Here is a 57,671-nt window from a genome sequence, read left to right as displayed (position 1 = left end):
TGCGGGGCGGGGAGCCAATCGGATGGCGCGCCTCGAACTTTTCCCGAATGGGGACCCGCCACGCGGGATTGGCGGTCGATTAGGAATCCGGACGTGGATCGACAGTGAGGATTCGTTCTGCGGTTTGATCCATTTCTCAATTTCGATCCCCACCCACAAGAGCTTCTTGATTGCGACCAGCAGGTGCTTGGCAACCGTCCTGTGGCGGCAAAGACGCTTTCTATAATCGAACGCAGATGGTCGGCGTCGAGATGTTCGACGGGCGTATCGCGCCAAGTTAGCGGACAGGCAGGATCGACCTGCATCCGAAGGAAGCGTTCAATAAGACGGGCATTCTTCCGCTGCGTCGCTTCGTCAAAGTCCAGCCATTCCATCGTCGCTTCAAGCCGCCGCGCAGCATGACCGAATGTCTTTGGCAACGCCCGACCGGGTAGGTCGATAATAGCTGCCTTGAGGCCCTGGCCCTGCGTTGCCCTTTCATAGGCAGCCTCGAATTCCGGATCGCCGGGCTGACCGGGGAGGCGGATTTCAGGCATTCCCTTTGCACGATAGCGATAGACTGTCTTTCCATGACATCCCCTACGAGTTGCGCGCCGGTTCCAAGGAAACAGGCCTTAATGAGGCCGTACTGGAGATCGGTGCAGTCCTGGAACTCGTCCAAGAATACCTGGCTGTATGTTTCCTCAGCGCGTTCCGCGCGATCACGCTGCCCTCGACGATCGTCTTCGCAAGAGGGATCATGTCCCTGAATGTAATCGACTGGCCCTGGATGCGAGCCGGCCCGACGGAGAAGTCCGCAGCCAGTACGTCCTGCCCGGTGAGCGCGAGGCGGAACTGCTGGATTATGCGGAGCACGAAGCGATGGAATGTGAAGCTGTCGAAGCGTTCCCCAAGCTGGTGGCCGCACCGGCGCCTTACGCGCGCCTTGAGGTTCGTGCTGGCATCGACCTTGAAGGAGATCGCAAGGATACGCTTTGGGTATCTGCAGCTTCGCGTCCGCAGGAGAAAGTCGGCGCGTTGCGAGCATCTCCGTCTTGCCGGCTCCCGGTCCGGCAGTGAGCGCTAGGTTGGCTTCGGTCTCTGTTGCTGCCTCTAGGGCATTGGGCTCCAGAACGAACCCGTCCGAAGGTTTCCAATGTTCCGCACGGATCATTCAGGAAGATTTCCCAGCATCGTCCTCACGCGTTCGAGAGCCGATCGAGGAGCTGGCGAAACGGCCGGAGGTGCGCTTTCGCACGCGCTCTTACGAAACGGTGCGCTCGGCCGTCGCATCCGGCTTCGGCATGGCCGTCCTCAACATGCGGCCTATCGGTCGCGCCACCGCCGATGGGGAGGAGATCGTTCGAAGACCAATCCTCGATGAACTGCCGCCACCGACGCTGATCGTCGCCGACATGAACAATCGAGTGGGAATGATTCAGGCCCACTCAAACGTCGATTGGCTTTGATGAACCTTCGCATATCGCCCACCCGGATTTCTAGGTACCACCATCAGAGCAATAAGGCTCACGGTGGTGCTTTTTAATGCCCAATGCGATGGAGAAAAGGCAATTTCCTGCCATGAAGCCTTCAATTGTCCTGAGGTATCTTTCAGGAGGCAATTGCTATGTTGTCGGCGTCGCCCTTAAAGCACTGAAAAGAACTATAAGCTGGCTGACCGTGACGGCATCTACGTCCGCGTCATGTCCAGGGGCGCGATCTAGGCAGATACGGCCGAGACGATCGCTCGCGGAGATCCGATGTCGCGCGCTATGGTACTTCGCTTACCCAAACGGATATGACTCTTGGGATCTGATTCCCCTGCGATAGTCCGGCCAGTCCAGAATGAGGCGGGCTATCTTGATTTCTTGGCTCCAATGACTGAGTACCCGCGCCTTGCCTACAGCATGAAAGCCGTTCGCAAGGCAGGCGACCGGCTGGCAAAACCTATTCAGTTCGGACGAGACATCACTGTCGGCCAGTATGTGGACGCACTCGAAATCTTCTCAATCGCCAATAGCTGGCGCGACTCGCACTTTCTGCCGATGCGCAGCGTTCGGTTCTCTGTCGGTCATCACATAAGAGCCCTGCGACTGGAGGGCGACATGGCATCCCGGCCGAAGCGCATGGCATCCATTCGTCGGAAGCTTCGAGAGTCCACCACCAATTTGGACACCATGAACGACATCGGCGGTTGCCGAGCGATCATGGCCGATATCAAAGGTGTTCGCTCGCTTCTCGCATCGATGCGAGACAAGTTCCCCCATGAGATCCACTCTAGGGAGTTTAACTATATCGATGAGCCGAAGCCGGACGGGTATCGAAGTCACCATATTGTTTTCAAATACCGACCCAGAGATGCCGACACCGAGGCTTTCGACGGACGACGCATCGAGTTGCAAGTTCGTACCAAGCTTCAGCACTCATGGGCAACTGCGGTTGAGGCTGTCGGGCTATTCCGGGGCCAGGATTTGAAGCACGGAGAGGGCGACCAGGATTGGCTTCGCCTTTTCCAGCTTATGTCGGCGGAATTCGCGCACGTTGAGCAGTGCCCCGTTCATGTAAGTGTTCCGGATCACAATGACCGGGTTCGAGAATTGCGGGATCTCAACAAGCGTATAGATGCGATCGGCATACTAGAGAAAATCAATAATACTACTCACTGCCCAGAAAACTTCGTACATAAAGCAGCCAAAACTCGATACTATTTGCTTCAATATGGAAAAGATCATAAATTGTCCATCGAGCCGTTCTGGGCGCTTATATTAGGCGCGCGAAAACTGAAAGAGATCGAGCAAAAAATCGAGCTAAGGGGCAGTGAGGTGAAGGCTGTCTTGGTCGAGGTAGATAAGAAAGAAAAGCTTGTGGAAATGTATCCGAATTACTTCGGAGACGTTTACTTATTTGCTCGTAATCTGAAATCCATCTGCACGGGAAAAGCGGCTATCGAATACAGTTAGCCTGCACAGGTGGTAGCTCCGAACCCTACGAAAGGCCCTATTATGGTTCGGCTTAAGCGCCGTCGCTCGCTTCCGTGTGAAGTAACCCGAGGCGAGGCGCTTGCCGACGATACCATCGAGGCTGCGACCGGCCCGTGCATCGTCGTTCATGCCAGGGGCTACGCGTGAATTATGGCGGAAGTCATATTCGGAGAGGTCGCGGTGCAGATGCTTTTTTGCGCAAGGCTGATAGGTGCCACGCATGCCGCGCTTGAAGATGCTGATGCGCCGGGTATTTTGGCAGTGTTTACTCAGCCGCCGGGGCAGGTCATTCCGATCTCGGGGTGACATCGGGCGATCGCAGCAGTCTGGCGAGTGCGGAGCGTTTCGTCGATCTTGCGCACGTGAGCGGGACCGATGACCGTGACAAAGTTCACCGTTTAATCGAGCATGGCCTCGACGGTGGCGACAAAGTCGTCGAGCGAGCGATCCCCGCGAATCTCGATGCGTGGAAGATCGATGGGATCGCAATTAAGGTCCGCCGGCCCGTGTCTGCTGCCGAAGCCGATCCGATAGCCGGACTCCTTGGCCAGTCTGCCGAGCCGTCGGTCGGTGACAGAGAAGGGTGCCGCGAACGCCGAGGTTGGCCGACCGGTCCAACGTTCGATGAACATACGAGAGCGCAGCAGTTCGGCGGCCAAGTCAGAGCTCGACAGACCATCGATCGCGCGATGCGTCGCGAGATGGCTTCCGAAGAACGCACCTTCGGCGGCGAGCCGCCGCACCGTCCCGGCATCCATAAGCTGCGTCGGCGGACCGTTTTCGGCATCCCACTGCGCGCTTTCACCCACCAGGTCAGTCACCAGGAACACTTCCGCGGTCAGGTCGTTCGCGCGCAAGGTTGGCCAGGCTTGGTCGGCAAAATTCTGGAAGCCGTCATCGAAGGTGATGAGCACTGGGCGGCCAGCGAAAGGCTGACGGTTGGCGATGGACCGTTCCAGTTGCTCGGACGTGGTCGCGTGAAAGCCATTGGCGCGCAGCCATGCCATCTGGCTGGCGAATGCGGCGGGCGTTAGCCGAAAACGGGCGAGGGCAGCCGGACCTTCTTCGGCGACGCTGTGGTACATGAGGACAGGGATACGTGGCCGCCGCTCGCTGCGCGCGACGTCGCGGCGCAAGGCCCGCGCCCCGCCCCAGACGATATTTCGGACGACCCCGAGTCCGATGGGCGCGCGGATCGGCGCATGATCAATCCTCGGTTCCGTCACTACATCGTGCGGTGACAGGCGGCGGAAGCGGTCTATGCGATAGAGCTCGGTCTGGATCGACTGCTCGAGGACGAGACCTTCGGTCGCTGCGAGCGCCTCTGAGATCGCTTGTGCCCCGAATGTGTTCCAGTCGAAGCCCGTCCTTTCAACATTGTCACGCAGCACGAATGCGTGGGCGCTGATGAAACTGCCGCCAGGCGCCAACGCCTCTGCGAATTTTTTGGCAATGCGCCGCAACTCGGCGAGATCATCCAGATAGTAGAGCACTTCCGAACAGAAGATCAGATCCATTTCACCCGGCAGCGTGTCTGCGGAGAAATCCAGTACGCCGAATTCGACGTTCGGCTGATCGCTGCATCGCGCGCGGGCCCGTCCCACGGCTATGGCGGAGATGTCGGTTGCGGTCAGATGGCCCACTCGCGGCGCCAGCTGCCGCGTGAAGTGGCCCTCCGCGCAGGCGAGCTCAAGTGCCCGTCCGATGGGACCCGCAGGCAGAATCTCGAGTTGCCGCTCATATTTTTCCTGCTCATAGGACGAACCGTAGTTCCAGGGATCCTCGGTCGTGAAATAGCCATTCCAGAACAACGTGCGATTCTCGTCGTGCCTGGGCCGTGCACGGCGCGGCGCGGCAGAAGGCTCCGCAGGTTCGGCGCTCGACCGGACCAACTCCCGCGCTTGCGCAGCCAATCTCGCGAGTTTGCCGAAATGGCTGTCCGGATCAGGCTCGCGTTCGGCTGTGCCTGACAATGCCCGGGCTGGAAGCGTGTTCGGAGTGTTGGCGCCAGTCTCCTTTTGCGGTGCGAAATTCCGGATCAGTTCAATCCAATGATCCCTTGTCACTGTCCCGAGCACGCCGAATTGTACGACGGCCTCGATGTGGCCATCCATCATCAGGTAGGCATAGATTTGGTCGATTCCTTCCGGCAGTTCGGTCGAGGTCGGATTTCGAGCGTCGACGCGGATTCCAAGTGTTCGCGCCAGCCTGCGCGGCGCGCCAAGATCGTCGGCGTCGAGAAGCATTTGCTCAAGCTGATACTGGATGCGGCGAGCCGCTGCGGGATTGTCCCAGACCTTGCTGAGTTCGGTAATCAACTCGGTGATGGCGCGGCCGAACCTTCCCCACCTGGCAGCCAGTTGCGCCGGCACAGACAGGCTTCCCACCGCAAGGCCGTTGATGGCTACCTTGGCGATCTCACTCGCCCACTTGCGTCCGGCCGGAAGCGCGCGCAGGGACTGCGGGTTGATCGAGCCCGAGCCGCCGCCGCAATCCGACGCGGCGTTCCAAAATGCGAACCACGCGAGTGCTTCGGAAGCGGTGCGGCCATCCGCCGAGTTCGCTCCGTTGGCGTGGATAGTCACCGGGTGTTTGACTCTGGAGTCGGCAGAGAAGCCACGGGCGATGACGATTTCCGCGTCGGCCAGCATCTGAGATGAATTGCGGGTGAGCGAGTTGGGGCTAGCCCGGTAGAAGGCGAGCGGCTCGTCGACCATTACCCAATTTCTGCCGAGACGGGCGAGGCGCTGCCACAGATCCCAGTCCTCGCATGTACGCAGCGACACATCGAAACCGCCCAACTCGACGATTGTCTCCCGGTCGAGCAGCAGCGCGTGGGTGGCGATGGCACACCGGCGGGCAAATGTTTCAAAGGGCTGGATCGCAACCTCTGACGAGATGCTCAACCAGATAAGTTCGCCATCGGGCATCACGCATTGGGAGCCGCAATAGGCGGCCACTGAATCGGGCGCAGCCTCCAGTGCGGCTAGCATTTTCGCGAGGAAGCTGGCGTCTACCCAATCGTGCGCATCCAGAAACATGAGCCAGTGGCCGCGCGCCGTCGAAATCCCGCTATTGCGCGCGCCGGCGGGGCCACGGGCGCAAGAATTCAACGTCCGAAATCGGGAATCTTGTTCCACATAACTGGCAATGATCGCGGGGGTGCGGTCCGTGGAGGCGTCGTCGACGATGATCGCCTCCCAATCCACGATTTCCTGATCGAGAAGGCAATCGAGTGCGCGCGCCAGCGTCACCTCTGCGTTGTGCGCAGGAACCACGATTGAAACCAATGGATTATGCGCCATGCCGTCTTACCCACGCCTGGTTCGAAGGTACAAGAGCCCCAAGACATAGCCGGCGATTTCCCCGCCAAAGGAAACGGTCATCGAGGATGCTGCGTCCAAACAGTCTCCCGTAAACTCTTCCGAGCCGTCGCGCCGCCATTTGGCTGCAGTGCGAGCTTGCTCCTGTCGTGCTAGCGACATTAGAAGCCTGGCGCAGCATTTCATCCGTGCCGCCGAGATCGGACGCCGGCTGTCGCAGATGCACGTCAAAACCAAGCATGCCGCATACTCATGTCGATCCCTGAAATCGGCACCATGACCACAAGCTGCGGTCCCTGGCACCTGGCTATGGCAAACTGCCGTCCTTTGCAATCGACGACGCAGCAATGCAAGCCCACTGAAGCTTTGGTTGAATGACTGCCAGCTATTGGGACCTATTGCTCTCTCCTATCGACCGAAACACCTCGATTCCGGGCTGCATTCTTGATCGGCGATTCCTCGTGTAAGAAGAAGATTCTCCTTCTACTGTTGAGATCGCGCCGGAAGCTGATGGTGGCAGTATATAGCGGAGCGAGAGCCAATATGCTGCTCACTGGAGCAGCTATTTTAGCAATTTCTAATGAAAACTCATTACTTACGTCTGTCTAAATAGATATACATAATGCCACTGTATCACTCGGCTTCATAGTAGATTTCGCTCGATAACCAATTAGATTAAACAGCTATGGTTGCTATCACAGAGAGGGGCGAGAGCAACACCTAGCGGTACTGGTGCTTTTTCGGCCGGTCCAAGAGGTGTAAAAAGAGCACGCAAATTGGTTTGCGCCAAGAAGATTCCGGCTTGCAGGTCGCGGATTTTGCTGGCATCTTCACCTGTTTATGGGTCTCTGCGCTGTGGCAGGTGGTTCAAATAGAGGGTTATAAGGATGGCCAAGGAATCTTCGAGTACTTCGAGTGCCGTTTCCTCCGCAAACAAAGCGGACGCAAATTTGATTGGTAATGCAGACGGAAGCGGGCTGAACTTCATGGCGGCCCAGGTTCGCGAAAACGGGGGCGCCGGCGACGCCGTAGGTGTCGACAAGATACGCGATCTGCTGTTCGGCAACCAGATGCAGGACTATGACCGCCGTTTTTCCAAGCTTGAAGAACGGGTGTTGCAGCGCTTCAAGGATGTCGAATCCGAAGCCAAGCGCAATCTTGAGATGTACGAGTCAAATGCAAAGAAGCAGATCGATTCGCTCGCGGCGCAATTGCGGAACGAAAAAGACTCACGAGCCGATGCCGACAAGGAGATTGACCGGAATCTTCGCGAGCAAAACCAGGCACTTGAAAAGCAGGTGCGTGCGTTGTCGGATCAATTGAGCGCGCTTGAGCGGGACGTTTCGGACCGGATAAATCGAAACGATCATTTGTTGCGTGAGGAAATTAAGCAGAAGAATGAAGGCGTTCAGATGCTGATAGAGAAAATGTTTGCCGATCTCAGCAACGTTAAGACCGACCGAAATCTTTTGGCTGGCCTGTTTGTAGAGGTTGCGAAATGTCTGAATCAGGATCCCGTCGGCAGCAAGGGCAACTCGGATCGTAGCTGGAAAGTGAGTTGATGGGACCTTGACGTCAACCGTCGACCCAATCAGTCTTCCACAAAGAACAGCCTCGAACGATACAGAAATTGATCGCGAGGCTCTGGCTCGTCTTTTGGTCGAAATTGCCCGGAACGTTGATCCGGACTATCGTGCGCGTTTCGACGGAGTTCCAACCGCCGATCCTCGCATGGAAACGCTGCGCCAGTTGCTGGTCAGCCGCGAAATTTCGGAGCTTTCACGAGTTACGCATCTGCTGGACGAACCCGAGCAGCTTGCGGCAGCGGTGGGCGATGTTCTTCCCATTGCGGTCGCGCGAGCGACTCATGCGCAGCTCGGCGAGGCGCTTGCGCCAGCTGTCGAACGGGCTGTGCAACGGTCAATCCAGAAGAGCCCGCGCACGCTGACGGATATATTATACCCGGTGTTTCTGCCGGCAATCCGCAAGTCGATCGGGGAAAAGATCGACCAGACATTTCAGTCACTGAATGAAACTTTAAGACATATATTTACCTGGCATGGGCTCAAGTGGAGATTTGAAGCTTGGAGGACAGGTGCGAGCTTCTCGGAAGTTGTCCTAAAGCATTCTCTTATCTATCGTGTAGAGCATGCCTTTCTCATTAATCGTAATTCCGGGCTTTTGATAGCGCATGTAGCTGCCGACAATGCGACGAGCGAAGATCCCCAGCTGATTTCGTCGATGCTTAGTGCAATTCAAGATTTTGTGAAAGATTCATTCAACGAGAGAGAGCAGAGCGGCCTGGACACTATCCGTTTTGGCGACCTTCGTCTCTGGTCGGAAGTTGGACCGTTTGCGACCCTGGTTTCGGTGATCCGGGGAAATCCGCCAGAGGAATTGCATGAAATAGTTCGCGATGTATTGCTTCGCATCCATGAGGAATGCTCACAGGCTTTAGTAGAGTTTGACGGCGACAGTTCGCAGTTGGCCGGGGTAGAGGCGCAATTGCGGACCTGCGTGGAGCAGAAGCAGGAGGAATCAAACGAGGGATTTCCGTGGCTGGTGGTCGCCGTGGCCCTGCTGTTTTTGATTCTGGCAGGCGGTTGGTTCTTTCTTTCCTGGCAATCCGGGCAGCGCTGGCAGGCTTATGTGTCGCGCTGGCAGGCCTACGTGTCGCGACTGGAGGCCCAGCCGGGCATCATCGTTGCCGAACAACAGGCGCGCGACGGCCAATTCTATATTGCCGGCCTAAGAGACCCGCTTGCCGCCGACCCACAGTCGCTGTTGTCTGGAACGCAGGTCGATCCCGCCCGGGTTCATTCGCAGTGGCAATTCTATCAGAGCCTTCAACCGGAGTTCGTGCTGAAGCGGCTGAAGGCGTCGCTGGCTCCGCCGGATTCAGTACGACTATCAATCGACAATGAGCGCATCGTTGCCGAGGGTGAGGCTCCCGACACCTGGATAGATCGGGCGCGTGCAGCGGCCCGACAGCTTTCGGCAGGCGGACCGGAATTCGACATCTCCAAGGTTCGTGACGTAAGCCCCGAAGTACTCGAGGCGAAGCGCTGGCAGGCCTACGTGTCGCGACTGGAGGCCCAGCCGGGCATCATCGTTGCACAACAAAAAATACGCGATGGCCGATTCTATATTGCCGGCCTGAGAGACCCGCTTGCCGACGACCCGCAGTCGCTGTTGTCTGGAACGCAGGTCGATCCCGCCCGGGTTCATTCACAATGGCAATTCTATCAGAGCCTTGAGCCGGAGTTCGTGTTGAAACGGCTGACGGCGTCGCTGTATCCACCGGATACAGTACGACTTTCGATCGTCAATAATCGCATCATTGCCGAGGGCGAGGCTCCCGACACCTGGATAGATCGGGCGCGCGCAGCGGCCCGACAGCTTTCGGCAGGTGGACCGGAATTCGACATTTCCAAGGTTCGTGATGTGAGCCCCGAAGCACGCGCGGCGGAGCACTGGCAGTATTATGTGTCGCGACTTGAGGCCCAACCGGGAATTGTCGTCGCCCAACAATCGACCAGGGGTGGACATTTCTATATTTCCGGCCTGCGAGACCCGCTTGCCGCCGACCCGCAAGCTCTGCTGTCCGGAACGGAGGTCGATCCTGCCCGCGTTCATTCACAGTGGCAATTCTACCAGAGCCTTGATCCGAAGTTTGTGGTGAAGCGGCTGACGGCGTCGCTGACGCCGCCGAAATCGGTCCGACTTTCGATCATCCAGGGTCGCATCGTTGTCGTGGGCGAGGCTCCTGCCGCCTGGATCAACCGGGCGCAGGCCGCCGCTGAACAACTTTCGGCGGACGGAGTGGTTCTGGACGTCTCGCAACTGCGTGAGCTGGACCTTGCAGAGCTCAATCATTTGAGAGAGTCTATCCAGACGACCGACATTTTCTTCTCTTCCGGCAAAGTTGTGCCGGGACCAGAGCAGACGCCGGTTCTCGACAGATTGGCGGATCAAATAAAGGAATTCGCCCAAAATGCCCGCAAGTCAGGCGTAACTGCGCGGTTCATGTTGACCGGCCATTCGGACACCACGGGCCGTGAGACGGCCAACGCGTCGATCAGCGCCGCCCGTGCCGAGACAGTTCGTGCGCTTCTCAACAAGCGCGGCGTCGCCCCGGAACTGCTGCTGGTTCGGGGCGCGGGCACCTTTGAACCGGCGGTGCCTGAAAATAGTCAGGCTGGTAGCTCCACCAATCGCCGGGTTTCCGTTACGGTAAACTTGGACTAGGTCGGAGCCCAAGATGTTGCAAAAAAAGATCTGTATGTTGGGCGGGTTCTCTGTTGGAAAGACGAGCCTGGTTCGCAGGTTTGTGAAAAGCATCTTTTCAGAGACCTACTTGACCACGGTGGGAGTGAAAATCGACAAAAAGAGTGTCGCACTCCCGGACAAAACAGTGGATCTGATTTTATGGGATTTGGCCGGCGAAGATGATATCGGCTCATTCCGCGTCAGCCATGTGCGAGGTGCGACAGGCCTCGTGCTTGTCGTCGATGGAACCCGCGCCGCTACCCTTACCGCTGCACTCACGCTGCGCGAGCGGGTCGAGGCTGAATTCGGTGCTATGCCGTTCGTACTGCTTTTCAACAAATCAGATCTGGCCGATCGGTGGGTAATACCAGATAGAGAAATTGACGAACTGAGGCAACGCGGATGGCAAGTCTATCTGACAAGTGCGCTCTCGGGTGAGCATGTCGATGATGCGTTTCTTAAACTCGCTTCGATGGTCACCAAATAGACCATGCAAAGATTGCCAAGAGAGGTCGGAAGCTGGATTTACGATTTCTTCTACAACGAGCGTGCTATTGCGTATGTGAAAATTGACGCCCAGCTGCGGACAGCGGCGAAGGGCGGTAACGTTGAACATTACGGGCTCTCATGCCTTCGCATCGGTAAGCCTGTAGCCGACCAGCTTGAATTCATGGAAGGTTTGCTGCCTTGCCCGGAGCTTCCATTTCATATGCCTATGGTCGAACTGCCCAGCGGGCGTGTCGCGGACCTTCATCTTTTTGCTGATGATGACTGCGTGTGGCTGCTCTTTCTTGATGCCACTGCCGAACGCGACAACAAGCAGCGGCTTCAACAGAAGGCTTATGAAATGACTCTTCTGCAAGAGAGGGAGCGCCAACTCAACGAGAAGTTACATTCGGCCAATGAGGCGTTGAGGAAGAGTCAGGAGGGATTGTCGCGTGAATACCAGCGCGCGGAATCCCTGCTCCTCAACATTCTTCCGGCGTCGATCGCGGAGCGGTTGAAAGCGCAAAAGAAAATTGCCGACAACCACGCGGAGGTGAGTGTGCTTTTTGCCGACATCGTCGGTTTTACCGAAAGAGCGCGCAGCGTCGGAGCGGTGACTACGCTCGCTATCTTGAATTACTTCTTCAAGGCGGCGGATAGGCTCTCGGAACGACACGGCTGCGAAAAGATCAAGACTATCGGCGATTGTGTCATGGTGGTCGCTGGCCTGCCCACCGCGCGATCCGATCATGCACGAGCCCTCACGCACTATGCAGTTGAACTGCGCAAGGCGGTCAAGCGCGAACTCTTCGCAGGAGAACCGATAAGGCTGAGAATTGGAATTCACTCGGGACCGATCGTCGCTGGCGTCATAGGCAAAAGGCGGTTCGCCTATGACCTGTGGGGCGAGACCGTTAATCTCGCCTCACGTATTCAAACGTCCGCGGAGCCCGGTGAAATCCGTATCTCCGATGCAACGCGCCAACTGCTTGGGCCAAAATTTGCTTGCGACCCACTCGAGGAAACGGAATTGCGTGGTGCAGGTCGTGTACGAATGTGGCGGCTCCCAGCCTGATTTCCGGTTGCCGATCCTGGAGCGCACTGCATCTCAAGCCGCAAATGATCAACGCAAAGATTTGACCCAACTAGTGACCCTCATTGGGCGACTTGGGGCTGGCTCGCAACGACAGTTACGGCCATCTGGGCCGTTTTCCCCACGCGTGGGCGGCATGGCAGGAACTGCTCGCGTCAATCCTGACTATTCGCTGGAATACCGTCGCAAAGTCTTGCCTTACAAGAACCCTGCCGATATCGAACTCACGGTCGACGGGCTCCGCAAGGCCGGAATAGTGCAATGACAAATGAGGGCATGCGGCCGGATCAGACGCCACAGGCTCGGCCTATCTTGCGCCATCGGGCGTTTTCACGAACCAGTTTCAGGTCGTCGGTCGTCTCGGCAAAGGTGTGCGAACGGTAGTGCCCGAGCAGGTCAGGAAACAGCCTCCCTGCCGGCAGGCCGGCAACCTGTTCGCGGACCGACATTTTTTCATCGATGACCCGGGTGCCCCAGGCATTTTCCCGAACCTGCAACTCGGCAGCCAGACCGCGCTCTTCCGGCGCGGTTTCATCCAGCGCGGCCAGCAGGATCGAATGGAAAAGCGCTACATAACCGATCTGCCTCAGGCCGCCCACGACCCGCACGCGCGGCAATATGGCAAGAACGAGGAACGTCAGGAACAAGTTCGGCAGCAGCACGCCGTCCAGCAGCGCCTGCTTGAGATGCGCCCGCTCGAACGGGATGGAAAGACCATTCGGCCTTTCAGGCTCGATCAGGTGCCCGTTCTCGAGGACGAGCTTGCGCACGCGCTCCTCGCGAATGCCCCAGAAATAGGCCGTGGCATTGGGCAGGAATCTGCCAAATGGGCTCGATTCGGTCTCTTGCAGGGTACGTTCGAGACGCTGACGCCTTGCGGGCTCAAGGAGCAGCTTGGAAAGAAGGCTGCTGTCATGGTCCAGATGCCGCGCCACGACGGAAGCCGCGAGCCGGTCATCGATGAACACCGGCCGAGCCATGCCGGAACGATCCCAATCGGCGACCAGATCCTGGTTGAGTTCTGTCAGTGCATCGGCGGCGGTTCCAAACACCTTGTCCTGGCTGGCGAGCAGTGTGCCCAGCCAGCGGCTGGCATCCGTTTCGTCGCCCACCGCTTCGAGCGCCCGCTTGTTGAGGGTGACCGGGCCGGCCGCGCAGGCGCTTTTGCGGCATAGTTTGTGGCGCCCCATGCCAAACAAGTTGACCTTGTCGTCGCCGACATCGAGCCATCCCGGCCCCTCCCGGCCAATTGTCTCCATGGTCATCGTCGTTCCCATGAAGCCGACGAAGGCCGACAGCCCGTTTTCGACCGCGCCGAGCCAGGCAAACAGGAGGGCATCGAAGGTGATCCGGTCCATCAGAAGCAGGCAGTGGAGGCCGGACTGAATCACCGGTCTGTGGTCGAATTCTTCAAGGGCCTTGCCGACCTCTTCAGGCTGCATGATCAAATCAAGGCGCTGATGCAGTATATCAAGCAGGATCGAACGGGCAGCGATCGCCGGACTCGATGCAGGCCTTGCCACCGGCCGCCACAGATGGCGGGCGTATTCGGAAACCGGTGCATTCCAGTTCTGCTCGATGTCACGCACGACTTCCGGGCAGAGCAGTGATAGCACTGCCAGAACATCCACCGGAGCCTTAAGGGTCGGATCAAAGTCCGTGGTCATCAGAACCGCAGCCGGGCCATGCTCAGAAGGTCGTGATACCGCCCTTCGGTAAAGCCGGCCTTCACATGCCGGCCTTCGACCTCGAAGCCGTGGCTTGTGTAGAGGCGGATGGCCGGTTCATTGTCGGCATAGACGGTCAATTCGACTCGCTTCAGGGCGCGCCAGTTGTCGGCCACGTCAAGCAGCGCGCCAAGTATGGCAGAGCCGATACCCTTGCCGACAAAGCCATCGTCAAGGCCGATATTGATCTCGCCGATGTGCGAACGGCGCGGCGAACCCTGCACGACCAGGCTGCCATGGCCGACGACCTTGCCGTCCAGCTCGGCAACGATCCAGGTGGTTTCCTGGCCGGACTTGGCGATACGCCGTTCTACCTGCTCCACCATCTCGAATGGCATCCTGAGCGTGCCCCAGCGGAAGCCCGGCATGTTGAAGATGGCGCAAAGCGCCTCCGCATCGCTTGGCCGAATGGCCCGGAGTTGCGGCTGGATTTTCTTTGCGAATGGCGAGGTCGTGCTGGTCATGGCTTTCCCGGCAAAGGCAATGGGCCCGGCACGATGCACCGGACATCATCTGAAAATCCAGCCATCTCATCATCCTATGATGCCGATTGCGCGCTGAAGTACCAGGAGACGGCGTAGAGTTTGAAGATGCCGCTGATTCCGATCCAGCCGAAAAGGGCGAGCCAGCACAATGTTCCCGTCGCCGTCCAGTCGATCCGGTGCACTGCGGCCTCGGTGATGACAAGGCCAAGGATGGCAAACAAGCCGACCAGAAACTGCGCCAGACCGAGCACCAGCAGCTCTTCGCGCGGCGCGCTTTTCCTGACGAGATATGTGCCGCCCGCTCCGGCGAGGAAGATGGCGCTGTAGACCTGAGCGTGGAAGGCGTCGATCGGCCACGGCCAGAAGCCGCCGAATGTCAGGGGAAACAGCAACAGACCGACGCCATAGAGCCCGAGGATCACCATTTCCATCGACATGTAGCCGCGCCATGCAGAGTTTAAGGTCACGCCCTTTGCGGAAGGACGGCCCCTGGCCCGCCAAAGGAACGATCCGGATACCGCGACCGAAGCAAGATAGACCAAGAACCAGAGCCAGGGCGCTTTGCGCTCGAAGTTGAAATAGCCGAGACTGAAGAACGAAGCCGCCGACACGATGACGGTGAAGATGAAGGCCATGACAAGCACGAGCCTGCCTGGCGACCAGCGGTTCCAGACCAGCAGCGCCGCCATCACGACCATTTCGGCGGTGTAGAAGCCGCCGAGGAAGCGGGCATTGAACGGCGTGACGGCCCAGGGCCAGCGCGGCTTGACCAGCGCAGGCGCGAAAAACAGGCCGGCGCCGACGATCAGGACGATGATGACCCCCGCCGAGAAAAGCCGCAGGGCCGCGGGAAATGGCGGGTTGCCGGGTGTCGGCGCGGGAGAAAGTCCCAAAGATGAATACCCCATGGACTCACCATAGTGCCGCTTGCGATCGGTGAAAATCCCGACGGAAATTGAACCGTCGCGCGGGCTTTGCCATTCGAATGGCCGTACGATCCGTTTCGAAGTAAGATGGAGCGCTCGGAACAAAGACCGGTTCCGGTGAACCACCTAGGGGGCGCATTTTCCGGAGCCTGCACGATGACCGAAATTCAGGATCTGTTCTCGCTTTTGCGGCAATCAACCGATGTCGATCTCCAGGCAATCGACGCGATCCGGCGGACCATCGCGGAAGGCAAGGATTATGAACTTTGCCGCATCAATGTGCCGGCTTTCGCCAGCAAGCATGGCCTCGACGAGGAACGCGCCATAAGCGCCTTCCTCCATGCGGCGCGGGTGGGCATCTTCGACATTTCATGGAATGTTCTGTGCCCCGGCTGTGGCGGCGTGCTCGACACCAACGCTACGCTGAAAACCCTGCAGAAGGACGAATACACCTGCGCGCTATGCTCCGAAGGCTATTCGCCGACCCTTGATGAGATGGTCGAGGTGACATTCACCGTCAGCCCTCGCGTGCGCAGGATTGCCGCCCACAATCCACACGAACTGCCGTTGGTGGAATATTTTCGCCAGATTTACTGGGGATCCGGCGTCGATCTGCCGGAAGAGGATCTGGCGAAAAACATAGGAGCGTTCTCGCTGGAGGATATCGAGCTGGCGCCGGGTGAAAAGGCCGTCCTGCTTATACAGCTTCCGCCCGAATTCATCATCGTCTTCGAGCCGGTCACCCATTCAGCGCAGTTCATCGACGCGAAGGGCGAACCAACAAAAGAGCGGCGAAGCCTGTCTTTGGCTTTCGACCGCGACCATGTCCAGAACCAGACACTGGAAATGCTACCCGGTCCGCTGCGTATTTCGCTGGAAAACAGGACCGACACCCGCGTGCTGCCGGCAGTCTTCATCGCCGGCGAGGCATTGCATAATCTCCTGGGCAAACGCCGGCCTTTTCTGACCGCCAAGCGCCTGCTCACCAACCAGACGTTCCGCGACCTCTATCGTACGGATACGCTCGACATCAACCAGCGCCTGAAGATCACCAGCCTCACCTTCCTGTTCACCGACCTGCGCGGATCGACCGCGCTTTACGAGCGGGTGGGCGACCTTTCAGCCTTCGATCTCGTGCACGTGCATTTCCAGGTTCTGCACGAGATCGTCGCGGCGGAGGCAGGCGCGGTGGTGAAGACCATCGGTGATGCGGTGATGGCGACATTCGCGACGCCTGATCGCGCGATGGCTGCGGCCCTCAGGATGCGTGATGCCATGCGTGCGCTCAATGACAGAAGCGGGCGCGAGGATCTGCTGCTCAAGATCGGTGTCCATGCCGGCCCCTGCATCGCCGTGTCCATGAACGAGCGACAGGACTATTTCGGCCAGACGGTCAACATTGCTTCACGGGTCCAGAACCTGGCCAACGCACAGGCTATCTTCGCCACCCGTGCAGTGGTCGACGACAATCTCACCGCCGATCTGTTGCGCAGGAACGCTCTGACGCCCGTGCTTCACGAAGTCTCGCTGCGCGGCATCGAGCGGGAGATAGCGGTGTATACAATCCCCTGAGCAATTGGGCCGTCCAGAGCAATTCCAAGGAAGTGTAAACGGTTCTCGGGAAAAGCGCCTAGCACTTTCCCTTGGAATTGCGGTAGAGCATCGTTTGCGTGAAAAGATGAGGGCTCTCGGCCGCTCACACGCGCTTGCAGAGGAAATAACGATCGGCGGGCTCTGAAGTCGGCGCCGGGAGGCGTTGCAGCAGCGGGTGATCGAGCGGCGTGCCACTGACCGCGAAGCCGCCGACGCGAAGCAGGCTCGCAATCAGATCGGGAAGCCAGGTAGCAGTCACTGCATCGCGATCGTCATAGCCGGTGCCGATGTCGGCATGAACAAGGGCGGCTTCGATGCCAATGAACTTGCGGGCCGTCTCGCGTATTTCGCCGAGCACGAGGTTTTCGGCTTCGGGAATTGAGCTGGCATGTGCACCGACTTCGCGGTCGAACACCACGATTCGGCGCCCGGGCAGGCGCTCGCGCAGATGGTGGAACGTCCGTCCGTTGCCGAGGCCGAGCTCGAGCACAAGCCCCTCCATCTTCGCCACCTCGACGCAGACTTGGTCGAGAATGTCGCGCTGTGCGGTCATCCTGCTGATGAAATTCTCAAGGCGACTCATATGCTTTGTGTGTCCTGAACCAGCTCAAGATCGGCAATGCCTCCGACACGAACTGTTCACGGGTGTATCCCGAAGGCGTAGTGCCAAACTCGATCACGTGTCGGAACATATAGAGGCGGACGATGAACACTGCAACAACCGTACAGGCAGCCGGCAAGGATCATACCGGGTGGAATAGGCGGCACGGCGCGCGGCAAAATAACGACCTCACTTGTAGGGATCTGCGGCGTCCCGCAAGCCGTCACCGAGGAAGTTAAACGCCATGATGACGAGAATGACGGGGAGCATCGGCAGGAGAAGCCATGGATAGAACGCGATCACGCTGACGCTGCGCGCCTCGGTGAGGAGGATTCCCCAGCTGGTTATCGGCGCCCTCAGGCCGAGCCCGAGGAAGCTCAGCGCCGTCTCGCCCAGGATCATGCCAGGAATCGAGAGCGTCGCCGTCGCGATCAGATGCGACATGAAGCCGGGAATGAGATGCCGCCTAATGATGCGGCTGCTTCCGGCGCCCATCAACTGCGCGGCGAGAACGTAATCTTCCTCGCGCAAGGCCAGAAGCTTTGAACGCACGGCCCGCGCCAGTCCGGTCCAGTCGAGCACTCCGAGGATGACGGTGATGCCGAAATAGATCAGAATTGGGCTCCAGGTTATCGGCATGATCGCCGCCAGGGCCAACCATAGCGGAATGCTGGGAATCGATTGCAGAACTTCGATTATTCGTTGAACGATCAGGTCGAAGATACCGCCGTGATAACCGGCCAGTCCGCCGATGACGATGCCCAGCAGGAAGCTGAAACTGATGCCGACGAGGCCGATTGTCAGTGAAATGCGTGCGCCATAGATCATGCGCGAGAGCACGTCGCGCCCCAGCCGGTCGGTGCCCGCCAGGAAAAGCTGACCGTTTTCGGCAGCGCAGACAAAATGCCTGTCACCTTCGATCAGGCCCCAGAACCGGTAACGATCGGCCTTGCAGAAGAAACGGAGCCGCTGAACATCGTCCTGGTTGTCGATGTAGTTCCGCTTGAGCGTGTCCATGTCCAGCGTCATCTGGCGGCCATAGACGAACGGCCCGACGAACTGGCCGTTGTGGAACAGGTGCACCTGCTGCGGCGGCGAATAGATGTAGTCCATGTTGCGCGTGTGCAGGTTGTAGGGCGCCAGGAACTCGCAGATTAATATCCCGAAATAAAGCACTACCAGGAATATGCCGGATACAAGGGCGAGCCGGTGCAAGCGGAATTTCCACCACATCAGCCGCAACTGCGACGCCTGAAAGACCTTCGACTGCTCCACCGTCATCGCCTCGACCGACTGCAGGTCAAAGGGCGCGCTGGAAACATAGTGTTCTAGTGGAGCACTCGGTGCGGGGAGCGGCGAATCCGTTTTCATTTGGTGCTGCCGCCCTGCAAACGAATTCGTGGATCCAGCAGCGCCAGCGCCAGGTCGGAAATCAGGACGCCGATAACCGTCAGGAAGGCGAGGAACATCAGGAACGACCCCGCCAGATACATGTCCTGGCTTTGCAGCGCCTTGATCAGCATCGGCCCGGTCGTTTCCAAAGACAGCACGATCGCGGTGATTTCGGCGCCGGAGATGATGGCCGGCAGGATGGAGCCGATGTCGGAAATAAAGAAATTGAGCGCCATGCGCAGCGGATATTTGACCAGCGCCCTGAACGGATGAAGACCTTTGGCGCGCGCGGTCACCACATATTGCTTGTGTAGCTCATCGAGCAGATTGGCGCGCAGCCGCCGGATCATGCTTGCCGTGCCGCCGGTGCCGATGATCAAGACCGGGATCCAGAGATGGGAGAGTATCGACTTCGCCTTGGCCCAGCTCATCGGCTCGCTGAGATATTGCGGGTCCATGAGATGGCCGATGGACGTGCCGAACCAGATGTTGGCGAAATACATCAGGATCAGCGCCAGCATGAAGTTCGGAATGGCAAGGCCTAGGAGGCCAAAAAAGGTCAGGCCGTAATCGCCCCAACTGTATTGATGCGTCGCGGAGTACATGCCGATCGGAAAGGCGATGAGCCAAGTGAAGATGATCGTGACGAAGGAAACCAGCACAGTCAGCCACATTCGGTCCCCGACGACGTCGCGAACCGGCAACTCATACTCGAAGGAATAGCCGAAATCGCCGTGCAGCATCCCGCCGACCCAATAGAAGTAACGAATGATCGGCGGCTTGTCGAAACCATATTCCTTGCGCATCATCTCGATGCGATCGGAATCCACCCCTTCGCCCTGTGCCCGAAGCTCGGCGACATAGCTGTCGAAATAGTCGCCGGGGGGAAGTTCGATGATCGTGAACACCAGCGCTGATATCACCAGCAGCGTTGGAACCATCACAGTAATGCGCCAGACAATATATCGAAGCACGCTCAGGACTCTCCAAGCCAGAATGTATCCGGCATGTAGACACCGAAATAGGCGGTCGGATCGTAGCCGAAGAGCGCCTTGTCAGGCAGATTGCGCAGCCGTGAGGACACCAGAATCGGCTGATGCGTTCCGTTCACGGTCCCGATCGAAAACACCTGATCGGTGTAGATCGACAGCATCGAATTCCAGATTTCGGCGCGCTCTGTCGCTTCGGTCGATGCGTTCCAGCGCTTGAGCAAAACCATTAACTCGATCACTGCAGGAAGATCGGGCGCCTCGCCCATCTTGCCATGAGACAAGTAGTGAGCACCCCAGAGCGGCCATTGCAGCTGATCGTCGATTGTGGGGGCCAACTGACTCGGGTTCATGTCGGCGGTCGGCACGCCATTGTCGATGCCCGACCACATCGACATCATGATCTGGCCGCCAAGCGCGCGGCTGCGGAAGATGTCGCGCTGCGAAGTCCGGATGAACAGGGCGATGCCGATCTTTCGCCAGTGATCGGTGATGAGTTCGAGCGCGTCGGTTTCCAGCGTGCTTTCGCCGGCGGTTTCCACGATGATCTGGGCAGAGCGTCCATCGGGAAGTATCCGCAGGCCGTCATCGTCACGTGCCAGAAGCCCGACCTCGTCGAGCAGCGCGTTGGCCTGGTCGGGATCATGGGCAACCCAAGCTTTAGCGAATTCCGGCCGGTAGAGCGGGCTCTCGGACAAAACCGTATCGGCGCTTTCCTGCGCCAATCCGTAGAACACGGCCATATTGATCTCGCGCCTGTCCACGGCGAGCGAAAGTGCGCGGCGCACGCGCACGTCACGCAGAAGGCCACGCCACACCTGGTCGGCACAATTCAGATTCGGCAGCAGCGCCAGCCGAGAACCCTGTGTGCGTTTCCACAGGTGCATCTTCACCGGATAGCGCTTCTCCGCGTCCTTCAGGAAGGAGTAATCGCTGAAGTCAATTCCCATGCATTGCAGGTCGCTCTCGCCCGCCCCGGTCTTCGCGGAGATGATCGCCGATGAGCTGACATTCATGATGATTCGGTCAACATAGGGCAGTTGCCGGCCGTTCTCGTCTGTCCGATGAAAGAAGGGGTTGCGCTCGAAGATGAATTGCTCGGCCGGCGGCTTGGTTCGGTTCTGCCAGGGGTCGAGCGTCGGCAGTTCCGGGTTCTCCGGGCGATATTGCCGCGACATACGGATATGCAGGAGCGTCCATTTCTGGGTCCGGTTCTCCTTCATCAGGCCGGCGAGCCGGAATGGATCCTGATATTTCTTGTGGAACTGCTTGAGATAGGCGGATGGCAGAACAAGCGATATCGGCGAAGCGGCAGCGAGCTTGGGCAGGAAGTCGGGATTGGGCGCATCCCAACTATAGCGCACCGTCAACGGATCGACGATCTCGAAGCGTGGCGGCTTGCCGTCCGCCATCAGGGTCGGGGCGAGCCCGCCTTGCGAAAGCTCATCGTTCAGCCAGACATCTTCCCAACAATAGCGAAAATCCTCCGGCGTCAGCAGGCTGCCGTCGGACCATTTGTGTCCTTCCCGTATCTTGAACGTGAAGATGCGATCATCCGCGACGTCGAAATTTTCGAGAATGTCGGCCTGCAAGCTAAGCTTTGCGTCGTAGCCGACCAGGCGAGAATATCCGTAAATCGTCATCATCCGGATATCTTTCTGGCTGCCGATGATCGTACGCAGCGTGCCGCCATATTGGCCCGGCTGCCGGCCCATCGTGGCGAGATTCAAGGCGCGCGGGCTCTTGGGCAGGCGCTCGGTGAGTGCTGGCAGCGCCCTGGCCGTCAGCTGCGGCCGAAGAAATTCCGGCTCCAGGTCGCCAGCGCGCGACGTGCCCGGCAGGAGTGCCGAAGCCATCACGCCAAGGACGGTGCGACGGCTGATCAATGGCGTAACTCGCTGACATCGGCCGAACGTCGGGCCAGCACGAGGTGGCCGCCGCCAAGATCGAGCGGCGCCAGGACATCCTCGTCGCCTTCTTCGCGGAATTGTGGTCCCCATGCGCTGGTGTCAGAAGCGCCGCCGAGCTTCAGCGTCTTGAAATCCATCGGCCGGTCGAGATCGGGGAAAGGTACCGCGGCGACCAGGGAGCGCGTGTAGGGGTGGATTGGTTTCCTGAGCAGAATTTCGCGCGGCGCAAGCTCGACGATACGCCCGCCGCACATCACCGCGATGCGGTCTGCCATGTAGTCCACCACCGCCAGATTGTGGGATATGAACAGGTAGGTCAGGCCCAGTTCTTTTTGCAGGTCCTTCAGAAGATTCAGGATCTGCGCCTGGACAGAGACATCGAGCGCCGAAACCGGCTCGTCGCAGATCAGGAGTTCAGGCCCCAGCGCCAATGCGCGCGCGATGCCGATGCGCTGACGCTGCCCGCCGGAGAAACTGTGCGGATAACGCTTGATGAAGCGCGGATCGAGCCCGATTGCCTGCATCAGGCTCTTGACCGTGGCGAGTCGGGACGCCGCATTGCCACGCTCATGGATCTCCAGCGGCTCGCTCAAGATGTTCTCCACCGTCATGCGAGGTGAAAGCGACGAAACCGGGTCCTGGAAGACCATCTGGATTTTCGCGCGCAATATGCGCAGGGCATCTCCCTCTGCGCCCAGGACGTCGGTCGGTCCATCGCGGCCGTTGAAGATCACAGAACCGCCGCTGGGGGTAATGGCCCGCATGAGGATCTTGCTGACGGTTGTTTTGCCACAGCCGCTTTCGCCGACCAGACCCAGACACTCACCCCGCCTGATGTCGAAGCTCACGCCGTCCACGGCGCGAACAGAGGATTGATGACCCCCGCTGAACCATCCTGACTTGCGGATGGTGAAGGTCTTAGTCAGATCCCTTACCGACAGCAGGATGTCGTCTGGCCCCTTCGATGCCGGGGCAGTCTGCTTGCCGAGCAGGTTCCCGACATTCACCGGCACCTCGCGGAGCGCCTTTAGCCTTTCACCGGGCTTCAGGTCGAAATGCGGAACGGCTGCCATTAGGCCCTTCAGGTAAGGGTGGCCCGGCCGGCGGAATATCGCCTCGACAGGCCCCATTTCCATGATCTCGCCATGGTACATGACCACCACCTCGTCGGCGACATTGGCGACCACGCCGAGGTCGTGCGTGATCAGCAGCATCGCCATGTTCAGCTTGGTCTGAAGCCCGCGCAGCAATTGCAGGATTTGTGCCTGGATGGTGACGTCCAACGCCGTCGTCGGCTCGTCGGCGATCAACAAAGCAGGCCGGCAGATAAGCGCCATGGCGATCATGGCGCGTTGCCGCAATCCTCCCGAAAGTTCAAATGGATACATGTCGTAGGCGCGCTTGGGATTGGGGAAGCCGACAAGGCCGAGCATTTCCTCGGTCCGCGCCTTGCGCTCCGCCCGAGCCATAGGCGTATGAATCTGCAAGGATTCGCTGACCTGGTTGCCGATCGTGTGCAGCGGCGAGAGCGATGTCATTGGCTCCTGAAAGATTTTGCCGATGCGGCTGCCTCTCAACGCCCGGATTTCGGTTCCGTCACGCTGCATCTGCAGGATGTCTTGCGTCGTGCCAGGCTTTTCAGGATCAGAAAACAGGATACGGCCGCGAACGTGGGCCGTATTCGGCAAAATGCCCATCACTGCCTGGCTGAGAACCGATTTTCCGGAACCGGACTCGCCCACAAGCGCGGTAACCTTGCCGGGCAGGACGCGGAGATTTGCGCGTCTGACGGCATGCAACGGTCCCCCGATCATGGCAAAAGAGATGCCAAGATCCTCGATCCGCAGCAGATCAATGCCCGAATTCATCCTCACACCAGCCCCACTCTGGCAGTCTGCCGGGCGGCAGACCCAAAAAGCGAGACTAGCGTATTGCCAGCCTAGAGCAACTTGGATTCGAATCGAATTCCGCGACGGAACCGGCGACCGGGCTGCACACCAAGGCTTTCGGACCGGATCGTGTCGGTTACTGGAGCTTCCTCCGGTCGCTTGCCGACAACCGCGCGGCATCGCGATGAAGCAGCATGACCTGCTCGGCGTCCGATATCCGGTCGTGAATCGGCGCAGCGTCTTCATCGAGCGCGAGAGCACCCGACAAATCGGGTGAAAGCACCGTCAGCTTCTGCTTGATACCCGCCAGTTCCTCCGTGCCGAGCGTCAGCCAACTGTTGTCGCCGCAATAGCTGGCGAAGTCCTTGCTGGCGAGAACGCTGTGCGGATATTTCTTGGTCAGGGTCTGGAGACGCTGGACCTCGTTTACAGCCGAGCCGAAGACAGAGAATGTCAGCCGGTCGGTAAGTCCGACATTGCCGAACATCACATTGCCGACATGCAGGCCGATACCAAACTTTATGTCGCCCAACCCCTGCTCCTTTCTGCGCAGATTGAGCTCCATCATGCGCGCGCTGGCCTTGTGCGCTGCCGCAAGAGCAGCCTGGCAGGCGATCTCGGACTGCGAGCGATGCCTTTCGCAGGGGTAGACGGCGATGAAGCCATCCCCCAGGAAACTCATGATCTGCCCGCCTTTGCGATTGAAAGGTGCAGCGATGGCATCGAAAAACTGGTTCAGCGTATCGATGTAGATTTCGCGACCGGAGGTTTCGGCAAGCCTTGTCGACCCCCGCATATCGCCCATGACCAGTGCGGCCCGGATTGTGTCACCCTCGCCGCGCTTGATCTGGCCGTCCAGCACACGTCTGCCGGCGTCGCCGCCAAGATAAGTGGTCATCATGTTGTCGGCGAGCTTCGTGAGCACCGCCATCTTGGTGGCGATAGCGAGATAGTTCTGGATCCGCAATAGCGCCGAAATCATGCCGTCGCTGAAGCCAGACGCACTGTCGGTCGACCACGACCCCATCATGCCCTGGCTGGTATCGCCGTTGAAGGGATGCACGAATGCCATGTAATCGGTGACGCCCATACGCCTGAGGTCGTCGAAAACAGGAAACTCCGACCGCACCGAGGGGTCAAGCCGGCGCCGCAGGTGGTCGAGCTTGTTGCTGAGCAGATGGTAGTATGGGCTGGTCAGGAATCTGTCGGAATGAACGCCGTTCTCACTGCGGAAGCCTTCCACTTCCAGGCCCTGGCCGCGAAGCCAGGTAAAACCAAGCGCGTCATAGAGCGGATGAAGCATCGAAAAGCTCAAATGCACCCGCTTCAGCGGCAGGCCGGCAGCAGCCAACCGTTCACAAAAGCCCTTTACCAATGTTTCCAGGTCGTTGCCCGCCAGCGCCGATTGGCTCAGCCAGTCGGCAACTTTATCCATGAGAATGGTGGAAACTTCTGCTTGCGCTGTGCTCATGCTATCTCAAACCCGTCGAAGACGAGCCATCTCCTTTGATCCGCCACACAAGTGAAGGCAGTGAAGCCGGCTTCGGCGACGAAAGCCGGCGAAGAATTTCCTAAATAACTCCTTGCAGGAAGGAAGCAGGCGTAAACAGCATCTATCACCTGGAACCCTATGTGGCGAGGCTTCCGGCGGAGTGCAATCTCGATGCTGACATCGGGCAAAGAATTCGCCGTCTCAGACATCGTCGGGCCTTCACCACCACTGTCGCTTGGACCAGCCCGAGGCGGCCAAAATCATTGCGTGTGTCGACGACCAGAGGAGCGTGATCAGCGATCGCCTGATAGTCGATCGCGTCGTGGTAGGTTGCCACGACGACAGCATCGGATCCTTCGGGGATCCTCTCCGGCTCCCGGTGTTTCGTCAGCGGTGTCGGAACGCAGATTATGATGGCATCGCAGACGGCTAGTTCGGCAAATCCGCAGTGGTGCGGAACCGCCCGGCCGGCACGGCTGTCGACGTCACTGCCTCAAGTAGGATTGGCCGTTGCTCAGGCATCGACCTTCCGGGCTTCGATGTCGAAGCCGGAAACCGGGAACCCGGCGCGTGCGATCGCAACCGACAGCGGCAACCCGACATAGCTCGGTCCGATCACGCCGACTTGCGCGACGCACCTCGAAATCCGGTTCAGAAGACGGTCATATGTTGATCGTTAGGCGTCCAAAAATCTGCTTTCCCGTCAATTCGGACAGGCTACCCGCTCCCATGGCGCGGCTCACCGGTGCCAAGAACCATGAGTGAGGGCATATTGCGGAAATCGATTTCCGCAAGCAGTCAGCAGACCGGCGCCTTCGCCTTCAGGCTTGCGGCAGCCATCGCGTAGCCGCCGGCGGCGCCATCGATGAAATGAACATGATCGCGCTGCAGCGGCGAGATGACGAGGCAGGTCATCAAGGCCGACTTCTGGCGGTGCAGGCCATAATTGCAGATGCCCGCCTCTTCCGCCTGCTTCAGCCGGTCTTGGATCCGATGCAGCACATCCGCGTCAACGTCGATGGTCATCTTCAAGCCGTCGTCGAACTTTCGGAAATCCGAATTGCTGGCCACCTCGCGTTTGTAGACCTTCGGATCGAAACGGCCAATCGTCCAGCCAAATCGATCGGTTACAGCCGTAAGCGTCATCAGGAACACGATCCACAGCTTCGACCGCCACCGCCATCCTGCCGTGGCCATCGCCCGCGCCTCGACATCCAGGCCGGCGGGCAGCAGACTGTAGCCCGGGCCGTCCACCGGCACCGGGTGGCCATCGCGCTCCTGCCTGCCGGCGAGGGCGATGATGTCGGAAGCCAGAAACTGAAACCCGCGCAAGTCGCGCGACGCCCCCGGTGTGGCTATGATCGAGACGATTTCGCCATGCCGTGCTTCGATCGGGTTCCAACGGCAGGAAAGGCCGGTCAGATCCGGCCGCGCGCCGACCGGCGCAGGATCGATGCGGTAGCGCCCCGCTTTCATCTCAGCTTCCGCCCAACTGCCGCCACCGCCGGCGAACATGGCATAGAAGGCCGCTTCGGAGGCCTGGAACCTCGCCACGCGAACGTCGAGGCCCTGCGCCCTTATGTCCCCTATCGGCACGATCGCGGCGCGCAAGGTCAGGCCCAGTTCGTCCGCCACCCATCTTTGGACGGCCGCCAGCGCGTTGCGGGCGATCTCCAGCGCCGAGCCGGGAAACGCCACGAGTGCGCCGTCGCCGCCGAAGACAAAGGGGAGATCTTGCCGACCCAGCGCATTGAGCAGCGCCGAAATGACGCTTGCGCCGGCCATATTGACGGTTTTATAGCGCCCCGCCTCGATCGCCTTGGTCGAGCCGACAATGTCGGCAGTGGCCAGCGCCCAGCCATCGGGGAGGGGCCGATAGTTATCGATATCGGCAACGCTTTCGAACTTTGCGAAGACCGGCAAAGAAGCGACAAAAGGGTCGGACGCGACAGCTGTTTCCATGGCCATCAGATAGCACATTCCACGACTTGAAGGTGAAGTCGATCACGCTTGGAAATTGACTTGCGCAGGCTTTCCGATGATAGGGTCGCGCGATGCGAATTGCCTTCTACGCGCCGCTGAAGTCACCCAATCATCCCGTTGTCTCCGGCGACCGCCAGATGGCACGGATGCTTGTCAAAGCGCTGGAGTACGGAGGGCATAGCGTCGAATTGGCATCTGAGTTGCGCTTCTATCTACGCCAGCCGGAGTCGAAAAGTTTCGAGGCACTCAAGATCGAGGCCGCAGAGGAAGCCGCGCGGCTGACCAAGCTTTGGGATCGTGACGGCAAGCCCGATCTCTGGTTCACCTACCATCCCTATTACAAGGCGCCCGACTTGATCGGGCCGGAGCTGGCGTCGGCCTTTGCTGTCCCCTATGTGACAGCGGAAGCCTCCTATTCCAGGCGACGCAATGCCGGCTTGTGGGCCGATAGCCAAGCATTGGTGGCGCGAGCCATCGAACAAGCGGCTCTGAACATCTGCTTCACCCAAAGGGATCGTCAGGGACTGGCGGATGCTATTCCCAAGGCCGCTTTCGGTATGCTTTCGCCCTTCATCGACATATCGGCATTCCGGGAAATCCCGGCACGGGGTTGTCCGACGCGCCTCGTTACCGTCGCCATGATGCGCCCGGGCGACAAACTGGGCAGCTATCGCATGCTGGCGCAAGCGCTCGGCTTGATCGGCCATATGCCCTGGACCATGTCGGTCGTCGGAGACGGGCCAGCTCGCGACGAGGTCGAAGCGCAATTCGCCGGCTTGCCCGCCGATCGTATCGAATGGATCGGCTCGATCGAGCCTGCCGCCGTGCCGGATGTCCTTTACACCGGGGGAATCTATGTCTGGCCGGGTTATGGCGAGGCCTACGGCGTTGCCTATCTTGAAGCACAGGCCGCCGGCCTTCCGGTGGTGGCTCAGGACATCGCCGGCGTGCCGGAGGTCGTGCGGGATGGCCAGACCGGGTTTCTCACCCCGCCGGGCGATGTCGCGGCGTTCGCTTCCGCCATTGAAAGGCTTCTGGCCCGGGACGACGAAAGAACCATCATGGCCGCGGAAGCCCGGCGTTTCGTTCTCGAAGAACGTTCCCTCGGTGGCGCAGCTGCGCGTCTGGCCGAACTTATTGCGAAGGTCCCGGTCTCATGACGTCCGATCCGATCTGGCAGCCCTTGGTGGAAGAGCTGGCGCGCCTGCAACGGGCGGGCCGCAAGGCGGAGTTCTGGCTGCGCGACGACGACGCCGTGTATCCGACGCCTGCGCTTGATCGGCTGCTCGACCTCACCGGTGAATTCGCGGTTCCGGTCACTCTGGCCGTCATTCCGGCCCTGACCGACGCGAAGCTTGTCGCCCGGCTCGACGAGGCCCCGCATGCCACGGTCGCCATCCATGGCTGGGCGCACCGGACTCATGCGCCCGAGGACCAGAAAAGGCAGGAGCTCGGCGCGCATCGGCCACGCGAGGCGGTGCTCGATGATCTGGCTCGCGGACTGTCGCGAGTAACCGGCCTGCACGGCGCACGTGCCGTTCCGATGCTGGTGCCGCCCTGGAACAGGATCGACGCCGGCGTGGTATCCGACCTTGGATCGATAGGTTTTGCGGCCTTGTCAGTCTATGGGCCGCCGAAGCCGGCTTCATTGGCGGTCATCAACAGCAATGTCGACATCATGGATTGGCATGGCACGCGCGGCTGCCGCGATCATGGTGTATTGGTCCAGGCTATCATCGCACACTTGCAGCATGCATCCGACGGCGAGCCGATCGGCCTGCTCACCCACCATCTTGTACATGATGAATCGGCCTGGCTTTTCCTCGAACGATTGTTGACAGTCACCGCACAGGCTGAACCCTGTGCATGGCTTCCGATCAGGACATTGATCGGGCGCCACGCGGGTAAAGGAAAATAGCTCAGCGCTTTCTGTGCGATGAGACCGGGAACTTGAGCATCTGGCCATCCCGCGCGGCAAAAGCGCCGGCAAACCTGTCCTTGGCCAGCTTCTCCATCTCGTCCAGTTGCTCGTCGGTGCGTGTCGGATCGTGGTGAAACAGCGCAAGCGCCCGTGCACCGGCCGCCTCACAGAGCTTGACGCCCTGTTGCCATGTCGAGTGACCGTTACCGCGGCGGCGTTCCATTTCCTTCTCGGTGTAGGTGCAATCGTAAATGACGAGGTCGGCATCTTCGATCAGGTCGAGCACCGACTGATCGAGTTTGTCCGGCTCGTGCTCGGTGTCGGTGATCACCGCCACGACGCGGCCGCCCCATTCGATCCGGTAGCCTATGCAGCCTCCCGGATGGGTGAGACTGCCGGTCCGAACCACCACCCCTTCGCGCGGCCGAAGCACGTCTCCGGATACGAAATCGCGGCAGTCGAGATTTGCCTTGCAGACGTTCATTTTCACCGGAAACCACGGCGGCCGTATGAACTCATCGATAATCTGCCGGGTCGTCATGCGTCCTGCAAGATGCCCGGACCAAAGCGTAAGCTTGACGCTCGGGTCGAAGATAGGCGCAAAAGCCGGCAGCCCGATGATGTGATCGTAATGGCAATGGGTGAAAAGCAGGTCGAAATCGGTCACATCCGACGCCTGAAGCGCCTTGCCGGCAGGCCGCAGGCCAGAGCCTGCGTCGAACAGAAGCGTATGCTTGCCGCATCGCATCTCAATGCAGATTGTGTTGCCGCCATAGCGAGCGAATTCTGGCCCGGATACAGCAATGCTGCCGCGCACGCCCCAAAATCTGACCAGGAAAAAATCGTCGTCCATGCTACCTTTGGCCCATCATAGCTCTAGGCGCTTCGTGCGTCGATCAGATCCGCGGTCGTATGGCTTAGCCGATCGGCAAGAACCCGCAATATCTCGATGGTCATTTCCGGGAACTCCTTCATAAGCCTCAGGAAATGATCCTTGCGGATTCTCAAGGCCTCCAGATCACTTGCCGCGCTGACGGTGGCAGTGCGGGAGCTGTTGCACAATATGGCGATCTCGCCGACAATCGAATTTGGCAGCAGTTCGGCAACTTTCATCGGCCCGCTGTCGGAATCGACCAGAATATCCGCCCTGCCTGAAAGGATGACATAGGCAGCGTCTGCCTCGTCGCCCTGCCGGAAAAGAATCTGGCCGGCGCTGTAATTCACGCGATCGGATGTGAACGCGAGCAGCTTGAGCTTTGCCGGCTCAATGCCAGAGAACAAGGGAACGCGTTGCAGCATTCCAACTTCATCCTTGAGCAGCATTGTCGCAAACCTTCCTAAATTCGCGTCTGCCAGACTATGACAGAAGTTCCTTGAAGATACCGTTCTCTGCCAAAAGTGTCTCGTGTGTACCGTCTTCCACCAATTGACCCGAGTCAAAGACCATAACGCGATCGAACATCATCGCCATTGCCGGACTCGTCACGACCCACACAATTGCCGGCGAATGGCCGTCGCGTCTGGCTTCCTCGAGCACGTTTCGCAGCACCTTGTCCTGAATGCGCTGGTCGAGCGCCGACAGCGGCCGGTTGAGAATGAGAAAATCGGGACGCTTGAGCAGAGCCCGGGCAACATCGAGCTTCTGTCGCTGTCCGCCGGTCAGCCGCCTTCCACCGGCGCCGACGTTGAAGTCCAGGCCGACATCCAGAAGCTCGGCATAGAGCCCCAGCTCGTCAAGAATGTCATAGACGATGGAGCGTATGCGGTCCGGGGCGTCGGGATGGTTGTTTCCCACACGGCCGAATAGGACATTGTCCATGACGGTGGCCGCGGCAATGTATTTGGCAGGATCATACCGTTCGATCGCGTTGTGCAGTTCGGGCGGCAGGTTTTCATAGAACTGGTTGCGTGCGGCGACGATCTTGCTCATCAACTCGTCGGTCAGCAGGCCGAAGCGGTGCCGGGGCTCGATATAGGCAAAGCTCAAGGTGATGATCATGGCGCGGTCGGCCTCCGAAACCGCCTCGTAGGGGCGGTTCTTGAGCCGCTGCAGCAAGGTCTCGTAGGCGGGGATCTCCTCGGCGCTCATGAAGGCGAGCTGCTGGAAGAACTGGTGATCTGGCGGCAGGTCGGCAAACAGCTCGATCGCCTGTTCGGCGATCTCCATGCCCATCTCGTAGAGCGTGCTGTCGAGGCCGGCCTGCTTCAGCACGGAAGCAAAGTAGGGATTGGCCGCCAGAGCCTTGTCGGCCAGTTCGGGGCCGGCGGCGGCGCCGAAAAGCAAGTTCTGGCCGATCGTCGCTTCCGTGTTGTAAGCGCCCGGCTCGAAAGGAACCACCAGTTCGCGCAGCCCTTCCTGTTCCAGCCGGGTTCGCAGCGCTGCACGCAGTTCGACGATCCGCCCGGCGAGCTTCGTGTGACGCGTGAGGTCGGCCGAAGAGCGCAAGCCAAGATCCAGAATGTCGCGCGACAGAAGAACCGCGTCGAGCACCCGGCGCACCGCTTCAAAGAGGTCGTGCGGGCCGGTAGCACCGGCGGAAGCATAGTCGATCCAGTCGCTATGGACGTCGAAATCCGGATTGCCCGACCGGCGCGCCTCGTCCATATTCCAGCGCTGCTGGTCTGCCGCGGCGCCGTCATAAGTCACCGATGTCAGCGGTGCATGCTTCAACCCGTAGAGCAGGTTATCGCGCAGGCTTGCTTGGAACAGGAAAACATCCGACGAGGCGTAAGACATGCGCCGGCCGGTCACGGCTTCGGGGAGTTCAAGCAGGTCATCGGCGCCCGAAGCGACCTTTCCACTCTCTGGCCAGTTCAGACGCGCGAAGGCTTCTGCTAGCGCCTCCGCTCCGCCTGTCGGGGTGCTGACCAGCGCCACCGTCTCAGCCGGCTTGACCTGCATGGAGACACGGTTGAGGAGCATTGCACCGCCATCGTCTGCCATGGAGAGACCGACCGCCGACAGCGGGTTTGTCATCGGACCGGGATCGTCGATCGTCAGTGCCGCGATTCCCGGCGCAATGATATCCTCGACGGTGAACTGTTCAACGACCTGCTGATATTTGACCTGGACATCCTGCCGATCCTGATCCCAGTCGATCAGTTCCTTCATCGGTCCGGGCAGGTCCTTGTAGGCTCCGATCACCGCCACGAGTTGGCCGACGTCCAGCCGGCCCCCGATGACCAGATACCCGCCGATCATGTAGAACAGAAAGGGCGTGAGCTGTGCGAGAAAATTGTTGAGGAACTTTACCATGAATTTCCATTGGTAAAGATCGAAGCGGATCTTGAAGATGAGCCCTAGCCTAGCAGCTATGTCGGCGCGCTCGTAGTTCGACGTATCGTGGACGTGAACCGCGCCGATGCCGTCAACGATTTCGCCAACCCGGCCAGAAAGCGCGCGCGCCGTCAACTGCCGTTGGCGCCCAAGCACGAGCAGCCGCCGCCGCATCCGCGGGATGAGTACGATCTGGATGATCACGATCACCACCGCTATCATTCCGAGCCAGACGTTCTGGACCATGATGAACAGCATGGCCGTCAGCGCCTGGCCGCCGAGCAGCACCGGCTGCAGGAAGGCATCGCCGATAAAGCCGCCCAGCGGCTCCACCTCATCCTTCACCATGGTCGCCACTTCGGCGGATTTCACCCGCTTGAAGTAAATCGGCGGAAACCGCAGCACACGATCGATCAGATCGAAGCGAATACGCCGCAGCATGCGTTCGCCGAGGCGGCCCTTGTAGGTGTTGATGTAGAGTTTGAACAGGCCGTTGATGACGACCAGCAAGAGGAACACAAGGCTCAGGGCAAGCAGCGTCTCCTTGCGGTCAAGCTGAAAACCGGAGAAGAACTGGACCTCGCCAATGAACGGCAGGTTATAGTGCAATCTCATGAAGGGCAGGGTCGTGCCGGGTTGCTCGAACCCCTTCCCCTGGATCGGGCCGTTGACGATCAGCTTCGGCAGGTCGAAGGACATGAAATATGGGATCATCGAAAGCAGGACGATCATCAATATCCAGATCTGCTGCTTCCGGGTGTGCGTCCAGATATAGCGGGCTAGGCTGGGTTCCATATGCGACTGTCAGTTTGGAGGATGCAGGCGGTGAAAGCACCTGCTGGCAAACGATGTATCGGCAATGTCTTCGCGGATGGACGCCGCTGGTCGGGACAGACGCAATCGGCCCCCTTCGCCACCGTGCAACGGCGAAACGGCTGGCGGCATCGTCTTATCCGCAAGTCGAACAGGCTCGCGTGAGGCAATATTGCGTTGTGTCGCCCGAAATCCCAACATAGAGGACGAATATGATGGATGTCACACAAGCACGCAATGCCGGCGGGCACGAACAAGCCTTGGATCTCGCCCGGGGAATTGCCGCCTATGTCGACCACCCTCTCGTCGCCGGGCTGGCGCGCGTCATCGCCAAGCATCCGACGGCCGACATCGCCAACGCCTTCAACCACAAGCAGGTCGCTTGCAAGATGTGGGCGCTCGACGAGCTGTTTGGAAGCTGCGGCGGCCGGTTCGGGCGTATATGGGTGCTGGGTGGATGGTACGGCGTATTGCCGGCAATGCTTTTCAACGACGCCCGTTTCGACATTGCGGCGATCGACAGCATCGACATCGATCCGGAAGTCGGGCCGGTCGCCCGGACCCTCAACCGGGAAGCCGGCGACCGCTTCCGGGCGCTGACGGAAGATATGTACGCACTCGACTATGCCGCCGGGCGGCCCGACCTAGTGGTCAATACGAGCTGCGAACACATAGCCGAGCTGGGTGCCTGGCTTGCCCTGCTTCCGCGGGGCACGAATGTGCTGCTGCAATCGAACGATTACTTCAGCGAGCCGACGCACATCAACTGCGTGGCTTCGCTTGCAGCCTTCGAAGCAATGGCGGCGCTACGGGAGATCAGGTTCTCCGGCGAACTGCCGACAAAAAAATATACGCGCTTCATGCTGATTGGAACTGTTTGAAGCGCGTTTCGCGAATCCAACGAGATGCGACCTGCGTTAGGATTTCGAGGACCAGGTTCGTTGCCGCTCGCGCAGGATTTGCGCAGAGTGACGGGCGCCTTCCAGATCGAGACGATGCGCCGCTGGCGCCGGTCCCGCAAGCGCCTGTTCGATCGCTTGCGCCAGACACTCAGGCGTCAGGTCCTTTTCCATCCGCACCGTTGCAAGGCCGAGCTCTTCGAGCATAAGGGCTCGAACCGTCTGTTCCGTTTCCCCGCCGGCTGCAAAGGGAACGAGCAGCGAGCGACAGCGCGCGCGCAGGACATCGCAGACAGTGTTGTAACCCGCCTGCGAGACCGACAGGCGGGCGCCGGTCAGCAAGCTGGCGAAATCCTCGCGAAACCGGAAGATGGACAGGCGCGGCGTCGCATCGCGTGTAATCGCGTCAAATTCGTCCTTCGGCAGGTTTGGGCCGGTGATCAGACACCATTTCCAGGCGTTGTCGGCATTCCGCGCTAATGCGATGGTGGACCGGACAAGGCTCTTTCCGGCGGCCCCGCCGCCAACCGACACCACAACGTCGAAACGCTCGGAGGCCGCGGGCGCTGGTGGCGCGGCAACGAGCCCTGTGTACGCAACCTCGGCCCTGATCGCTCCCGCCAGTGGAAATGTCTTGTCGATGGTTGCGAAAGCCGGATCGCCATGGACCATGACAAGGTCAAAATGCCTGTTAACGAGATCGACCGTTTCCTCGTTTCGGCCCGGCTTGACGCGCTCCTGAAGGATATCACGGACTGACGTCACCAGCAGCGGTCTGGGCGACGCCGCGTCGATGGCCTCGATCAGCGGCAAGAGTTCGAAACGCATCTGCCGGCGCCCAAATGGAAACGCCTCGACAATGACGATATCAGGCCTGCAATCCCGGAATGCCTGCAGCAGCATCTCTGAACGCCGTTTCTTGAAATCATCGTCGATGGGCTTGCCCTGCAGGTCGACAAGACCGGAAAATCCTTCATCACCGGAGGTGACAGATGGCAGGGTTACAGATATTGCCCCCAATCCCGGAAACCCCGCGACCGGCGCTCCGCCAGTGACGATGGTTACGTCAAACCCGTCATCGACCAGAGCCGCCGCGACGCGGCTGGAGCGCGCGAGATGGCCGATGCCGAGCAGGTGCTGGACATAGAAGAACGCGCGCAGCCGCTTCATTCGGCGGCCCGCCACTCCCGTTCGAACAGCTCCTTGAGCTGTCCAATGCTTGCTATGTGATCGAAATTGCCGCGCACGCGCGCCTCTGCGGTGTCGCCGAGGCGGGCACGCAGCACGGGATCACGGATCAGCCGCTCCAGCGCCTGTGCCAGGGCAATTGGGTTTTCCGTCGGAACCAGCAGCCCGGTTTCATCCGGCGATAAAAGCTCCGGCACGCCGGAAATATCGGTCGACACGCAGGCAAGCCGCTGGCTGGCCGCCTCCACCAGAACATTCGGCAGACCATCGCGGTCACCATTTGCGGTGATCCTGCAGGCCAGGGCGAAGATATCGGCGCGGCGGTAGTGCTCAAGCACCTCTTCCTGCGCGAGCGCGCCTTTCCAAGAGATGCGACCATCCAGTCCGAGCTTTTGCGCCAACGCCTTGAGCCGTTCCAGTTCCTCGCCGCCGCCAATATGCTCGAAACGCCACGCTAAATCACCGGGCAAGAGGGCAAGGGCCTCCAGCAAGGTGTCGTAACCTTTCTTTGCAACGGCGCGCCCGACACTCAGAACGATAACCGGTTCGTCCGGCGCCGAGCCGTCATGCTGTTTTCGTGCCTCGCCGAAAATGCCGAAGCGATCAAGGTCGAGCCCATGATAGCTCAAATGCACTGACGAGTTGCCGTCGGCGAGTTTTTTCAGACGGTCGAAGCCGGTTTTCGTGCAAGTTACCGTCCAGCGCGCCGAGGAAAGCTTGCTGGCCAGATCCCAATCCGCCGAAGTCCAGATGTCCTTGGCATGGGCCGAGCAGCTCCAGGGCAGACCAAGAAGCTGGCTGGCATAGCGCGTCACCGATGCCGGCGTGTGCGCGAAATGCGCATGCAGCCATACCGCGTCTTCGGGCCATTCGGCCGCTAGCACGAGCGCTTGCCCGAAACGGCGCGCGCGATTGCGCGTAAAGTCGCGCGGCATATCGACGGCCAGCGATCCCAGTGCACGCCAGAAGCCCGGCCGCAGCAAACAAGCAGAAAGCGAGCGAACCACGCGCAGCGGCTCTTCATGCAGATATTCCGGCAGATAATGGACGGGCGCTTTGATCTCGTCATGCACGGGGTGGCGTTTTGCGTCGGTCGGCCGCCTGAGCGCGACGAGTATCAGATCGAACCCCGCACGCTCCAGTCCGAGCAGTTCCTGCGCGATGAAGGTTTCCGAGAGCCGCGGATAACCCTTCAGAACCACGACGATCTTGCGATGTTGCAACTCAGTTCATGCCTTCAATAACCGAAAGGTGAGGGCCAGCCTGCCGGTCGAGCAGTTCCGCGACGATTTCGGAAATATGAGGGAGCCCTTCCAGGGTCAGATGTGGATTACTCTGGGATGGACGAGGCCGATTCGGCAGCGCCACCAGTGCATCGGCAAATCGCTGGGAGTCCTTGGCTTCCTCCGGCAAAAGCATTTCGACGAGGCCCAGTTCGGCTGCGCGCCGCGCGCGGATCAGTTGTTCCTGGCGGGGTTCGATGCGCGGCACGATGAGCGCCGGCTTGTCAAAAGATAGTATCTCGCAATAAGTATTGTAACCGCCCATCGCCACTACCGCCTTGGCGCCGGCAATCAGGTCTTCCATGCGGTTGTCGAACTCGATAATCTTGATGTAGGGGATCGTGGCCCCCTTCTTCAGCAACTTGTTGCGCTTGCGAGCCGGCATGTAAGGCCCAAGCACGATCAGCGCCTTGTGCTGCAATTTCGGATCCTGCTGATAAGCGTCGATGACGTCGTGAATCAATTCGGCGCCGTCGCCGCCGCCACCGGTGGTAACCAGGATATAGTCGCCCTCTGGCCGGTGGCCGGGCAACTGGTTCCGCTGCAGGCTCCGTTGCAGGAAACCGACGAATCTCATTTTTGCCCTGACAGCCGGCGGCACATCCAAGCCGGTCAACGGATCGTAGAAATCCGGCGGGCCATAGGCCCAGACCTTGTCGTAGAACAGGCCTATCTTGCGCATCACATCCCTGCGCGCCCACTCTGCTTCGAGCAGATGCGGTGCATCCATCACCTCGCGCAGGCCAAGCACCAGCGTGGTGCCCCGCGTCTTGAGGTAGGACAGCGTGTCCTCAATCTCACCGCGCAGGCCGAGCGGTTCCTTGTCGACGATGAAGATATCCGGCCGGAAGGTCTCGGCTGTGTGGCGGATGATCGACTGACGCATCCTTAGCGTCTCATGCAGATCGATGTCCTTTTCCAACGAGGTGTATTCGCCGTTGCGCAGCTTGATGACGCTGGGGATCTTCACGAAGTCGACACGGGCGCGGTAGTCGAAGGCGCCAGCGATAGTCGCACCCGAAATGATAAGCACCTGAAGCCCACGGAAATCCTCGACTAGCGAATGCGCAATAGTCCGGCAGCGCTGCAAGTGGCCGAGCCCGAACGTGTCGTGGCTGTACATGAGAATTCGTGCGTTTTCTGCGTGCTGGGTCATTCTTGAACGTCTCTTAAAATTCTCGCCTTGACACCGTGAGTGGCCCGCCGGCTTCGAAACCATCCTGGGTTTGGCCGCAATTTTCAATTTTATATTGCTTCTATGGAATGCCGTTCAGATATGCTTTCTGATCGCGAGTCCGAGACTAGATGGGTTGGCGAATATCGCCGCGCGGGTGTGAGCAGAGACTTCCTGTTATATTGTGGGATGGATCGAAGAGGAAAGCGATGTCAAAAAAATCGGCAGAAATCATCCCTCTTGATTCCAATCCGGACTGGTAAAGGTGAAATTCCCCTATCTTGCCCATATAGCCAATTGCTTGATCGGTATACGAAAGGACAAGGTCGCTGGCGTCGCACGGCGCATTCTTGTAGAACTCATTCGTGCGCCATTGCACTCGCCTCGGGACCAAAGGTGCCGCCCATTATTCTCTTGACGGGCGGTCTCATTGTGATTCACCGACCAGAAATTGAGCCATCTGTCGCCAAGCTAGCCGGAATTTCAGCAAAAATCGAGTGGATGCCAGCGCGGTCGCAACACACCACCCGCTGCAGGGTGTGTGCGACACCGGTTGCTTGTCGATCGTTATGGCCCATGCCAATGCCTTATTGGAGCGGTGACGGTACTTCTTTAAACGGCTTGGGCAGGCCGTCGAACGTCGTGAGGTACAAAAATCGCCCGATTGGTCCCGATAGTTGGTGAACCCTCGAAAATTCTTTGCGGCGAATTCCCTTTAAAACCAAAAGCGTAATTTTTTGACGGCTCTGGTGTCGGTCTCTTTTGGGATTATAGGGATATTAGTGCAATTTCAATGAGTTATAGGCTACTTGATCATGCCTTGCGGATCGAGCCGCTTGTCGGCCAGCCATTCGACGACGCGTGGCAACAGCCGGCGATTCAGGCGCGAGCCGGCACGGGATCGCGCACGGAGTGGATCACCTTGTCGGCACCGAAGCGTAGCGCCCGCTCGAGGCGAGCTTCATCGATGTCGGCCACGATGCAGCGGGCACCATGCATTTTGCCAACCTGCAGCACCGTGACGCCGACGGTTCCGGCACCCTGATCAGCAGTATCACAGAGCCACAGCCGGTGCGGTCGAGGACGTTGGCGGCAATCGAAATCGGTTCGGCCAGCGCCGCCAGACTGAACGGCATGTCGGCCGGAATTGGAATGGCATTATGCGCCGGGACGGCGACGAAGTTACGGAAACCGCCGTCGCGATGGACGCCGATCACTTCGAGGTGGGCGCAGACATTGGAACGGCCGATCCGGCAGGGATAGCAGTGGCCGCACGACACCACGGGGTCGACCACCGCGCGGCCTCCTCCCACGGCAACGCCGGTCACATGGCGTCCGAGCGCGGTGACGGTGCCCGCGAACTCATGGCCGATGACGCGCGGATAGAACGGCGAACGGATTGGAGCCATGCAGGATGTGAATGTCGGAGCCACAGATGCCGGCACGGCTGACGTGAACGACCACTTCGCTGGCGCCGGGCTGTGGCATGGCGCCCGGCCGGATTTCTAGCGACTGCGGCGCGCTGACAAGAACCTCAGCATGAACACTCCAGCTAAGTATACTAGTCGACAATTGCCATGGCTAACAGATCGTCAAGTTGGTGCGCGACCAGAGGCCTCCTGATGAGGCGATCGAAGCGGAACGGGCCGGGGATAATTGGACAAGCGTTTCGGCGCTTCTCGCCTAGCGACGTCGTCGAGTCTCCGATGGGACATGCCAGACTTGTAAAACGTCCGCTAGGGCCATCCCGAAGTCGCGAAGCTGTCAGTCGGGTTCCGGCCCCATTTCCGCCGTTCTGGACCCTGCTCCCAACGTTCGTAAAACGAGGTCAGCTATGGTCGGCAGTTTGGGGTCGCGGGAGCATACGAAACGATACGGGAAGCTTTCAGATTCTGGCCCACGAAAAACTCAACAGAACCAAGGATTTTAATATGCCCTCCGGGCCCACCATTATCGTCAAACTGCTTTACAACACAGGGCGGCGCGAAAGGAATCGAACTGCCCGTTATGCGCTCGTTCGCAATTGACGACCCAAATTCAGTAGCGTTTGTTCAATCTTCGCAAATGGCAGCAATGCGCTTCAAGTCGGCCGTTCGACACTGGGTGATCTCCCGAAAGCTGACATCGCCTCTGAAGTCAACTGCGGTCGCTCCTGCGCACGCCCCATAGCACGACCGGCCGCGGGCAATTCTCCATCCGTTCGGGCGGATGCAGTCCTTCGGCGCGATAGCGGGCTAACTCTCAGCAAATATATGCGCCGTGCTTCCGGGCTGATCGAGTCTCCAGATGCGGGCTATACACGCGCGCATCTCGTCGGCGGTGGCGCCGCCTCGAAATTCGGCAAGGCGTATGGCCTTGGCTTCCAGTTCCTGTTTCGCAAGCGTGTTGCCGGGGTCGCCCTTGGGCTCGTCGACGCGGGTATCGAGTTTGCGGCCGTCAATGGTCATGACGCTCACCTTGCCGACCCATTGCTTGGGATAAAGTCTGTCGATCTCGGCGTCGAACTCCATCCGCACCTTGGCGCGGAAACGGGCGACGCGCGTGTCGGCAAGTGCTTGGTGTTCGAACGCGTCGAGATCGGCGACGCCATGGACGGCGATGAGGCCCAACACTGTGCCCATGGAGAACTTCGCCTGGTGGACGGTTTGTGGAATGACCACCGCGCCCAGGACATCGATGGCTCCCTGATGGACATGGGTTACCACATCAGCGATGTCGTCCGGACCGAGCCCCTCGCCGCGCATGAGAAGCTGCAGCGCATCAGCGGCCGGATGGGTGTGCCGGCAGGCGGCGTGCCATTTGAAGGAGGTCTCCTCGGTTGCCCAACGGCTGCCGAGGCCGTCCGTCAGGCGGGCCGGATCGGCGTCGCTGGACATGCCTGAAGCCATGCCCTTTTTCCCTTCGAGGATCTGCGCGGCCCCCTTGAAGCCATCGCGTGCCAGATAGGCAGAAAACAGGCCGTTGGCGGCGGCTCGCGCCGTATGAAGCTGCTTGGAATCGGCGGCATCGCGCAAGAATTCCCAGAGCCCTGCCGCCTGGGTGCCGGCGGAGCCGAGAGCATGGTTGAGACCGGCTGCGTCCAGTCCGATCAATCTGCCGACCGCCGCGGCCGCGGCGACAGCGCCAGCGGTGCCGGTGGTGTGGAATATCTCGTAGTGCGAGCGTCCGAGGAATTCTCCTACGCGGATGCCCACTTCATAGCCGGCGATGCAGGCAGTCAGGACGTCGCGGCCGGTCTTCCCCTCAGCCTCGGCAACCGCCAGGACCGCCGGAAAGATCACGGCCGCCGGGTGAAAGACCGAGCCGTTGTGAACGTCGTCCTGTTCCACGATATGGGAGGCCGCCGCATTGACCATCGCCGCGAAATAGGGGCTTGTGCGCCGCCGCGTCGGGATGATGGTGCTTGGGCCGTCCGCCGGCCCCATGGCACGCGCAAAGCCGTCGATGATCTCGACCTGGTGCGCACCCTTGCCGGCCAGCGCCGAGCCGAGCCAGTCGATCATCAGTCCTTTCGCGAAATGAACGACGCGCGGCGGGATCTGTTCGAAGTCGAGTTCGGCGATGAACGAGCAGAGCCTGGCGGTCGGCCAATCGGCGGTGTCCGTGCTCATCTGTTGCTCCTCCTCTGGCATGCCCTTTAGACCAAAGCGGCCCGGCGCAGGACCTGCCTTGCACGTTCGATGACCGGCCGATCCACCATCTCGCCGTTCACCTGGCTGGCTTCGCCTGATGAGGCCGCGCCAATGATGTCGCGTGCCCATGTGATGTCATTTTCGCTCGGGCGAAAGCCATTGCGAATCGGCTCGATCTGCCTCGGATGGATGGCCATCTTGCCGCCAAAACCCATCTTCATGGCGTGGCGGGCGTCATCCTCCGTGATTTCAGGATTGCTCAGGTCGGTCGTTACGCCGTCGATCGGCGCGGCCCGGCCAGCGGCGCGCGAGCGCCAGACGATTTCGCTGCGAGCCGCAAGCAGGATCAGCCGATCATGCGCGCAACCGAGATCGAGCGAGAAGTCGACCGAGCCGAAGGCGACGGCAACGACGCCGGGCGTGGCCAATATGTCCGGCAGATTGGCAAGGCCGACAGCACTCTCGACCAGCGCGATGACGGAAACGCTGCGTGCCATGTGCCTGGTGATATCAGTAATGTCTTCCGGCCGCTCGGCCTTGGGCAGCATGACGGAGACGCCGTCGAGGCGCCGCACGGCATCGATATCCACTTCGTGCCAGGGTGTGCCGACGGCGTTGATGCGAACCACGACCGCGGATGTCAGCACGGCTGCATGGGCAACGACTGCTTCCCGGGCGCGCTCCTTGTCGCCAGGGGCGACGGCATCCTCGAGGTCGAGAATGACCGCATCCGCGCCGCTGCTGTCGGCCTTGGCAAAGCGCTCCGGCCGCGAGCCGGGTACGAAGAGCGGCACCACAGGCGTGACGAAGCTCACCATTGCGCCGTGGCCTTCACCGTCACATGGCCGTCGGCCGACCGTACCTCGAGGGCCATGCCATCTTGGCCTCGGGATGTTGCGCTCAAAAGCAGGCGCTGCGGGCCGGTCGCGGGATGCACGCCGCGGAACGAGAAACGGCGCGGCGACGTGCCGGCAATGGCGGTGGCGAAGTTCATCAGCAGCGTCGCCTGCAACGGGCCATGGATGACGAGCCCGGAATAGTGCTCGACCGTCGTGGCGTAGGGCGCGTCATAGTGGATGCGGTGCCCGTTGAACGTCAGCGCGGAATATCGAAAGAGCAGCACGGGATCGACGTTGATCGTGCGCTCGTGCGATGCGGCCAGGGGCGAATTGGCCGGCGGGGCAGGGGTCGCCGCAGCAGCTTCGGCGGCGCGATAGACGATGGTCTGGTCCTCCTCGATCACCGGACCGGAATCGTTGGCAATGTCGTGCCGGACCGTGACGAAGGTGAGGGGGCCGCTGCGGCCATGCTTCTCCTCTATGGCGGTCAATGTCGAGCGGCGGCGGATGGGGTCGCCGGAGCGGATCGTCGCCATGAAACGCACGTCGCTGGCAGCCCACATGCGGCGCGGAAGCGGCACCGGTGGCAGGAAGCCGCCTTTGGCCGGGTGCCCGTCAGGTCCGAGTTCACGCATGGCGGCAATGTCCGGCGTCAGGCACCAGTGCAGTCCTGGCGGGGCCGCGCCCTCGGCAGTCTGCGCCGCGTGGTCCCCAAGCGTGGCGCCAAAGCTGGCCAGCAGGCGCGGGGTGACAATGTCCTCGACCGTGTGTGTGCGTCCAACCCATTCCTGCAGCGTGGTTATGTCCAGGCTCATCAGGTCCTCGTCAGGCGGCGAATTCGGACCGGATCCGGTCCGTATCGGCGCCAAGGGCGGGAACGCTGGGGACCGTTGCGAACCCCTCCGACCGCCCTGCCGGCATCGGCACGGAGATGCGCCTGCCGTCCGGCAGCGCCACCTCTGTCCGGCGCAACGCCTTGTGGTGCGGCAGGTCGTTCATTGCGCTCACCTGGCCCCAGGCGATCTGCGCCTCGTTGAGACGGTTTATAGCCACTTCGCAGTCGATTGCCGCGAAGATCGGTTCGATCTCGGCGTCGAGTGCCGTGCGATTGGCCACCCGCCAGGCATTGGTGGCGAAGCGTTCGTCGGCGAACAGATCCTGCCTTTGCAGCACGAGCGTGCAGAAGCGCTTCCATTCATTGTTCTGCTGGATGGACACGACCACGCTGCCATCCCGACAGGCATAGGGTCGATAGGGGTAGATCGAAGCGTGCGCCAGGCCATATCTCTGGGTCTCACGGCCCGCATATTCGTAGTGCAGCAGCGGCACGGTCATCCAATCGGCCATGGCGTCGAACATGGCAATCTCGACAATGCGACCGCGCCCAGTCTTCTGGCGCGCGAGCAAGGCTTCGAGGATCGCTGCATGGGCATTCATGCCGGTGGCGATGTCGGCGGCGGAAACCCCGACCTTGCTCGGCGTGTCCGGTGTGCCGGTAACGGCGCAGATGCCGCTTTCGGCCTGCACCAGCATGTCGTAGGCGCGCATGGCCGCGTAGGGCGTGTCCTGCCCGTAGCCAACGATGTTGATGGCTATCAGCCGAGGAAACTCCTTCGCGATTGTATCGGCCGAGAGGCCGAGCCTGTCGATGGCGCCCGGCACGAGATTCTGCACGAGGACGTCGGCGCGCGCGACCATCCGGTGCAGGAGAGCCAGGTCGTGCTCGGTCTTCAGGTCGAGCACCGCGCTCTCCTTGCCGCGGTTGAGCCAGACGAAGTAAGCGGACATGCCCTCCACTGCGGAATCGTAGTGACGCGCGGTTTCGCCTTCCGGGCGCTCGATCTTCACGACGCGTGCGCCGGCATCGGCAAGGCGGACCGTGCAGAGCGGAGCGGCGACGGCCTGCTCGATCGAAACGACAAACAGGCCCTCCAGTGGGCGGGCGCCGTCAGACATTGCGCTGCACTCCCGAGCGCGCCAGCACACCAGGCTTCAGCCGCTCGTTCTTGCCGTAGTCCTCGGCTGCGTGGAAGAACAGATGCGGCGTGCCATCAATGTCCTCAAGCCTCTTGCGGTAGGCTTCCAGATAGGCCTTGCGGCCATCGTCGCCGACACGGCCCGGCATATAGGCGACGAAGGGCGGCAGCACGTCGAAGCCGGAATAGCGCAGCAGACCATTGTGGATCGGCCACAGCACCGTGAGGATGTCGCCGTCGATGCCATCGGGCGCGTAGGTGTCGGCCGACGTGCCCGTGGTGGCGGCCACCATGGCGAGCTTTCCCCTGAACATGCCGGTGTCGTATTTGCGGCCCGGCATATAGGCGAAACCGCGCGCGAAGACGCGATCGGCCCAGCCCTTGAGCATTGCAGGCATTCCGAACCACCAGACCGGGAACTGGAACAGCACGAAGTCCGCCCGCTTCAGTTTTTCGATCTCGGTATTGATGTCGGCCGAGAGTGCGCCGGTCTCGTAGGCGGCGGTCTGCTCGCGCGACAGGCTGAAGAAGTCCGGATCGTTGCGCTCGCCTGATATGTCGCCAGGCCCGGCGACAGGATTGAAGCCCATCGCATAGAGGTCGCTGACGACGACGTCGTGGCCTGCGCGGGTCAGGGTCTCCACGGCGAGATCCTTCATGGCGCCGTTGAAGGATTTTGCTTCCGGGTGGGCATAGACGATGAGGACGTTCACGGACGACTCCTAGTAGGAACGCGGCAGTCCAAGCACGTGCTCGGAAAGGTATGACAGGATGAGGTTGGTCGAGATCGGCGCGACCTGATAGAGACGCGTCTCGCGGAACTTGCGCTCGACATCGTATTCTTCAGCGAAACCGAACCCGCCATAAGTCTGGATGCAGACATTGGCGGCTTCGTTCGAAGCGTCGGCCGCCAGCATCTTGGCCATGTTCGCTTCGGCGCCGGGGTTCTTGCCGGCCTCGTAGAGGCTCAGCGCCTCGCGCACCATCAATTCGGCCGCGCGCATGTTGACGTAGGCCCTTGCGATCGGAAACTGGATGCCCTGGTTCTGGCCGATCGCCCGGCCAAACACATGCCGCTCCTTTGCGTAGGTGCTTGCCTTTTCGATGAACCATTTCGCATCGCCAACGCATTCGGCGGCAATCAGGATACGCTCGGCGTTCATGCCCGAGAGGATGTAGCGGAATCCCTTTCCCTCTTCGCCGATCATGTTTTCGGCCGGCACGCGCAGATCGTCGAAGAAGACCTCGGTGGTGGCATGGTTCATCATGGTGCGGATCGGCCGGATGGTGAGGCCGTTGCCAACGGCTTCGCGCATGTCGACGATGAGGACGGAGAGGCCGTCGGTCTTCTTCATGCCGTCCTTCAGCGGTGTGGTCCGCGCCAGAAGCAGCATCAAATCCGAATGCTCGGCGCGGCTGGTCCAGATCTTCTGGCCCTTGACCACGAAATGATCGCCATCGAGGCGAGCAGTGGTCTTGAGCGCACCCGTGTCGGTGCCGCTGGTCGGTTCCGTGACGCCGAAGGCCTGCAGGCGCAATTCTCCTGTGGCGACCTTCGGCAGATATCGCTGCTTCTGGGCTTCCGAGCCGTGGCGAACAAGCGTGCCCATCGTGTACATCTGGGCATGGCAGGCGCCGCCATTGCAGCCGGCGCGCTGGATTTCCTCCAGCACGGCAGCGGCGGCCGAAAGCGGCAGGCCCGAGCCATCATAGGCCTCCGGGATCAGGATCGAGAGCCAGCCGGCCTCCGTCAACGCTGCGACGAATTCACCGGGGTAGGTCATGTCCCTGTCGAGTGCGCGCCAGTATTCTCCGGGAAAGCGCGCGCACAACCTGGCGACGGCATCGCGAATGTCCTGGTAGTGTTCCATGAGGTTTGTCCGGCTTTTCGTCTTGCTGCAGGCCTCACTATCGCGCCTCGACGCCCTATCCGCAATGCAAGGCAGGCGTGAGCAGATATAACGAAATTCAAATGCTTATGGCGGAGGACCGAGAAGCTGGCCAACCCAGACGGCCCGCCCGACAAGATCCTTGGCGATGTCCTCGATCGCTTGTCCGGCAAACCGCGCCAGCCGCGAGGCAGGCCGGTCCGCCGGGTATGCAAGGATCAGGCGGCGCACGGGCACCGGATCGATCAACGGCGCGGCGGTGAGCAGCCCGGCGGTCACGTCGGCATGGATAGGAGCGAGCGGCAGGATCGTCCAGCCATGGCCGTTGCGCACTAGGTCCTTCAGCGCGGAGTATGAGTCCGCTTCGATGCCGACATCGAGCGTGATGCCGGCATCCGTGGCGCAGCGTTCGACGATGATGCGCAACCCGTGCTTGATGCTGGGCAGCAGCAGGCGCTTGCCCGCGAGCGAGGCGAACGATACGGCGCGCACGGTTGAAAAACCCGCGTCCGGCGGTCCGATCAGGAACAGGTTTTCCAGGAGCAGCGGGCGCGAGCGCAGCGAACGCGCCATGCGCGGGTCGTAGAGCACCGCAACGTCCACCTCGCCGCGGTGCATCCAGTCCAGCAGATAGCCGGTGTAGGCACTGACAAGCCTGAGCTTGGCCTTGGGATGGGCCTTGCCGAAGGCGGCCGCCAGCGGTAGCGAAATAATGTCGGCAACGGTGGGCGGCAGGCCGATGGCCACTTCGCCGGTTAGCGGCGCATCGGCGGGCGTGGCCGTGGCGCGAATCTCGTCAATCTCGGCCATCACGCGCATGGCGTGTGTCAGCACCTCCTTGCCTTGCTCGGACAGCACCATGCCGCGTCCGTGGCGCAGGAAAAGTGCAAAGCCCAATTCCTCCTCCAGCATGCGTACCTGCCGACTGAGTGCCGGCTGCGCGATGTGCAGCCGGTCGGCAGCCTTGCTGAGGCTGCCGAGTTCGGCGACGTGGATGAGCGTGCGTAGCTGCGATAACTCCATGAGCTATCGAATATCATTATATCTGATCACAATAAAGGGACGAAGATTAGATCGGACAGCCGAGGTAACCTGGTTCCAATCCAAATTCCCGGGGGTCCAAGGTGACGGCGAGCATAGAAGCAAAACATCCGCAAGCGGCAGCACTTGCAGCCGCTCCGGCGGCGTCTGAAAAGCAGTGGCCGGATCAGGTCTATGACGTGCTCAAGGCCGCCGGCATCAGCCAGATGTCCTACGTGCCCGACGCAGGCCACACCACATTGATTGAGCGCTTCAGCACGGATCCCGAGGTTGTCACCAATGTGCTGACGACGGAGGAGGAGGGCATCGCCATTGCCGCAGGCTCCTGGCTCGGCGGCAAGCGGAGCGTCGTGCTCATGCAATCCTCAGGCGTCGGCAATTGCATCAACATGCTGTCGCTTCCCGTGCAGGCGCGCTTTCCCCTGCTCGTCCTGGTGACGATGCGAGGCGAGTGGGCCGAGTTCAATCCGTGGCAGGTGCCGATGGGGCAGGCGACGGAGGCCTCGCTGAAGGCGATCGGCCTCAGGGTGCTGCGCGCCGAGACCGGTCCCGATCTCGTGGAGACGGTGGCGCAGGCAGCCTTGATGGCTTTCGACGCCGACCAGCAGATTGCCGTGCTGATCGGGCAGCGGCTGCTCGGCAAGAAGAAGTGGTGAGCGACATGAATTTACCGACGATGGACCGCCGGGTTGCGGTGAAGAAGCTGCTCGACGCCCGCGATGGCGCCCTGGTCGTGACCGGTCTCGGCTCGCCGAGCTACGACGTGCATGCTGCCGGTGACCGCAACGACAACTATTATCTGTGGGGCGCCATGGGCGGTGCTGCGCTGATCGGCCTGGGGCTTGCCCAGGCCCAGCCCGACAAGCGGGTCATGGTGATCACCGGAGATGGCGAACAGCTCATGGCGTTCGGTTCGCTGGCGACGATCTCGGTGGCGCGGCCGAAAAATCTCGACCTGATCGTGCTCGACAACCAGCATTTCGGCGAGACCGGCATGCAGTCGAGCCATACCGGCAAGGGCATTGGTTTCGACAAGGTCGCGGCCGCTTGCGGTTTTTCGAAGACCGCCGAGCTGCGTACGCTGGAGGAGGTCGACACGCTGTGTGAAGAGCTTCGGCATCCGGCCGACGGTCCGCGCCTTTTCGTGCTGAAAATCACCGCCGAGAACCTGCCGCGCTCGCTGCCGCCGCGCGACGCGGTCGAGGTCAAGAACCGCTTTCGCGCCCATCTGGGCTTTACCACCTGTTGAGGACCGATATGGCGCTGGTCAGTTTCCAGAACACGGTCGGCGGTCGGTTGCAATCGACAGCCGATACATTCGAGAGCCATGATCCGTTCACCGGCAGGCCCTGGGCGCTGATTCCGCGCGATGGACAGGCCGAGGTGGATGCCGCCGTAGCCTCCGCCAAGGCTGCTTTCCGGTCGAAGGAGTGGGCCGGGATCACGCCCACCGCGCGCGGCAAGCTGCTCGTGCGGCTGGCTGAGCTGATCGCGGAGAACGCGGATCGCATTGCCGCCATCGAGACGCGCGACAATGGCAAGCTGCTCACCGAAATGACGGCACAGCTGCGCTATATCCCGGAATGGTTCCGCTATTTCGGCGGTCTTGCCGACAAGATCGAAGGTGCGGTGCTGCCGATCGACAAGGCTGGCATGTTCGCTTTCACCCGCCACGAGCCGCTGGGTGTCATTGCAGCGATCGTGCCCTGGAATTCGCCGCTTTTGCTCCTGACATGGAAGCTCGCGCCGCTGCTGGCGGCAGGCAACACTGTCGTCATCAAACCGTCGGAACACGCCTCGGCCTCGACGCTGGAGTTCGTGAAACTGTTTGCGCGGGCAGGCTTCCCGCCCGGCGTGGTCAACACCGTTACCGGCATGCCGCTTGATGTCGGCGCGCCACTCGTCTCTCATCCCGACGTCGCCAAGATCGCCTTCACCGGTGGTGAGCCTGGCGGGATCGCGGTCTATCGGGCGGCTGCCGAACAGTTAAAAGTCGTCACGCTGGAGCTCGGCGGCAAATCGGCCAACATCGTCTTCGACGACGCCGATATCGAGAGCGCGGTCAACGGCGCGATCTCAGGCATCTTCGCGGCCAGCGGCCAGACCTGCATCGCGGGTTCGCGGCTGCTGGTGCATCGCAAAATCCACGACCGGTTCGTGGAGAGCGTCATAACGCTGGCGGCCAGCGCTCGACTGGGCAATCCGGCGCTGCAAGAGACGCAGGTGGGGCCGATCACCACGCAAGCCCAGCGCGAGAAGGTGCTGTCCTATCTCGGCATCGCGCGCCGCGAGGGTGCGCTTTGCGTGCTGGGCGGCGGCAAGCCGGCCTCGGGTGAATTGGCCGAGGGCTGGTTCGTCGAGCCCACCATCTTCACCGGCGTGAACAACACCATGCGGATCGCGCGCGAAGAGGTGTTCGGACCGATCCTTTCGGTCATTCCGTTCGACGACGAGGAAGAGGCTTTCGCCATTGCCAATGACAGCCCCTACGGGCTGGCGGCAGGAATATGGACCAGCGACATGGGCCGGGCGTTGCGCGGCGCGGCCGCAATGGAGACGGGGATGGTCTGGATCAATTCATACCGTGCCGTCTCCTACATGGCGCCCTTCGGCGGCTACAAGAGGAGCGGTATCGGGCGCGAAAGCGGGCAGGATGCCATCAATTCCTATCTGCAGACCAAGACGGTGTGGATAGACACCGCCGGCAAGACCGCCAATCCCTTCGTTATCCGCTAGGCTAGGCTTCGGTGGGAGAATCCCCTAGCCAAGCTCGGCCCATACTCCTTGAGACGGTGGCCGACTTACAAATGATCGAAGGATTGGACATGAGACAGGCAGGCAAGGTGGCTGTTGTCACAGGCGCGGCGCGCGGCATCGGACGCGCTTGCGCAGAACGCTTTTTGGCCGAAGGCGCGAAGCTCGTGCTCGGCGACATCAATGCCGTGGAGCTAGAAAAATGTGCCGCTGAAATCGGCACCACCGACAGCGTCCTGGCGGTCGTTACGGATGTCAGCAAGAAGGAACAGATCGATGGGCTGATTGCAGCGGCGGTGGCGAAGTTCGGCCGTGTCGACATCATGGTCAACAATGCCGGCATCGCTCCGGTCCAGGACTTTCTCGACATCACAGAGGCGGACTACGACAGGGTTCTCGCCGTCAATCTGAAGGGCGCGTTCATGGGCACCCAGGCCGCAGCCCGCCAGATGATCGCGCAAGGTGGAGGCGGCGTCATCATCAACATGTCGTCGATCAATTCGGGCCTCGCCAACCCGCGCGTCGCCACCTACGCGATCTCCAAGGGCGGCATGAACCAGGTCACCAGCACCGCGGCCGTCGCCTTCGCTCCCCATGGCATCCGTGTGGTCGGTGTCGGCCCGGGCACCATCGCCACGGACATGGTCATGGACGGGACATTCATCGATTCGGAAGAAATGAGACGGGCGGTTCTTTCGCGGACACCGCTCGGGCGCCTCGGCACGGCAGCCGAGATCGCCTCGGTCGTGGCGTTCCTGGCCAGCGACGACGCTTCCTACATCACCGGCGAGACGATCTACCCCGACGGGGGGCGCCGCGTGCTGAACTATACGGTCCCGATCAAGGAGTGAGAAGAATGGGGAGTGACGACATGGGTAATTTCGAAAAGCTGCATCACATCTGCATCGTCGTGCACGATATCGACAAGGCGCAGGCCTACTATGACTCCATAAGCATCGGGCCATGGGAGTCCTATCCGCCGCTGGCCGAATACGAAGAACTGCAGGTCCCAAGCCCCGAGGGTTTCAAGGCGATGCAATATCGGATTTGCAACTTGCCGAACGTTCAGCTGCAGCTGTGCCAGCCGAACGGCGATCCTTCACCGCAGCGAATTCATCTCGACAGCAAGGGTGAAGGTGTCTTCCATATCGGCTTCGAGGTTCGTGATGCGGACGCAGCCGAAACCAAGGCGAAAACCGACGGACTTGCCGTGCTGATGCGCGGGCGCCGGGAAAACCGCACCGGCTTCACCTACTACGACACAGCCGACAAGGCAGGCGTGATCCTGCTGACCCGGGCGACCAATCTGCCCGGCAAATGATCTTCGCGCGAAGGATTGGGGCTGGACAAGGAGACGGGGCGACTGATCAGCTGCCCCGCAATTCCTGAAGCCGGTCGACCAGGAATTTGCCGCTGGTGATGATATGCATTTCCAAAAGGCCGACGGCGCGCAGCGTATCCTTGGCTTCGCACAGGTCGATGAGCTGCCAGTGGTCGCGGTCGGACTGGGCCTGGATCTCGGTGAGCGTCACCATCATGCGCGTGTAGCGTTCCAGCTGCTGGTAGATGCGCCCGACCAGTTCGATCGTCGCCTTGCGGCCGGACGGCGCGTAGAGCGCGGCGTGGAAGTTCCAGTTGAGCTGGTTCGAGTACTCGCCGGTCTTGCCCTGCTCCTGGTGCTGCTTTGCGCGCTCGCGGGCCAGCGCGAGGTCTGCCTCCGTCATCCTTGGAATGGCTAGGGCCAGCAGCCATGTTTCGATCCGGGCTCGCAATTCGTAGAGCTCGAGGATCTCGTCCAGGGAAATGGAGGTGACGACGGCGCCCTTGTGGGAAACCAGCGTGACGAAGCCTTCCGAATGAAGCTGATGCAGCGCCTCTCGCACCGGAATTCGGCTGACGCCGAACTCGGTGGCCAGATGCTCCTGCCGCAGCTGGAAGTTGGCCTCGTATTCGCCGATCAGGATCTTCTGCCTGATGGCATCGGCGACCTGGGTCGAGATGGTTTTCTTCTGTACGAGCATGAATCAGCCTGAGGCGGCCACCGTGTTTGTTGACTGGCGCCGTTTTGATTGAAGAAGTGGACGCATAGCACCGTTGTCACTGCGATGCCATGTCGCCCGTTTCGCTTCAGTAGACATGTTCCTCGATAGGCTGATTGCCAGCGATCCGTTCGTAGCGGAAGGCCGACAGGTCGACAGAGCGGTACTCGCCATAGGCAATGAGATCACTGACGCCCGACCCGGTCGCCGCTGCATGCATCATGCCGTGGCCGCTGAAGCCGGTGGCCAGGACAAAGTTCGACACCTCGGGATGCCGGCCGATGATGCCGCTGTGGTCGAAGGTGTTGTATTCGTAGAGCCCCGCCCAGGCGCGCAGCATCCGCAATTGCTCAAACCCGGGCACACGATGGGCGAGCGCCGGCCAGATCAACTCGTCGAACAGGTCGTAATCCACATCCAAGCCAAAATCGTCTGGATCGTTGTCGCGCACCGGCGGAATACCGCACAGGAAGAGCTGACCTTCCGGCCGCAGCCAGAAGCCGCTCGTGTCGAAGACGAAGGGGCAGTTTTCGATCCTTGCCGGCGTTTCGAAGACGAAGACGCAGCGCTTGCTCGGGACAACCGGCAGCTCGGCGCCGGCCATCATGGCAATGCCCGCGCTCCATGGTCCGGCCGCGTTGATCACCGTGCCGGCGGCAAGCCGGTCGCCATTGTCGAGCACCACTTCGCCGACCTTTTGGGGAGACGCCATGGTCAGTCCGGTCACCGTCGCGGCAAGATAGTTCACGCCCTGCGTGCGCGCCTTCCGACGGAAGGCCTGCATCAGGCCGGGGCCGTCGAACCAGCCTTCGCTGCCAAGGCCGAGCGAGCCAAGGGCGAGATCGTCCGTGTTGAGCCACGGGAAGCGTCGTGCCAGATCGACCTGCTCGATCAGTTCGGCGTCGACGCCCATGCCGCGCTGAACGCGATTCTTGGCACGCTGCGCGTCTGCCCGCTCGGGTGTCGCCAGCACGAGGTAGCCGGGCTCATGCAGGCCGATGTCGGCCAACTCGTCGCCGATGGCAAGCCGCGTCTTTACCTGGCGCAGGAAGTCGATGCTGAACTTCGACATGGCAATGTTGGGCGCCGTGCCGAACTGCTGGCGGATGGCGCTGGTCGACAAGGAAGACGAGGACGCCGTGTAGTACGGGTCCCGCTCGATCACCGCGATCCTGCCATCGAAATCCGGATTGGCTGACAGAAAGTAGGCGATCGAGCTGCCGACAACGCCACCGCCGACGATCACCACATCATAGCTTGTGCCCATACCAATCGCGTTCCCTATCTCGAATATCATCCGTGGCGACAAGGATTGGATATCTTCCTCTATCGGTCCACGTCCAAAACGAGACATAACCCGGTCTTCGATGCAGAAAAAGAGGTTTGACGTGAAAAACAGAATACATTATCCAATTTATAACAGATATCACCTGCCCGGCAACGTCGCGGCAGCCATGCCGAGGATTTCCCGTGGGCCTCATCGCTCCCCGTCTCGACGTCATCAAGCCAAGCCCCAGTATGGCGGTCACCGCGCGGGCAATCGAAATGCGCTCGGCCGGCATCGACGTCATCAGCCTGAGCGCCGGCGAACCGGATTTTCCGACGCCTCCGCACATCGTCGAGGCAGCCTACGAGGCGATGCGCAGAGGTGAGACGCGCTATACGGCGGTCGACGGCACCGCCGCGCTGAAGAAGGCGGTGGCCGGAAAATTCAGGCGCGAGAACGGCCTCGATTACAAGCCTTCGCAAATCAGTGTCGCGGGCGGCGCAAAGCAGATCATCTACAACGCCCTGCTGGCAACGCTGGCCCCCGGCGACGAGGTGGTTGTTCCAGCGCCCTATTGGGTTTCCTACACCGACATCGTCCTGCTCGGCGAAGGCAAGCCCGTGGTCGTTCCCTGCACGGAGGCGCAGGATTTCAAACTGACACCGCAAGCCCTGCGAGCCGCGATCACCGGGCGCACCAAATGGCTGCTGCTCAACACGCCTTCCAACCCGACAGGCGCCGTCTACAGCCGCGACGAACTTGCGGGGCTGGCGGGGGTGTTGCTCGATCACCCGCATGTGCACGTTCTGACCGACGACATCTACGAGCATATCCTGTTCGATGGACGTACCTTCCATACCATCGCCGGCGTCGAGCCGAGGCTGAAGGACCGTACGCTGACAGTGAACGGGGTGTCGAAGGCCTATGCCATGACCGGCTGGCGGATCGGCTATGCCGGCGGGCCGGAACCGCTGATCCGCGCCATGGCGACCGTGCAGAGCCAAAGCACGTCGAACCCGTCATCCATCTCGCAGGCCGCGACCATTGCCGCACTGGAAGGTGCCCAGGACTTTCTTCGCCCTCGGGCGCTCGAATTCCAGGCTCGGCGCGACCGCGCTCTGGAGCTGCTGCGCAAGATTCCCGGCCTTACCTGCCAGACCCCCGAGGGCGCCTTCTATCTCTATCCCAATTGCTCGGCCCTGATCGGCCGTCGCCGCCCGGACGGCACTCCTATCGGCAGCGACGACGACTTCTCGCTTTACCTGCTCGATCAGGCGCGGGTCGCGGTGGTGCAGGGCTCTGCCTACGGCCTGTCGCCGCATTTCCGCATTTCCATAGCCACGTCGATGGACCTGATCCAAAAAGCGATCGGGCGTATCGCCGAGGCTGTCGAAGCGCTGCGATAGGGCCGGCGATGGATCTCGACTTCGTCCAGAAGCTGATCGAATTTGTCTCGCGTTCGCCCATTGCCGAGTTGGAGATCGAGCGCGATGGCGTTCGTATCCGCATGTCCAGGCAGGGGGTGCTGGCGCAATCCGCGTCGCAGCCTTCGCCGCAGTCGGGGTCAGCCGCCGGCCCTGCCGTCTTCACAAATCCGGCTTCGACAGCTCCGCCCATCGCGCGGCATTCGATCCGCGCGCCGCTGACCGGCGTGTTCTACCGTTCCGGCACCGAAGGCGAACCGCCGCTCGCTTCGGTTGGCGATGTGCTCGTGGAAGGGCAGAAGGTCGGTGTTCTCGAAGCCATGAAGACGTTCAATGTCGTGGAATGCGATCGCGCTGGGCGGATCGTCCAGATCGCGTTCGACGACCATGCCGCCGTGCGGTCCGGCGATGTGCTGTTCGTTCTCGAAGATTTGGGCTAGCGGCGATGTTCGACACCGTCCTTATCGCCAACCGCGGTGAAATCGCCCTGCGCATCCTGCGCGCCTGCCGCGATCTCGGATTGAAGACGGTGGCAGCGCACTCGGAAGCCGACGCGAGCCTTCGCCATGTCGCGCTGGCGGACAGGGCGATCTGCATCGGGCCGGCTGCCGTGACGGAGAGCTATCTCAATATCGCCGAGATCATCGCGGCCGCGCAACTCACCGGCGCGGGCGCGATCCATCCGGGCTATGGTTTTCTCTCGGAAAACGCCGCCTTCGCTGAGGCCGTCGAAAATGCCGGCCTCGCCTTCATCGGGCCGTCGGCCGCGGCGATCCGCACCATGGGCGACAAGGTCTCCGCCAAGCGCACGATGATCGCTGCCGGCGTTCCCTGCGTTGCAGGGTCGGAGGGGGCGCTGCCGCAGGACGAGCAGGCAGTGCGCGCCATTGCCGAGGCCATCGGCTATCCGGTCATCGTCAAGGCGGCGGGCGGCGGCGGCGGGCGCGGCATGCGCATCGTGCGCGAGCAGCGCGCTCTGTTGGAAGCCGTTTCGATGGCGGTGAAAGAGGCGGACCGGGCCTTCGGCAACCCGCAAGTCTATCTGGAGAAATTCCTTGAGCACCCGCGCCATATCGAGATTCAGATTCTGGCGGACAAGCATGGCAAGGCGGTGTGGTTAGGCGAGCGGGATTGCTCCATGCAGCGCCGCCACCAGAAGATCATTGAGGAGGCGCCGGCGCCCGGCATCGCCCGCGAGGCGATTGCCGAGATCGGCGAGTTGTGTGCCCACGCATGCCTAACCATCGGCTATACAGGCGCGGGCACGTTCGAATTCCTCTACGAGGACGGGCGCTTCTCTTTCATCGAGATGAACACCCGCGTGCAGGTGGAGCATCCCGTCACGGAACTTGTCACCGGCATCGATATCGTGCGCGAGCAGATCCGCATCGGCCGGGGCGAAGCCCTGTCGTTCAGCCAGGAAGACATCCGCATCCAGGGCCACGCCGTCGAATGCCGCATCAACGCTGAAGATCCCTACAGCTTTCGCCCGCATCCGGGCCGGGTCGAGCGCTGGACGCCGCCCGGCGGCCCGGGAATCCGCGTCGAATCGCATCTCTACTCCGGTTACACCGTGCCGCCGCACTACGATTCCCTGGTGGCCAAGCTGCTGGCGCATGGCGCGACGCGGGCCGAGGCGATCCGGCGCATGAGCGGCGCGCTGGGCGAGATGGAGGCTGTCGGCATCGCCACCAACGCGCCGCTCCACGGCCTCCTGATGGAGGAGCCCGGCTTTGCCGCCGGCGGCTTCGATATCCATCATCTTGAACGTCTCATTGAAGGCGGTCTGCTCCAGGGACGAGGCGGCGATGACGGTTGAGGAGCTCGAAAGGCTGGCCGGCTGGTGTGTTAGCGCCGGCATCGGCGAGATCGAAGTGTCGGAGGCCGGCTTTTCGTTGCGCCTGCACATGCAATCCGTTGTTCCCTCGACACCCGCGGCCGAAGCCCCGAAGGCCGAAACGGTCTTCAAAGGCGTGCGCGCGCCCGGCGTCGGCGTGTTCCGTCTCGATCATCCAACGACCGGTCGGCCGGTTGCCGACCCTGGCCAGGTGGTTCGCAAGGGCGAGACGGTCGGCGTCCTGCAGGTCGGCCCATGCCTGAAGGCCGTGCTCGCGCCGGTAGACGGCGTGCTGGGCGCGGCGCTGATCGAGGACGGAGCGGTCGTCGGCTACGGCACGCCGCTCTACGAGCTGGTGTGAAGCAAAGGCGATGGTTCGAACCACTGAGGAAAGCGCCATGGCGGCCCAAGGATTGCAGGTCGATATCAATTCCGACATGGGCGAGGGTTTTGGAGCCTACAGGCTCGGCGACGATGCGGCGATCCTCGACATCGTCAGTTCCGCCAATGTCGCCTGCGGCTTTCATGCCGGCGACCCCGAGATCATGGCTGCCACCTTCTCGATGGCGCGCGACAAGGGCGTTGCCGTTGGCGCGCATCCGAGCTTCGCCGATCTGTGGGGGTTCGGACGCCGCATCATTCCGCATTCCATGGATGAGATCGAAAGGCTGGTCGCCTACCAGATCGGCGCGGCGCAGGCGCTTTCCGCCTATGCCGGCCACCCGATCCGCTATGTGAAGGCGCATGGCGCGCTAGGCAATCTTACCCAGACCGATCGTGGCGTCGCCGAAGCGGTGACGCGCGCGGTCAAGGCCGTCGATCCCGGCCTGATCTGCCTGGTCATTGCGCTCGGCTTCCAGGACAGGATCGCGCGCGACGCTGGGCTGACGGTCAGGTCCGAGATATTCGCCGACCGCGCCTATACGGAGGAAGGCTTCCTTGTTTCGCGCAAGCTGGAAGGCGCTGTCATCCACGACGCCGAGAGGGCAGCCGAACGGGTCGTCCGAATGGTCAAGCAAGGCGCCATCGAGACGCTTTCCGGGCAGATGCTGCGGACGCCGATCGATTCGATCTGCGTCCACAGCGACACGCCGGCTGCCGTCGCCATCGCCGCGCATGTCAGGAGACGGCTTGAGGCAAGCGGCGTCAGGGTCAGAGCGTTCGCGGCCTAAGCGACCGAACGGTTACGCGGCCGTTCCGAAAGGCCCCGCCCCGGGGGGGTGAGCAACACCCGGTCCGGGGGGGCTGGCCCCGGTGGTAATGGTGTTTGGGGGGGACGGCGGGATAGGCCAAGGTGGTT

Annotated in this window: 49 protein-coding genes and 1 pseudogene; 20 read left to right on the top strand and 30 right to left on the bottom strand. The window is 60.8% G+C overall.

What is annotated here, in order from left to right:
• Nucleotides 1-579 precede the first annotated feature (579 nt).
• Complete coding sequence (locus NKI69_RS26625) at nucleotides 580-960, bottom strand: DEAD/DEAH box helicase family protein (RefSeq protein WP_352722856.1); 381 nt, start codon at nucleotides 958-960, stop codon at nucleotides 580-582.
• Between the two features lie 107 nt (nucleotides 961-1,067).
• Between NKI69_RS26625 and NKI69_RS26620 the strand changes: the two genes are divergently transcribed.
• Nucleotides 1,068-1,448: a type 2 periplasmic-binding domain-containing protein gene (locus tag NKI69_RS26620; RefSeq protein ID WP_206638033.1), complete on the top strand. Its 381-nt coding sequence runs from the start codon at nucleotides 1,068-1,070 to the stop codon at nucleotides 1,446-1,448.
• A gap of 336 nt (nucleotides 1,449-1,784) precedes the next feature.
• Complete coding sequence (locus NKI69_RS26615) at nucleotides 1,785-2,939, top strand: RelA/SpoT domain-containing protein (RefSeq protein WP_245486161.1); 1,155 nt, start codon at nucleotides 1,785-1,787, stop codon at nucleotides 2,937-2,939.
• 93 nt (nucleotides 2,940-3,032) lie between these two features.
• On the opposite strand, the pseudogene NKI69_RS26610 reads toward NKI69_RS26615, so the two are convergent.
• A pseudogene (locus NKI69_RS26610) lies at nucleotides 3,033-3,200 on the bottom strand (IS1595 family transposase); the annotation flags it as partial.
• A gap of 158 nt (nucleotides 3,201-3,358) precedes the next feature.
• The gene (locus NKI69_RS26605; RefSeq protein ID WP_352722840.1) at nucleotides 3,359-6,265 is read right to left on the bottom strand and encodes a glycosyltransferase; all 2,907 of its coding nucleotides are present in this window, start codon (nucleotides 6,263-6,265) and stop codon (nucleotides 3,359-3,361) included.
• A 905-nt stretch (nucleotides 6,266-7,170) separates the two neighbouring features.
• On the opposite strand from NKI69_RS26605, the gene NKI69_RS26600 reads away from it, so the two are divergent.
• The 4 genes from NKI69_RS26600 to NKI69_RS26585 are packed head-to-tail and all read left to right on the top strand — an operon-like array spanning nucleotide 7,171 to nucleotide 12,113.
• Nucleotides 7,171-7,845 (top strand): coiled-coil domain-containing protein, encoded by a 675-nt coding sequence (locus tag NKI69_RS26600; protein WP_031212622.1) that lies wholly within the window; start codon nucleotides 7,171-7,173, stop codon nucleotides 7,843-7,845.
• 7 nt (nucleotides 7,846-7,852) lie between these two features.
• Nucleotides 7,853-10,531: an OmpA family protein gene (locus tag NKI69_RS26595; protein WP_352722839.1), complete on the top strand. Its 2,679-nt coding sequence runs from the start codon at nucleotides 7,853-7,855 to the stop codon at nucleotides 10,529-10,531.
• A gap of 13 nt (nucleotides 10,532-10,544) precedes the next feature.
• Complete coding sequence (locus NKI69_RS26590) at nucleotides 10,545-11,039, top strand: Rab family GTPase (protein WP_023809564.1); 495 nt, start codon at nucleotides 10,545-10,547, stop codon at nucleotides 11,037-11,039.
• A gap of 3 nt (nucleotides 11,040-11,042) precedes the next feature.
• A complete protein-coding gene (locus tag NKI69_RS26585; protein ID WP_023809563.1) occupies nucleotides 11,043-12,113 on the top strand; it encodes an adenylate/guanylate cyclase domain-containing protein in 1,071 nt (356 codons plus the stop codon).
• A 305-nt stretch (nucleotides 12,114-12,418) separates the two neighbouring features.
• On the opposite strand, the gene NKI69_RS26580 is transcribed toward NKI69_RS26585, so the two are convergent.
• The 3 genes from NKI69_RS26580 to NKI69_RS26570 form a co-directional block, all read right to left on the bottom strand.
• Complete coding sequence (locus tag NKI69_RS26580) at nucleotides 12,419-13,798, bottom strand: hypothetical protein (protein ID WP_352722838.1); 1,380 nt, start codon at nucleotides 13,796-13,798, stop codon at nucleotides 12,419-12,421.
• Nucleotides 13,798-14,322: a GNAT family N-acetyltransferase gene (locus NKI69_RS26575; protein WP_352630582.1), complete on the bottom strand. Its 525-nt coding sequence runs from the start codon at nucleotides 14,320-14,322 to the stop codon at nucleotides 13,798-13,800. Before NKI69_RS26575 ends, NKI69_RS26580 begins: the two co-directional genes overlap by 1 nt.
• A 74-nt stretch (nucleotides 14,323-14,396) precedes the next feature.
• Nucleotides 14,397-15,236 carry a hypothetical protein gene (locus tag NKI69_RS26570; protein ID WP_023809559.1) on the bottom strand — a complete coding sequence of 280 codons (840 nt, stop codon included), beginning with the start codon at nucleotides 15,234-15,236 and terminating at the stop codon, nucleotides 14,397-14,399.
• Between the two features lie 189 nt (nucleotides 15,237-15,425).
• Here NKI69_RS26570 and NKI69_RS26565 point away from each other — a divergent pair, with 189 nt between their 5' ends.
• A complete protein-coding gene (locus NKI69_RS26565; RefSeq protein WP_352722837.1) occupies nucleotides 15,426-16,841 on the top strand; it encodes an adenylate/guanylate cyclase domain-containing protein in 1,416 nt (471 codons plus the stop codon).
• 124 nt (nucleotides 16,842-16,965) lie between these two features.
• On the opposite strand, the gene NKI69_RS26560 is transcribed toward NKI69_RS26565, so the two are convergent.
• The 8 genes from NKI69_RS26560 to NKI69_RS26525 all read right to left on the bottom strand — a co-directional run bounded on the left by NKI69_RS26560 (nucleotide 16,966) and on the right by NKI69_RS26525 (nucleotide 27,115).
• The gene (locus NKI69_RS26560; protein ID WP_023809557.1) at nucleotides 16,966-17,445 is read right to left on the bottom strand and encodes a class I SAM-dependent methyltransferase; all 480 of its coding nucleotides are present in this window, start codon (nucleotides 17,443-17,445) and stop codon (nucleotides 16,966-16,968) included.
• Nucleotides 17,446-17,652: 207 nt separating this feature from the next.
• On the bottom strand, nucleotides 17,653-18,834 hold the full coding sequence (locus tag NKI69_RS26555; RefSeq protein ID WP_031212616.1) for an ABC transporter permease: 1,182 nt from the start codon (nucleotides 18,832-18,834) through the stop codon (nucleotides 17,653-17,655).
• Nucleotides 18,831-19,829, bottom strand: a complete 999-nt coding sequence (locus NKI69_RS26550) for an ABC transporter permease (protein ID WP_023809555.1) — start codon at nucleotides 19,827-19,829, stop codon at nucleotides 18,831-18,833. Before NKI69_RS26550 ends, NKI69_RS26555 begins: the two co-directional genes overlap by 4 nt.
• 2 nt (nucleotides 19,830-19,831) lie before the next feature.
• A complete protein-coding gene (locus tag NKI69_RS26545) occupies nucleotides 19,832-21,730 on the bottom strand; it encodes an ABC transporter substrate-binding protein (protein ID WP_352722836.1) in 1,899 nt (632 codons plus the stop codon).
• Nucleotides 21,727-23,622: an ABC transporter ATP-binding protein gene (locus NKI69_RS26540; protein WP_023809553.1), complete on the bottom strand. Its 1,896-nt coding sequence runs from the start codon at nucleotides 23,620-23,622 to the stop codon at nucleotides 21,727-21,729. Before NKI69_RS26540 ends, NKI69_RS26545 begins: the two co-directional genes overlap by 4 nt.
• Before the next feature lie 157 nt (nucleotides 23,623-23,779).
• Nucleotides 23,780-25,114: an adenylate/guanylate cyclase domain-containing protein gene (locus NKI69_RS26535; protein ID WP_023809552.1), complete on the bottom strand. Its 1,335-nt coding sequence runs from the start codon at nucleotides 25,112-25,114 to the stop codon at nucleotides 23,780-23,782.
• Between the two features lie 535 nt (nucleotides 25,115-25,649).
• Complete coding sequence (locus tag NKI69_RS26530) at nucleotides 25,650-25,754, bottom strand: hypothetical protein (RefSeq protein ID WP_023809549.1); 105 nt, start codon at nucleotides 25,752-25,754, stop codon at nucleotides 25,650-25,652.
• Nucleotides 25,755-25,933: 179 nt separating this feature from the next.
• The gene (locus NKI69_RS26525) at nucleotides 25,934-27,115 is read right to left on the bottom strand and encodes a DUF3095 domain-containing protein (RefSeq protein ID WP_081734769.1); all 1,182 of its coding nucleotides are present in this window, start codon (nucleotides 27,113-27,115) and stop codon (nucleotides 25,934-25,936) included.
• Between the two features lie 74 nt (nucleotides 27,116-27,189).
• Between NKI69_RS26525 and NKI69_RS26520 the strand changes: the two genes are divergently transcribed.
• Entirely contained in the window at nucleotides 27,190-28,278 is a 1,089-nt protein-coding gene (locus tag NKI69_RS26520) for a glycosyltransferase family 4 protein (RefSeq protein ID WP_023809547.1), read from the top strand.
• Nucleotides 28,275-29,036 (top strand): polysaccharide deacetylase family protein, encoded by a 762-nt coding sequence (locus tag NKI69_RS26515; RefSeq protein ID WP_352722835.1) that lies wholly within the window; start codon nucleotides 28,275-28,277, stop codon nucleotides 29,034-29,036. Before NKI69_RS26520 ends, NKI69_RS26515 begins: the two co-directional genes overlap by 4 nt.
• Nucleotide 29,037: 1 nt before the next feature.
• On the opposite strand, the gene NKI69_RS26510 is transcribed toward NKI69_RS26515, so the two are convergent.
• Genes NKI69_RS26510 through NKI69_RS26500 form a run of 3 tightly spaced genes read right to left on the bottom strand, consistent with a single transcriptional unit; the run spans nucleotide 29,038 to nucleotide 33,111 of the window.
• On the bottom strand, nucleotides 29,038-29,892 hold the full coding sequence (locus NKI69_RS26510; RefSeq protein ID WP_023809545.1) for an MBL fold metallo-hydrolase: 855 nt from the start codon (nucleotides 29,890-29,892) through the stop codon (nucleotides 29,038-29,040).
• 23 nt (nucleotides 29,893-29,915) lie between these two features.
• Nucleotides 29,916-30,362, bottom strand: a complete 447-nt coding sequence (locus NKI69_RS26505) for a cyclic nucleotide-binding domain-containing protein (RefSeq protein ID WP_031212612.1) — start codon at nucleotides 30,360-30,362, stop codon at nucleotides 29,916-29,918.
• 34 nt (nucleotides 30,363-30,396) lie between these two features.
• Entirely contained in the window at nucleotides 30,397-33,111 is a 2,715-nt protein-coding gene (locus NKI69_RS26500) for an ABC transporter transmembrane domain-containing protein (RefSeq protein ID WP_352722834.1), read from the bottom strand.
• Between the two features lie 233 nt (nucleotides 33,112-33,344).
• Between NKI69_RS26500 and NKI69_RS26495 the strand changes: the two genes are divergently transcribed.
• The gene (locus tag NKI69_RS26495; RefSeq protein ID WP_081734794.1) at nucleotides 33,345-34,010 is read left to right on the top strand and encodes a class I SAM-dependent methyltransferase; all 666 of its coding nucleotides are present in this window, start codon (nucleotides 33,345-33,347) and stop codon (nucleotides 34,008-34,010) included.
• A gap of 36 nt (nucleotides 34,011-34,046) precedes the next feature.
• Here the strand turns inward: NKI69_RS26495 and NKI69_RS26490 are convergent, their stop codons facing one another.
• The 11 genes from NKI69_RS26490 to NKI69_RS26435 all read right to left on the bottom strand — a co-directional run bounded on the left by NKI69_RS26490 (nucleotide 34,047) and on the right by NKI69_RS26435 (nucleotide 47,032).
• The gene (locus tag NKI69_RS26490) at nucleotides 34,047-35,198 is read right to left on the bottom strand and encodes a glycosyltransferase family protein (protein ID WP_023809542.1); all 1,152 of its coding nucleotides are present in this window, start codon (nucleotides 35,196-35,198) and stop codon (nucleotides 34,047-34,049) included.
• On the bottom strand, nucleotides 35,195-36,439 hold the full coding sequence (locus NKI69_RS26485) for a glycosyltransferase (protein WP_023809541.1): 1,245 nt from the start codon (nucleotides 36,437-36,439) through the stop codon (nucleotides 35,195-35,197). The genes NKI69_RS26490 and NKI69_RS26485 overlap by 4 nt, the downstream gene beginning before the upstream one ends.
• Nucleotide 36,440: 1 nt before the next feature.
• Complete coding sequence (locus NKI69_RS26480; RefSeq protein WP_023809540.1) at nucleotides 36,441-37,655, bottom strand: glycosyltransferase family protein; 1,215 nt, start codon at nucleotides 37,653-37,655, stop codon at nucleotides 36,441-36,443.
• 935 nt (nucleotides 37,656-38,590) lie between these two features.
• The gene (locus NKI69_RS26475) at nucleotides 38,591-39,082 is read right to left on the bottom strand and encodes an alcohol dehydrogenase catalytic domain-containing protein (protein ID WP_023809539.1); all 492 of its coding nucleotides are present in this window, start codon (nucleotides 39,080-39,082) and stop codon (nucleotides 38,591-38,593) included.
• A gap of 825 nt (nucleotides 39,083-39,907) precedes the next feature.
• A complete protein-coding gene (locus tag NKI69_RS26465) occupies nucleotides 39,908-41,284 on the bottom strand; it encodes an MmgE/PrpD family protein (RefSeq protein WP_023809537.1) in 1,377 nt (458 codons plus the stop codon).
• Nucleotides 41,285-41,310: 26 nt separating this feature from the next.
• Nucleotides 41,311-42,123 carry an HpcH/HpaI aldolase/citrate lyase family protein gene (locus tag NKI69_RS26460; protein WP_352722833.1) on the bottom strand — a complete coding sequence of 271 codons (813 nt, stop codon included), beginning with the start codon at nucleotides 42,121-42,123 and terminating at the stop codon, nucleotides 41,311-41,313.
• A complete protein-coding gene (locus NKI69_RS26455; RefSeq protein WP_023809535.1) occupies nucleotides 42,117-42,959 on the bottom strand; it encodes an HTD2 family dehydratase in 843 nt (280 codons plus the stop codon). Before NKI69_RS26455 ends, NKI69_RS26460 begins: the two co-directional genes overlap by 7 nt.
• Before the next feature lie 10 nt (nucleotides 42,960-42,969).
• Nucleotides 42,970-44,100 carry a CaiB/BaiF CoA transferase family protein gene (locus tag NKI69_RS26450; protein WP_023809534.1) on the bottom strand — a complete coding sequence of 377 codons (1,131 nt, stop codon included), beginning with the start codon at nucleotides 44,098-44,100 and terminating at the stop codon, nucleotides 42,970-42,972.
• The gene (locus tag NKI69_RS26445) at nucleotides 44,093-44,833 is read right to left on the bottom strand and encodes an NAD(P)H-dependent oxidoreductase (RefSeq protein WP_352722832.1); all 741 of its coding nucleotides are present in this window, start codon (nucleotides 44,831-44,833) and stop codon (nucleotides 44,093-44,095) included. The genes NKI69_RS26450 and NKI69_RS26445 overlap by 8 nt, the downstream gene beginning before the upstream one ends.
• Before the next feature lie 9 nt (nucleotides 44,834-44,842).
• Complete coding sequence (locus NKI69_RS26440; protein WP_352722831.1) at nucleotides 44,843-45,991, bottom strand: acyl-CoA dehydrogenase family protein; 1,149 nt, start codon at nucleotides 45,989-45,991, stop codon at nucleotides 44,843-44,845.
• A 105-nt stretch (nucleotides 45,992-46,096) separates the two neighbouring features.
• Nucleotides 46,097-47,032, bottom strand: a complete 936-nt coding sequence (locus NKI69_RS26435) for a LysR family transcriptional regulator (RefSeq protein ID WP_352722830.1) — start codon at nucleotides 47,030-47,032, stop codon at nucleotides 46,097-46,099.
• A 101-nt stretch (nucleotides 47,033-47,133) separates the two neighbouring features.
• Here NKI69_RS26435 and NKI69_RS26430 point away from each other — a divergent pair, with 101 nt between their 5' ends.
• The 5 genes from NKI69_RS26430 (at nucleotide 47,134) to NKI69_RS26410 (ending at nucleotide 51,125) form a co-directional block, all read left to right on the top strand.
• Entirely contained in the window at nucleotides 47,134-47,706 is a 573-nt protein-coding gene (locus NKI69_RS26430) for a thiamine pyrophosphate-binding protein (protein WP_352551631.1), read from the top strand.
• A gap of 5 nt (nucleotides 47,707-47,711) precedes the next feature.
• Nucleotides 47,712-48,299, top strand: coding sequence for a thiamine pyrophosphate-dependent enzyme (locus NKI69_RS26425; RefSeq protein ID WP_352722829.1), 588 nt, complete (start codon nucleotides 47,712-47,714; stop codon nucleotides 48,297-48,299).
• Nucleotides 48,300-48,307: 8 nt separating this feature from the next.
• Entirely contained in the window at nucleotides 48,308-49,786 is a 1,479-nt protein-coding gene (locus NKI69_RS26420; protein WP_352722828.1) for an aldehyde dehydrogenase, read from the top strand.
• Nucleotides 49,787-49,875: 89 nt separating this feature from the next.
• Nucleotides 49,876-50,655: an SDR family NAD(P)-dependent oxidoreductase gene (locus NKI69_RS26415; protein ID WP_023809528.1), complete on the top strand. Its 780-nt coding sequence runs from the start codon at nucleotides 49,876-49,878 to the stop codon at nucleotides 50,653-50,655.
• Nucleotides 50,656-50,675: 20 nt separating this feature from the next.
• A complete protein-coding gene (locus tag NKI69_RS26410) occupies nucleotides 50,676-51,125 on the top strand; it encodes a VOC family protein (protein WP_352551630.1) in 450 nt (149 codons plus the stop codon).
• A gap of 46 nt (nucleotides 51,126-51,171) precedes the next feature.
• Here NKI69_RS26410 and NKI69_RS26405 read toward each other — a convergent pair whose 3' ends face one another.
• Together NKI69_RS26405 and NKI69_RS26400 are read right to left on the bottom strand one after the other, a co-directional pair.
• Complete coding sequence (locus NKI69_RS26405; RefSeq protein WP_027167548.1) at nucleotides 51,172-51,825, bottom strand: GntR family transcriptional regulator; 654 nt, start codon at nucleotides 51,823-51,825, stop codon at nucleotides 51,172-51,174.
• Nucleotides 51,826-51,931: 106 nt separating this feature from the next.
• The gene (locus tag NKI69_RS26400) at nucleotides 51,932-53,110 is read right to left on the bottom strand and encodes an NAD(P)/FAD-dependent oxidoreductase (protein ID WP_352722827.1); all 1,179 of its coding nucleotides are present in this window, start codon (nucleotides 53,108-53,110) and stop codon (nucleotides 51,932-51,934) included.
• Between the two features lie 203 nt (nucleotides 53,111-53,313).
• Here NKI69_RS26400 and NKI69_RS26395 point away from each other — a divergent pair, with 203 nt between their 5' ends.
• From NKI69_RS26395 to NKI69_RS26375, 5 genes are read left to right on the top strand one after another with little or no spacing between them, the layout of a single operon-like run.
• On the top strand, nucleotides 53,314-54,516 hold the full coding sequence (locus NKI69_RS26395; RefSeq protein ID WP_352675250.1) for a pyridoxal phosphate-dependent aminotransferase: 1,203 nt from the start codon (nucleotides 53,314-53,316) through the stop codon (nucleotides 54,514-54,516).
• Nucleotides 54,517-54,524: 8 nt separating this feature from the next.
• On the top strand, nucleotides 54,525-54,974 hold the full coding sequence (locus NKI69_RS26390) for an acetyl-CoA carboxylase biotin carboxyl carrier protein (protein ID WP_352722826.1): 450 nt from the start codon (nucleotides 54,525-54,527) through the stop codon (nucleotides 54,972-54,974).
• Between the two features lie 5 nt (nucleotides 54,975-54,979).
• The gene (gene accC / locus NKI69_RS26385; RefSeq protein WP_352722825.1) at nucleotides 54,980-56,353 is read left to right on the top strand and encodes an acetyl-CoA carboxylase biotin carboxylase subunit; all 1,374 of its coding nucleotides are present in this window, start codon (nucleotides 54,980-54,982) and stop codon (nucleotides 56,351-56,353) included.
• Nucleotides 56,343-56,732: an acetyl-CoA carboxylase biotin carboxyl carrier protein gene (locus tag NKI69_RS26380; protein WP_023809521.1), complete on the top strand. Its 390-nt coding sequence runs from the start codon at nucleotides 56,343-56,345 to the stop codon at nucleotides 56,730-56,732. Before accC ends, NKI69_RS26380 begins: the two co-directional genes overlap by 11 nt.
• 37 nt (nucleotides 56,733-56,769) lie before the next feature.
• Entirely contained in the window at nucleotides 56,770-57,543 is a 774-nt protein-coding gene (locus NKI69_RS26375) for a LamB/YcsF family protein (protein WP_352675242.1), read from the top strand.
• The last annotated feature ends 128 nt before the right edge of the window (nucleotides 57,544-57,671 follow it).

The sequence above is a fragment of the Mesorhizobium sp. M0491 genome, from assembly GCF_040321265.1.
Classification (GTDB): domain Bacteria; phylum Pseudomonadota; class Alphaproteobacteria; order Rhizobiales; family Rhizobiaceae; genus Mesorhizobium.
The sequence above is the reverse complement of the archived record's forward strand: the minus strand, read 5'-3'. Positions and strand labels throughout refer to the sequence as shown.

Bases quoted from the DNA above. Each gene is read 5' to 3' on its own strand.
- NKI69_RS26605 (WP_352722840.1), bottom strand. From the start codon at position 6,265: ATGGCGCATAATCCATTGGTTTCAATCGTGGTTCCTGCGCACAACGCA.
- NKI69_RS26600 (WP_031212622.1), top strand. From the start codon at position 7,171: ATGGCCAAGGAATCTTCGAGTACTTCGAGTGCCGTTTCCTCCGCAAAC.
- NKI69_RS26590 (WP_023809564.1), top strand. From the start codon at position 10,545: ATGTTGCAAAAAAAGATCTGTATGTTGGGCGGGTTCTCTGTTGGAAAG.
- NKI69_RS26585 (WP_023809563.1), top strand. From the start codon at position 11,043: ATGCAAAGATTGCCAAGAGAGGTCGGAAGCTGGATTTACGATTTCTTC.
- NKI69_RS26580 (WP_352722838.1), bottom strand. From the start codon at position 13,798: ATGACCACGGACTTTGATCCGACCCTTAAGGCTCCGGTGGATGTTCTG.
- NKI69_RS26575 (WP_352630582.1), bottom strand. From the start codon at position 14,322: ATGACCAGCACGACCTCGCCATTCGCAAAGAAAATCCAGCCGCAACTC.
- NKI69_RS26565 (WP_352722837.1), top strand. From the start codon at position 15,426: ATGACCGAAATTCAGGATCTGTTCTCGCTTTTGCGGCAATCAACCGAT.
- NKI69_RS26560 (WP_023809557.1), bottom strand. From the start codon at position 17,445: ATGAGTCGCCTTGAGAATTTCATCAGCAGGATGACCGCACAGCGCGAC.
- NKI69_RS26555 (WP_031212616.1), bottom strand. From the start codon at position 18,834: ATGAAAACGGATTCGCCGCTCCCCGCACCGAGTGCTCCACTAGAACAC.
- NKI69_RS26540 (WP_023809553.1), bottom strand. From the start codon at position 23,622: ATGAATTCGGGCATTGATCTGCTGCGGATCGAGGATCTTGGCATCTCT.
- NKI69_RS26535 (WP_023809552.1), bottom strand. From the start codon at position 25,114: ATGAGCACAGCGCAAGCAGAAGTTTCCACCATTCTCATGGATAAAGTT.
- NKI69_RS26525 (WP_081734769.1), bottom strand. From the start codon at position 27,115: ATGTGCTATCTGATGGCCATGGAAACAGCTGTCGCGTCCGACCCTTTT.
- NKI69_RS26520 (WP_023809547.1), top strand. From the start codon at position 27,190: ATGCGAATTGCCTTCTACGCGCCGCTGAAGTCACCCAATCATCCCGTT.
- NKI69_RS26515 (WP_352722835.1), top strand. From the start codon at position 28,275: ATGACGTCCGATCCGATCTGGCAGCCCTTGGTGGAAGAGCTGGCGCGC.
- NKI69_RS26510 (WP_023809545.1), bottom strand. From the start codon at position 29,892: ATGGACGACGATTTTTTCCTGGTCAGATTTTGGGGCGTGCGCGGCAGC.
- NKI69_RS26505 (WP_031212612.1), bottom strand. From the start codon at position 30,362: ATGCTGCTCAAGGATGAAGTTGGAATGCTGCAACGCGTTCCCTTGTTC.
- NKI69_RS26500 (WP_352722834.1), bottom strand. From the start codon at position 33,111: ATGGAACCCAGCCTAGCCCGCTATATCTGGACGCACACCCGGAAGCAG.
- NKI69_RS26495 (WP_081734794.1), top strand. From the start codon at position 33,345: ATGGATGTCACACAAGCACGCAATGCCGGCGGGCACGAACAAGCCTTG.
- NKI69_RS26490 (WP_023809542.1), bottom strand. From the start codon at position 35,198: ATGAAGCGGCTGCGCGCGTTCTTCTATGTCCAGCACCTGCTCGGCATC.
- NKI69_RS26480 (WP_023809540.1), bottom strand. From the start codon at position 37,655: ATGACCCAGCACGCAGAAAACGCACGAATTCTCATGTACAGCCACGAC.
- NKI69_RS26475 (WP_023809539.1), bottom strand. From the start codon at position 39,082: ATGGCTCCAATCCGTTCGCCGTTCTATCCGCGCGTCATCGGCCATGAG.
- NKI69_RS26465 (WP_023809537.1), bottom strand. From the start codon at position 41,284: ATGAGCACGGACACCGCCGATTGGCCGACCGCCAGGCTCTGCTCGTTC.
- NKI69_RS26460 (WP_352722833.1), bottom strand. From the start codon at position 42,123: ATGGTGAGCTTCGTCACGCCTGTGGTGCCGCTCTTCGTACCCGGCTCG.
- NKI69_RS26455 (WP_023809535.1), bottom strand. From the start codon at position 42,959: ATGAGCCTGGACATAACCACGCTGCAGGAATGGGTTGGACGCACACAC.
- NKI69_RS26450 (WP_023809534.1), bottom strand. From the start codon at position 44,100: ATGTCTGACGGCGCCCGCCCACTGGAGGGCCTGTTTGTCGTTTCGATC.
- NKI69_RS26440 (WP_352722831.1), bottom strand. From the start codon at position 45,991: ATGGAACACTACCAGGACATTCGCGATGCCGTCGCCAGGTTGTGCGCG.
- NKI69_RS26435 (WP_352722830.1), bottom strand. From the start codon at position 47,032: ATGGAGTTATCGCAGCTACGCACGCTCATCCACGTCGCCGAACTCGGC.
- NKI69_RS26425 (WP_352722829.1), top strand. From the start codon at position 47,712: ATGAATTTACCGACGATGGACCGCCGGGTTGCGGTGAAGAAGCTGCTC.
- NKI69_RS26420 (WP_352722828.1), top strand. From the start codon at position 48,308: ATGGCGCTGGTCAGTTTCCAGAACACGGTCGGCGGTCGGTTGCAATCG.
- NKI69_RS26415 (WP_023809528.1), top strand. From the start codon at position 49,876: ATGAGACAGGCAGGCAAGGTGGCTGTTGTCACAGGCGCGGCGCGCGGC.
- NKI69_RS26410 (WP_352551630.1), top strand. From the start codon at position 50,676: ATGGGTAATTTCGAAAAGCTGCATCACATCTGCATCGTCGTGCACGAT.
- NKI69_RS26405 (WP_027167548.1), bottom strand. From the start codon at position 51,825: ATGCTCGTACAGAAGAAAACCATCTCGACCCAGGTCGCCGATGCCATC.
- NKI69_RS26400 (WP_352722827.1), bottom strand. From the start codon at position 53,110: ATGGGCACAAGCTATGATGTGGTGATCGTCGGCGGTGGCGTTGTCGGC.
- NKI69_RS26390 (WP_352722826.1), top strand. From the start codon at position 54,525: ATGGATCTCGACTTCGTCCAGAAGCTGATCGAATTTGTCTCGCGTTCG.
- accC (WP_352722825.1), top strand. From the start codon at position 54,980: ATGTTCGACACCGTCCTTATCGCCAACCGCGGTGAAATCGCCCTGCGC.
- NKI69_RS26380 (WP_023809521.1), top strand. From the start codon at position 56,343: ATGACGGTTGAGGAGCTCGAAAGGCTGGCCGGCTGGTGTGTTAGCGCC.
- NKI69_RS26375 (WP_352675242.1), top strand. From the start codon at position 56,770: ATGGCGGCCCAAGGATTGCAGGTCGATATCAATTCCGACATGGGCGAG.